This is a genomic window from Serratia sp. szju (assembly GCF_044594185.1).
Lineage (GTDB): Bacteria > Pseudomonadota > Gammaproteobacteria > Enterobacterales > Enterobacteriaceae > Serratia > Serratia bockelmannii.
In genome coordinates this window covers 4,004,184-4,059,919 of sequence record NZ_CP172576.1, presented here as the reverse complement: position 1 = coordinate 4,059,919, position 55,736 = coordinate 4,004,184, and the positions used below count along the sequence as shown (strand labels likewise).

Here is a 55,736-nt window from a genome sequence, read left to right as displayed (position 1 = left end):
GACGGGGTTGAGCATGAGCAAGCGCCTCCATCCGCTGTGGGTGCTGGCGGGCGGCGCGCTGCTCGGGTTACTGTTCGCCTGAAGGGTTAGCGCGGGATCAGTACAAAGCGCGAAGGGCCGTTGCGGTCGATCAGCTCATAGCGCTTCGGCGCGGTCAGGGCCAGAAACGCCACCATGCTCCCTTCGGCGTCGGTCAGCGTCATGCCGTCCGGCGTCGGCCGCCAGGCGACCGGCAGCGCGTGCAGCGCCAGCGGCTGCAGGCATTGGGCGGAGGCGCTGAAACGGAAAGCGTTGGTGTTGGCCACCGCTTCGTCGCTCAGCTGCACCTCGCAGACGGTTTTACCGTCGCCGATGGCGGCGAGCTGCCAGTCGCCCTTCAGCGCGGCGGGTTCCAGCAACGGCAGTGAACTGCCCAGGGCACTGCTGCACAATATGCTCATAACGACTCCTGTCAGGCTGGCGCGGCGCAAGGCGCGCATAAGGAAATGGATTGGCATCGGGTCACTCCTTTCGGCTGTCCGTTCACACTTTAGCACGTACCTATCTTGATGATGAGGGAAGGATTAGGTTTTTTAATCCTCGATTATTCTGATCTGATCGGTGATAAAATACGCAAAAAGACGAATAATTAACCCGTTAATGCGCTCATTTTTCTCATTAATATAGTGAGAATACAAATTGTTATGCGTATCTCCATCTCTATGCCCGGCGTGGTGAAGCCAGGCCGGGTGGGCTCGCGCCAGCGGGGTGAGTCACTATACTGGTCATTCCTAAGCCTTGGCTTAGATTAGAACGACTGATGAATAGTCTTACAAAGCGAGTGGGTTCCTATTGTGTAAAAGGAGAATACAATGCGCAGTCGCCACAACGACATTTTGCAAGATGACGATGAGTTCACCAGCCTGGCCGCCACATCCCCCAACGATCATAACTATCAGTTTTACTATCACCAGCCCGGCAGCCCCTATGACGGATTGGGCTACGGCGCGCTGTTCACGCTGGACAACGCTAACCTGTACAGCAACCAGCGCGGCGGGGCGGCGATTAATAATTTGGGTAAAATCCGCGATAACTTCAGCTTCGATCGCGCCGCCGATCAGTTGACGCGGCCGGGCCTGACGCACAACGGCGACCAGGTGTATCACCAGCCGGTCGCGCTGACCTATTCCTTCCTGACGCAGAGCGCGCTGAACCGCATCGGCCAGACCGGTGACGGCGACAAGGGGTTGCAGCCGTTGACCCAGGCGGCGCAGGCTCAGGCGCTGAAATCGATGCAGGCGTGGGCCGACGTGGCGAACGTGACCTTTACCGAGGCGGCGTCCACCGATATCAACCACCGCGCGGACATCACCTTCGCTTACTTCACCCAGCGCGCCGACGGCAGCACCGCCGCCGGCAGCGGCCCGAATGCCATCAACGCGTACGCCTATTACCCGCCGAGTTCCAAATCGGGCAGCGATAACGCCTTTGCGGGCACGGTGTGGTTCAACAAGAACTTTGCCACCCATCAGGCGCCGGTTAGCGGTGACTTCAGCAGCCAGACCTTCACCCACGAGCTGGGGCATGCCCTGGGGCTGGCGCACCCGGGATCTTATGACGCGTCGCTGGGCAACCCGAGCTACCAGAACGATGCCGCCTATTATCAGGATTCGTTGCAATACTCGATCATGAGCTATTTCAACGCCGGTTACACCGGCGCCGACACCAAAGGGGTGTACGGCTATGGCCCGATGGTGGATGACATCGCCGCGATCCAAAAATTGTACGGCGCCAACATGAGCACCCGCACCGGCGACACGGTGTACGGCTTCAACTCCAACACCGGGCGCGATTTCCTGACCGCCACGGCGGACAACGGCAAACCGGTCAACTTCGCGGTGTGGGACGCCGGCGGCAACGACACGCTGGACTTCTCCGGCTACAGCCAGCAGCAGATGATCAACCTGAACGACGGCGCGTTCTCCAGCGTCGGCGGCGGCACGCAGAACGTCGCCATCGCGCGCGGGGCGATCATCGAGAACGCCATCGGCGGCAGCGGGCGCGATGTGATCATCGGCAACGATCAGGACAACCTGCTGGCGGGCAACGCCGGCTCCGATATCCTGTACGGCGGCCTGGGGGCGGATCATCTGTGGGGCGGCAAAGATGCCAATAACTTCACCGACTATTTCGTCTACCTCAATGCCAAAGAGTCCACGGTGGCGGCGTTCGACGTGATTGAAGACTTCGAGCACGGCATCGACAAGATCGATCTCTCCGGCCTGCGCTTCAACAACAGCCTGAGCGAACTGCGCTTTATCGACAGCGGCAGCGCCTTCAGCGGCCAGAAAGGCGAGATCCAGCTCAACTTCGACGCCTTCAACGGCACCACCGATCTGCTGATGAACACCCAGAGCAACAGCTACGCCGCCGACTTCAAGATCCACGTGGTCGGGCAGGTCGAGCAGAGCGATATCTTGTTTGCCTGATAAACTGAGCAAATCGTCTCATTATACAAGGGCCTGACGGCCCTTTTTTGGGAGCGTGATCATGAGCGGTTTTTTTTCACAATCAAGATTCGATGTTCGTCTTGAATGGGGAATTCAGGCGGTTGAGTTGATGGCGCAGGATGTGGATTGCGTCGTTATCGTCGATGTGATGTCTTTCGCAACCTGTGTGAGCGTTGCATTATCTCGAGGCGCGGTGGTTTATCCTTACCCATGGAAAGATGACAGGGTACAGCAGTATGCCGAAACATTCGGGGCTGTAGCTGCCAATGCCAACCGACGCTTCGCCGGAGAAGGCTACTCTCTTTCACCTGCTTCACTGGCCGCGTTGAATCCGGGCACAAAATTAGTGCTACCATCACCTAATGGCTCTGCACTGGCGTTTAAGGCTCGTGAGTCAGGAGCCGTGGTGTACGCCGGCTGTTTGAGAAATCTGACGGCGACGGCGGATGCTTGCAACGGGTACAAAAAAATATTGATCGTTGCCGGTGGAGAGAAGTGGCCGGACGGCAGTTTGCGTCCGGCGCTAGAGGACTGGGTGGTTGCAGGTGGCATAGCCTCTCTGTTCTCGGGGAAAACACTGTCCCCAGAAGCCTTGGCGGCCGCAGCTTGCTATCGAACGCTACCGATTAACATATTGTTCGAGTGCAGTTCTGCCCGGGAGCTGATAGAACGCGGCTTTGCCAAAGACGTTGAGCTTTGTCTGACACTTGACGCCGAGAAGGATGCCAGCCGGTTGCAAGACAACTACTTCATTTACACTGACCCGGCCGCCGCCGCGCTTTCCGCTACGAAAGAACCGGTCGTCACCTCGCCGGCGCGGCGGTAGTGGGCCACGATCACGCCGCCGGGCGAGACCACCGAGTGGGTCAGCGTGAAGGCCGCCGGCGCCGCGTTGTCATCGAACAGCCGCTTGCCGCCGCCGAGCAGCACCGGGTAGGTGAGCAAGCGCAGTTCATCCACCAGATCGTTGGCCAGCAGCTGTTGCATCAGCGTGCTGCTGCCCTGCACCAGCAGCACCGGCCCCTGGGTGCGCTTCAGCTCGCGCAGCCGGGCGAGGATGTCTTGCCCCAGCCACTGGCTGTTCTCCCACGTCAGCGTCTCGCCGTGGTGGGTGGCGACGTACTTGGCCGCCTGATTGAACACGCGGGCGATGTCGGCGGAAAACGGGTCGGCCTCGTCGGTGATATGCGGCCAGTAGCCGGCGAAGATATCGTAGGTGCGCCGCCCGAGCAGCAGATCGAAAGGCGCAGAGAAAAGATCGCTCATCGTTTCCGCGACGGCGTCATCCCAATAGGGCGCGGTCCAGCCGCCGAAGCGAAAGCCGCCGCTGCGGTCTTCGTCTTGCCCGCCGGGCGCCTGCATCACGCCGTCGAGGCTGACGAACGCGCTGGCAATAATCTGTCGCATGGCTGTCTCCTGCAGTTGAGTGCCAGCTGAAAGTTTAGCCGCCGTGCGGCGGCCGCGCCAACCGGCCGCTCAGGGTTGCAGCGCCTTGAGCAACGCCTGATGGAAGCGCGCCGGCTCCTCCATTTGCGGCGCATGGCCCAGCCCGGCGAACTCGATCAGCGTGGCGTGCGGGATGAGTTTCGCCGCCTGTTTGCCCAGCACCGCGTAATGCCCGATTTTGGCCTTGACTGCCGGCGGGGCGATATCGCTGCCGATGGCGGTGGTGTCGGCGGTGCCGATCATCAGCGTGGTGGGGGTTTGCAGATCCTTGAACTCGTAGTACACCGGCTGGGTGAAGATCATGTCGTAGATCAGCGCCGAGTTCCACGCCACCAGGCGGTGGCCCGGCCCGTTGTTCAGCCCGGCCAGCATATCCACCCAGCGATCGTACTCCGGCTTCCAGCGGCCGCCGTAGTAGGTGTGCTGCTCATAATTGCGGATGCCCTCGGCGGTGGTGTTCAGCTCGCGCGCGAACCATTGATCGACGCTGCGCCACGGCACGCCTTTCGCCTTCCAGTCCTCGAGGCCGATCGGGTTGACCATCACCAGCTGTTCCACCGCCTGCGGATACATCAGGCTGTAGCGCGTGGCCAGCATGCCGCCGGTGGAGTGGCCGATGACGATGGCCTTGCTGATGTTCAGGTTCTGCAGCAGGCCGTGGGTATTTTGCGCCAGCTGCTGGAAGCTGTACTGGTAATGCGCCGGCTTGGTAGAGGAGCAAAAGCCGATTTGGTCCGGCGCGATCACGCGGTAGCCGGCCTTGCTCAGCGCCTTGATGGTGTCCTGCCAGGTGGCGGCGCAGAAGTTTTTACCGTGCAGCAACAGCGCGGTGCGGCCGTTGGCGGCGCCTTCCGGCGGCACGTCCATATAGCCCATTTTTAACGGCTGCCCCTGCGAGGTGAAGCTGAACTGCTGCAACGGGTAGGGGTAGTGAAAGCCCTGCAGCTCCGGGCCGAACGTCGGCGTTTCGGCGGCGCCGGCGTTGAACGCGGCCAGCGCGGCGCACAGCAGCGCGCTACGGGTGAATCTCAGCATCCTGATCTCCTGAAAACGGACGAGAGCCGAGTATAGCCACAATCAAGGCGTCGGCGCGCCAGTGGTTTCAGATAATTCTGTAATATGACGGTTTGATTCCCGGCCAGATTCCGGCAACGCTCTTTTTCACAGTGAACGCGGTCACGCCGCGCAACATTGGCGGCGCCTGATGGTTTTATTTCAAGGCTAAGTTATGCGATGCTTAAGCATTATTTATGCAAAAGGATCCTCGCATGTCCGCTTTATCCCGCTGCGCTTTCAGCGAAGGCAGCGTCGCTTTGCCGGAAGGCTATGCCGATCGCACGGTCAACGTCCTGTTGGCCGGCGATGATGTTTCCCCCTCAGTCAATATTTCCCGCGATGCGCTGCAGCCGGAGGAGAACCTGGAAGGCTACGTCACCCGCCAGCTCGATGCGCTGGCACAGGGGCTGAAAGGTTGGGCGTTCAAAAGCCGCGAGCCGGCGACGCTGGGCGATGGGCTGGCCGCCGGTGAATGGGTGCGCGCCAGCTACCTGCGCGACGGCAAACGCATCTGGCAGAACCAGGCGGTGTTCGCCCTGGCGGAAGGCCGGGTGCTGGTGTTCACCCTGGCGATGGCGCGCAAGCTGACGCCACAAGATGACGCGCTGTTGCAGCAGGTGCTGAGCAGCTACCGGGCGGCCTAACGATGAACTCTTTGCGTAAAAGGACCTTACGATGACCGAAGCGGCCCGCGTCGGCGATACCATCGGGCATTCCCATGCCCTGGCCGGCATGATTGCCGGCACCCTTGTCGGCGGCCTGATCGCCGCCGCAGGCGCGGTGGCGGCGGGTGCGCTGTTCGTCGCCGGCCTGGCGGCTTCCTGTATTGGCGTCGGCGTGCTGCTCATCGGCGCCAGCCTGGCGGTGGGGTATCTCACCGGGGAGGCGGCCACCGCGGCGCGCGACGGCATTGCCGACGCCGGTGCCGGTAGCCTGACCCCCAAAGGCAATATCGTCACCGGCTCCCCCAACGTTTTCATCAACGGCAAACCCGCCGCGCTCGCCACCAACAGCCAGGTGGCCTGCAGCGACGACGGCCCGAGTATGCAGATGGCGCAGGGCTCCGACAAGGTCAGCATCAACGGCCAGCCCGCTCGCGCGTGGGGGACAAAACCAACTGCGACGCGCAGGTGATGGAAGGTTCGCCCAACGTGTTTATCGGCGGCGGCACCGTCACACCTTGCCGATCAAGCCCGAAGTGCCGGATTGGCTGTATAAGGTCTCCGATCTGACGCTGCTGTTCGCCGGGCTGGTGGGCGGCGTGGGCGGCGCCGCCGGCAAGCTGGGGGCGCTCGGCAAACTGCTGGGCAAACTGCCCGGCATCAACAAACTGGCGCGCATCGCCTGCCGAGCCGGCACCCTGATGACCGCGACCGCCGCCGTCGGCATTATCGCCCGGCCGGTGGATATCGTCAGCGGCCAGAAATTCCTCGACGGCGAAGACGATCTCGATTTCGTGCTGCCATCGCGCCTGCCGGTCGCCTGGCAGCGCTATTGGCGCAGCGGCAACCCCGGCGACGGCGTGCTGGGCCGCGGCTGGAACCTGTTCTGGGAGAGCAGCCTGCAGCCGTATCAGGACGGCCTGGTGTGGCGCGCGCCTTCCGGCGACTTCGTCGCTTTCCCCAGGGTGCCGCGCGGCCACAAAACCTATTGCGAAGCCGAAAAATGCTGGCTGATGCACAACGACGACGGCAGCTGGCAGCTGTTTGACGTCGGCGAACAGATTTTCCACTACCCGCCGCTGGCGGGCGAGCAGCCGAGCCGGCTCAGCATGATCACCGACGCCATCGGCAACGCCACCTCGCTGTTTTACGACGACGAGGGGCTGCTGAGCGAACTGGTGGACAGCGCGGGCAGCGCCTGATGTGCCGCTATGCGCAGGGCCGCCTGCGCGAAGTGGCGCTGCAAACCGCCGAAGGCGAACGGACGCTGGCGCGCTACGGTTACGATGAGCAGGGCCAACTGACGACGGTGAGCAACCGCGCCGGTGAGGTAACGCGCCGCTTTGGCTGGCGCGACGGCCTGATGATCAGCCACCAGGACGCCGCCGGGCTGCTGAACGAATACCAATGGCAAGAGATCGACGGCGTGCCGCGCGTGACGGCCTACCGCAACAGCGCCGGAGAATCCCTTGAGTTCGGTTACGACTTCGCCGGCGGGCGCCGCAGCGCGGTGCGCGGCGACGGCAAGCGCGCGGAGTGGCGGCTGGATGACGACGACAACGTGGCGCAGTACACCGATTTCGACCAGCGCCGCTACGGTTTTATCTACCAACGCGGCGAGCTGTGCAGCGTGCTGCTGCCCGGCGGCGCGCAGCGCCGGAGCGAATGGGACCCTTACGGCCGCCTGTTGTCGGAGACCGACCCGCTCGGCCGCGTGACGCGCTATCAATATTCGCGCAACAGCGGCCGGCTGTTCGCCGTCGCGTACCCGGACGGCAGCAGCGAGGCGCAGCACTGGGACACGCTGGGGCGCCCGACGCGTTATGTCGATGCGCTGGGCAATGCCACGCTGTACCGCTATCCGGATGACGAAGAGAGCCTGCCGGCCAGCGTGATCGACGCGCTGGGCGGGGAAGTGAAGCTGGAGTGGGACGCCCGCGGCCAGCTGACGCGCTACACCGACTGTTCCGGCAGCGTCACGGCTTATACCTACGGTGCGCTGGGGCAACTGACGGCGCAGACCGATGCCGAAGGCCACCAGACGCGCTACCTGTGGGATAACGGCGGCCGCCTGCATACCCTGATCCACCCGGACGGCGGCGAAGAGCGCTTTAACTGGAACGCGCACGGCCAGCTGGCCGAACATCAGGACGCGCTGGGCAGCCAGACCCGCTGGCAGTACAACGCCCTGGGGCTGCCGGTCAGCATCACCGATCGCATCAACCGCACCCGGCGCTATCACTACAGCCCGCAGGGTTGGCTGACGCGGCTGGAGAACGGCAACGGCGGCGAATACCGCTTCAGCTACGATGCGGTGGGCCGCGTGCTGACCGAAGAGCGCCCGGACGACACCCGCCACTATTATCGCTACGGCGCGGCCGGGCTGCTGGAAGAGCACCGTGAGGTCGGCCTGCCGGGCAGCGCGGGCGAGCTGACGCAGCGCGAACAGCGCTTCCGCTTCACGAGGCCGGGCAATGGTCTGGGCGGCAACGAAGGCGGGTTGAACCTTTATCAGTATGCGCCGAACCCGCTGATGTGGGTGGATCCGTTTGGGTTATCTGGAACTCGAATTCCGAGGACAAATGGCCATTGGGATGGCGTTCCTGGTGAAAGTAATTGGTATTCTTATAAGCCAGCGGTAAATGCCGTTACAAATAATCAGCCAATACCATTCTCTAATGGGCGGCCAGATTTTTCTCCATGGTCAAAAGGAAGCATAACTTTTGAAAATGGTGTTCTGGATGGCACTGAAAAAGATTTCCCTAAAGTATACAAAGCAATAGCTAAAGAGAAGGGCATTACGCAAAGTGCTGCCCAAAAATTATTGCGTAAAAATAAACTAACTCCACACCATCTTAGTAATACAGAGATAATATTGGTACCTCGTGGGTTGCATGGAAATGTACCACATATAGGCTCTGCATCAGATATGAGGAATGGAAAAAAATGTTGAAAAAGCTAGAAAAACTTGGTGCTGCTCTGAGTAAACTATCGAATGGGGTAGATGACCCTTTATTCAAGAAACTTAAAAATTACTCTGGTGCTTTACCGAGTGAATATTGTGATTTTTTGGTTAACTTTAGCCAGGGAGCTGAGTTTGACTCTTTAATCGTTTATAAAGGAGTTGAAGCCTCTCCTTGGGCAAGTAAAGATGGATATGATTCACTGGAGTATTTCTATGGATTAAGTAATTCAGAGGGAGAGGGGGATGTCTTTGAGTTCATTGAAATGTATAAGGATGATCTTGGGAGCCAATGGTTACCCATAGCATCATCAGATGGTGGTAATCAAATATGTCTTTGCCTAACGGGGAAAATGGTTGGACAAATCTGGTTCTGGGATCATGAGGCAGACCCTTTATATGATGAAAATCAAGTAATATCAGGGTTGTCACTAGCTGCTTACGATTTGAAAGATTTCATTTTTCGCCTTGAAATTGATAAGGAAGAACCTGATATATCAGGGGTAAAGAAAGTCGTTTTAGATTTTTGAATATATTTATGCTCTTTAAAAATAAACTAAAAGAGCAATAACGAAACTGGTCCTTAGGGTGTTTTTACCTACGCCCACAGAACGACATCAACGCGTACCTGCCGTTGGTGCCGATCGCCGACAACCGGCAGGTGCAGGAGCAGCGCGACGACGGTAGCCGCCGCAGCTGGAGCTACGATCCGGCCAGCCCGTGGAGCCCGCTGGCGGCGCTGGAGCAGGCGGGCGACAGCCGCTCGGCGGATATTTACTGGTATCACACCGATCTGAACAGCGCGCCGCTGGAAGTGACCGACGCGGCGGGCAACCTGTGCTGGTCCGGTCAATACGACACCTTCGGCAAGCTGCAGGGCCAGACGGTGGCCGGCGCGGCGAAGCGGCAGGGCGCGCAATATCAGCAGCCGCTGCGTTACGCCGGGCAATATCAGGACGACGAAAGCGGCCTGCACTACAACCTGTTCCGCTACTACGAACCCGAGGTGGGGCGTTTCACCACGCAGGATCCGATAGGGCTGCGTGGCGGGTTGAACCTTTATCAGTATGCGCCGAACCCGCTGATGTGGGTGGACCCGTTTGGGTTGAGTATTGAATGGGTTAATCCATCAGATATCAATTTCTCACAGAGAACAATATCTGCAAATGATTATGCCGAGATCATGAAAAAAGGAGAATGGGATTGGGGGCGTTCTCCTCTAAATGTATTAGAGGTTGATGGCCAATTAGTCACATATGATAATAGAAGGTTAGATGCTGCTTTGGAAGCAGGTGTAGAGAAAGTTGCTGTTCAACGTGTTGACCCTAATGCTGTTCATCCTTCATCTACGACAGGAAAAACATGGCAGCAAAAATTCCAAGAGCGTTTCAAAGACCGCAGAAATGTTAAAGCTGGCGGTGTGGTTCCGGATAAAGGGCTCAATAACCGACCTAAGAGGTGTCCATAAAAAATGAAGAATGTAATTACTGAACTGTGGGAAGCTGGTGAATTACCGATTAAAAATGCTCTGTATTTTTCAGATGGTAGAGCTGAGTTGATCGATATCATATCCTACCCCACGCCTAAAGTATCTAAATCGGGACGTTTCGATTTTTGTGAGTTCTATGAAAAAAATAAAGATGAGATTACTACAATTGGTGTAATAAAAAAAATTAATTTGAGTTGTGGTGGATACTTATGCTTAGGGGAGGGGAGTTATGGCTCAGAAGGTTTTATCGCTTATTTGGATCGCGAAGAAAAACTAGTTTGGGTTATTTACTCGGAAAACTCCAACCCCTTCGTTTCTGCAACCATATTACGTGATTCAACGGTTGCTATAGATTCAAGTGCTGGATTTCGACTGAAGGTCAATGTGCTAAAACCTGAGGAAATGGTGATAGTTTGATTGCTGAGTGTGCAGGAATTGAATGAGGAAATAAAGAAAATGGAGGGTTGTCATGAGGTTTTTTATCTGTGATGACGGTTATCCATCTATAGAAGCTAATGGTGATTTTAGGATACTGATTGACTTTTTAAAGGATGATATCTAAAGAAGTATCTATGGTGTCAATGAGTTTATTGAGGCTTGTAAGCTTGTAAGAACTGGGTCTCTGCCATTTTGGGAGGGGACGGGGAACTCTCATACTATAACTATTAAACCTAACGGTGTGGAGATTTTTAATGAGTACACCGAGGAGTCTATGATTGTTTCGAGTATAGATGAGTTTGAGGGGTATCTTGAGAAATGGAAGCATCTAATTTCAAATACAAGTGGCTTGTGAGAGTGAGAGGGATAAATAATATACTTTAACGCTAAAAAATTAGGTTCAGCGAGGCGTTCTTTAGAAATAAGGATGAACTGGTTTATATAAGTCTGCAAAACGATATCCTCGCGCACCTGCCGCTGGTGCCGATCGCCGACAACCGGCAGGTGCAGGTGCACTGCCGCGGCCCGCAGGGCGAATTCGAGGCGCAGTACCATTACGACGCGCGCTGGGCCGCTGCAGGAGCAGCGCGACGACGGTAGCCGCCGCAGCTGGAGCTACGATCCGGCCAGCCCGTGGAGCCCACTGGCGGCGCTGGAGCAGGCGGGCGACAGCCGCTCGGCGGATATCTACTGGTATCACACCGATCTGAACAGCGCGCCGCTGGAAGTGACCGACGCCGGCGGGCAACCTGTGCTGGTCCGGGCAGTACGACACCTTCGGCAAGCTGCAGGGCCAGACGGTGGCCGGCGCGGCGAAGCGGCAGGGCGCGCAGTATCAGCAGCCGCTGCGCTACGCCGGGCAATACCAGGACGACGAAAGCGGCCTGCACTACAACCTGTTCCGCTACTACGAGCCCGAGGTGGGGCGTTTCACCACGCAGGATCCGATAGGGTTGCGCGGTGGGTTGAACCTGTATCAGTATGCGCCGAACCCGCTGATGTGGGTGGATCCGTTGGGGTTATCTGTAGAAGGAGTTCCACATGGCTTTAATAGTTTCGGCCAATTTAAACAGTTCGGTGAAGCATTACAGGCAGGAATGAGTAAATTAGGATATCCCGGCACAGTTTCATATATGCAAGGAAGCTCCGTATCGGGGGTAAGTTTCTCTACAGGTCAACCATTTGATGTTGGCCGTGTTAGTGATTTTGACGTTGCTATTTCACATCCTGAGCTATATCAAAAAGCAGAGCAGCTGGGAATAGGAAAAGGAGGGCGCACTGGACCAATTGATATGGGTAGTGAAATGGCTAAGAAATTAGGTATTGATGATACATTGCAAAAATTATCCAAAATGTCAGGAGGTAGACCTGTGAACGCAATGGTCTTTGAGTCTGCTGCTGAAGTTAAGGCTAAAGGAAAGGGAACTAGAATACCTGGTAAATGTGGTGGATAAATTATGAAAAAATCATATTTTTTAAAATATGGCAGTATTATATCAAAAAAAGAAGCGAGCAAATTACTGGACGATAAATGGGATATAACTTGCTCGGAGTATGATAGCTCCTATTTTGGTGTTTACTTTGCATATACTGGCCTTTATGCGGACAAGTTAACCATTACTGATAATTATATTCCTCACTCTAATGAGTGGTTAGAGGAGGATAACAAAGAGTTTAGCACGATAATTAAGGTGTCTTTCACTAATGGGAAGAATCCAGAAAAACTCAGTAGGTACAAATTCTTGAAGAATGCGTTTAATCAACTTGATGGATTATCGATCATAAGTGATGAGTGCATCGAAGAAGAGTGACCGACAAGCTGTCGAAAGGATCCTTTCTTTGGGGCACTTTAGTGTGCAGCATTAAATATGAGATATAAGATCAAAGCTTGAAAAGGAGATATTAGGTTCTTTAAAAATAAAAAATGAAGAGTAAAAACATTAGATTGTTAGTTGCATCAAAGGCCGCCTGCTGCAACACAGCGAACCCAATCAGGGTAAACCGGGCGCGCGGCTGGTGTACGATCTGGCGGATAACCTGCAGGGCGAGCGCAGAGCAACCTGATCAGCCGGCGCAACGGCCTGTACGAACAGCACTACCGCTACGACGCCGACAACCGGCTGGTGCGGGCGCACGGCCGCGGCCCCGCAGGGCGAATTCGAGGCGCAGTATCATTACGACGCGCTGGGCCGCCGCAGCCGCAAGGTGGTGCGCTACAAGGGCAAAACCGAACAGACGACCCGTTTCCTGTGGCAGGGTTACCGGTTGCTGCAGGAGCAGCGCGACGACGGCAGCCGCCGCAGCTGGAGCTACGATCCGGCCAGCCCGTGGAGCCCGCTGGCGGCGCTGGAGCAGGCGGGCGACAGCCGCTCGACAGATATTTACTGGTATCACACCGATCTGAACAGCGCGCCGCTGGAGGTGACCGACGCGGCGGGCAACCTGTGCTGGTCCGGGCAATACGACACCTTCGGCAAGCTGCAGGGCCAGACGGTGGCCGGCGCGGCGAAGCGGCAGGGCGCGCAATACCAGCAGCCGCTGCGCTACGCCGGGCAATATCAGGACGACGAAAGCGGCCTGCACTACAACCTGTTCCGCTACTACGAACCCGAGGTGGGGCGTTTCACCACGCAGGATCCAATAGGGTTGCGTGGCGGGTTGAACCTTTATAGATATGCTCCAAATCCTTTGGGATGGATAGATCCTCTAGGACTTAGTGGCTTAAATAGCCTTCAGCAACAAATTGATGAGATTCTATTGGAACATCTTCCTGCTATACAGAAGATAGATCCAAACGCAACCGTTGGATATAGAGGTAGTGCTGCAAGTGGAATAAGTAAGTCCCATGATCCTGCGATTGCTAGACCTATTAACATGAATGATTTCGATGTTGATGGATTTATTAAGTCGGATTACTTAGCGAGTTCACCTGAGTTTAGGAACAGACGCCGGGACGCATCTAAGCTTGGGGGGATGAAATCAATAGAGGAGTCTATCGATTCGAAGTTAAGGCAGAAATTCCCAGGGTTAAGAAATGAACCATTTGGGTTTAGGGTGTTCTACACCCATGAGTTAGATGATCTGGCTAGAAAAGGCGACGTCCAAAGAAGGTTAGGGCGTTCCGGATGTTCATGAAATGGAGAGTGGCTGTGAACGAGAATAGGCAATTAGGTATTTTATTATTGGAAGACATTCCATTTGATAAGCTGCTTATTAAGCTGGAAAGGGCGTTTGGTGTTTCACTTCCTTGTGAAGATGATAAGGGGCGCTATGTGGCAAAAGCAGAGCTAGATGATTATAATATAGAGGTTATAGATAGAGTTGATAGATTAGGGGATGTTCTTTGTGATGATAATCATGTGATCGACGTGAAAATAAAATCTAATGATTTTTTTAATCCAGACTTTGAGAGAAAAATAAAAAAAATACTAAGAGATGGAGATGTGAAGTGGAAGGATGGAATTTGGACTAAGCTTCATAGGGATGAGGATTATAGAGTCGTCTATCCTGACTCTTAGTGTTCACGTTAACAATGTAACCATTTCTAAATCTGCGTTAGAGCCGACAATTCTCAGTCGGTTCTAAATATCTAGAGTAAAAAAGTATCTAAAAGCAGGTTTGATAATTTTGAAATATCCATCCATAAACATTGATAAATCATTTTATATTACGGTGTCTAACATGATTGATTTTAACGCTAGGATTGTGTCTGGTGTTTCCATAGGGAATGTCGTTCTAAATGAAAATATTTCATTATATATTAATGAGATGCAATCCAGATTTAGCGTTAAGATTAAAAATCACTCACTACCTGACGGGAGTGAGCGAAAGTCATATACAGTCGATAATACCTTATCCGTCATAACTGATAAAGACGGTGTCATTTTGTCACTTGGATGTAATGCTCATTACCAAGGGGGCTACAATGGAATCATATTCCCCGGAATGGAAATAACAGATATAATCAAGCTGACGATATCACAGAAAATATACAATGGTTCAATAGTTATTAATGATGATTTTGGTATTTCGTTTATCCTCCCATGCCCATATGATGAGATTGCCGATGCGATAAACGATATTCCTGGCGGGGTGATAATAAACGAAATTTTCGTATCTGATTTTTCATTCTGGCGTTAGCTTATGGAACATATGAGTGAATTTAGTGAGAATATAATTAAATATGGGGTGGGTGATATAATTGTTACTGGCTACATAGATTCGGATACACCACCGGTTTTTCATCCGATGTATGACAGGGTTTACTTTATATCCGGTGAGGTTATATTTGAATTTTACATTGATGATGATGGGGTTGTTAATTCGCATTTAGTTGAAAACATCTCTCCGTGGTTTGAGGTAGATGTGGATGATCAATTTTCCATGATGTCAATCTATTCACAAGCTTTTAAAACTGAACGGGAAGTTAAAATAATTGCAGTGAATTATAGTGAAGAGCCGTTCTCAGTGTTCATCGTCAGGTATAAAGATGGTGACCATGAAAATTCACTGTATTTAGAGCCAAAGAGTTTTTTTGGCTTTTTGATTTCATAGAAAAAAACCATGGAATGATTAGGAGTTCAATGTGAGCAAGGAATTAAAGCTTGATGTTATGAATAACAAAAATGACTTGATTGAAGGGACTTTTTGCCACTCGCTTTTTGAGAGGTCGTTCTTTGATGAAAAGCTGTTAAGTGACTTAATAAATAATTCAGGGGCATTTTTAAAAGAAAACGAATGTGATAAGGATGTTTTAAATTTGCTATCATGGATTGTCAATGGTGTTGATCAGTGTTTTACATCCCATAATGATGAAAATGACTATTATTTAATTGAAAACTACTCTGTGGCATTGGAAAATAGGTGGGTGCTTTTGTGGCGGTCAAAAATTGATAAAATAATTGGCGGGAAGTAAAATGGATATCAAGAAAATACAAGAGAAATGGGAGCATGGTCAGTTAATTGGAGTGGATCTCATCGCAAGTAAAAACAATACAGCAAGAGAGATAAATATTTACTCTGAAGAAAGTGATGGCTTCAAAAATACTTTTAATAAGGAGTATGGCATTTCATATGGGAGTGTTATTTCGTTAAGCTCACTTATTAAGAAACGTGATGATTTGTGGTCTGAAATTCAAATAAACAACAAGGTATTGCTTCCTGATGGTGACGTTTTATTTTGCGGGGAGGGCGAAATGGGGAGTGATGGTTTTATTGTCAGAGCAGATAAGTATAATAAATTAAAATGGTTCATGTACTCTACGACCTCTAACCCATTTCTTGATGTTATAAGGTTAAACGGTCGGCTGCATATAAAATCCACGTTGGGTTTTTATCTTGACTTCGGTATCGCTGACAATGATATTTTTCTGAGAAATAAATGAGTGATATTTTTCTAATTGACATCATTAGTATTAAACCTAATAATCAATGAGTTTTTAATTTGATGCAGATTACCAATGATTAACAAATCTAGTCTGGTTGATGGTATCCTTTTTCGAGATGAGAATGACTCGAATGAAACTGTAGTTTTCAATTTTTATACTTGGGTGGAAATGCTTAAAGCGATCATTGTTAAATATGCGCAAAAGTCTGAAAGTGACGCGGAGTTATTGGTTTTATCATCGAGCTTAGTGTGCAAGCCTATCAACAGTTATACGGCTGTCTGTCTCAGGAGCCATGAAATTGAATATCATTGGGCAATGCTGATAGCTTATGGTGAACAGTATTGGCTGAAAGGCGTAGAATCCAAACAGCCTGATGGCTACTTTGACTGGGGTGCGCAACATAGGAAAGAACATAACTTAGCAGAGGAAAGCTTTGTTTTTAGCAATTCATGAATCGCGATCCGATAGGGTAAACACCCCTCCAAATGTCCAACGCCTTCCTTATCCTACATCTCCAAACTAAATACCCAATGTGCCGTTAATCAGGGTGCGGCAGTGCCCGCCGATCCAGGGTTCGCCGTCAATAAAGCGCACGCTCACGCGGCCATCTCGATTCAGTTGGGTGCCCTGGCGCACCAGGTAGCCCTGTGCGGTCTGGCCGCCGTCTGGGAAGCGGCTGGCTTGCAGCAAGCGCGCCAGGCAGGCGTTGGCGCTGCCGGTCACCGGATCTTCAATCAAAACACCGCATTCCACCATAAACGCACGCATTTCGTAATCGGCCGGTTCGGTTGCGGGGCAGGCGCCATAAATCACCACGCCATCCACATCACACGCCGTTTGCAGCTGTTTAATCGTGGCCTGATCCGGCGTCACCGCCAGGCAGGACTGCGCGTCCGGCAGGCGCACCATCAGCCAGCGAATACCCATCTCGGCAATCACCGGCAGGGGGCTTGCTGCAATCATCGCGGGCCGTAAAGCGGCCATCAGCCGTTCTGTTTCCTCAGCCGCCATTGGGCTGAGCTCAACTTCGGGCGCGGCGAACGCCAAGGTGCCTTCCGGCTGGATATTGACCGCCACCAGGCCGACGCCGCATTCCTGCATCACCGTCCCAGGCCGTTTAGGTGCCAATCCGGCTTCCAGCAGGGCGTAGGCGGTGCCCAGCGTCGGGTGGCCGGCGAAGGGCAGCTCTTTTTCGGTGGTGAAAATGCGCACCTTATAATCCGCCACCGGGTGCGTCGGTTTAAGCACAAAGGTGGTTTCCGAAAGGTTGGTCCAACGGGCCAATGCCAGCATCTGCGCGTCGTTCAGCCCTTCGGCCTCCAGCACCACCGCCACGGGATTGCCGAGCAGCGGCGTGGCGGTGAAAACGTCCACCTGTTTGTAGGCGCGGGGTGTCACATCATCACTTCTGAGCATTGGCCATCATCCGTTATCAACAAAACCTGATGATAACGATATTCGCCAATGGCTTCAAAGGGTTGAGTTTTGTTTTGAGATATCTGCCCGTCGCCACTTCAGCCCCGGCTTGGCGAACATCACCAGGTTGCCCAGCAGGATCAGGCACAGGCCCAGCACGGCGTTGAAGTGCCACTGATAGCCTTCGTAGATCGTTGAGATGGTCAGCGCCACCAGCGGGAACAGCAGGGTGCTGTAGGCCGCCGCGCCGGCGCCGATGCGGCCGAGCAGGCTGAAGTAAGCGGCGAAGGCGATCACCGATCCGAAGAGCGCCAGGTACAGCAGGGAGCCGATATAGCGGCTGCTGTATTCCATCTGGAACGACGCGCCCTGTGCCAGGGCGATCAGCGCCATCAACAGCGCGCCGTAGGTCATGGCGTAGGTGTTGGTGGAAAAGATATCCAGCCCGCGGCGCTGATGGCGTGCGCTGATCATATTGCCCAGCGAGAAGCCGTAGGTGCCGAGCGCGCTCAGGCCGATGCCTTTAAGCAGCTCCGGCGCCATGCGGGTGGCGGCCAGATCTTGCCAGAACAGCGCCACGATGCCGGTCAACCCCAGCAGCGCCGCCGGCAGCAGGTTGGGACTGGGGCGCTGGCGGAAAAACAGCAGGCTGTTGAGGGCGTTGAACAGCACCGCCATCGAGAAGATCACCGATTCCAGCCCGCTGCTGATGTAAGCCGCCGCGTGGTAAAAGCAGAAGAAGTTGAAGCCGAACACGCAGCAGCCCTGCAGCACGCAGAACAGATGATCGCGCGGGGCGAGACGGCGCAGGCGGCGCGTTAACAACAGCACGGCGAACATCACCGCGGCGGAAATGGCGAAGCGGTAAGCGATTGAGACGGGAATGGCCACCGGGCCTTCCTGTTGCAGGGTGATCGCAATCCAGGTGGTGCCCCAAATCAGCACCACGGCGAGGTACAACAGCGCATTCATTCTATTTGTTACTCCGAAAAAACCGATGGCGCAGTATCCGCTTTGGCGCGCGGCGGCGCTTGCAGCGCTTTGCGCTCAGTTGCATATTCTTGCGCTTTTTTTGCCAAAAGCGCGGGGCGGCGGCTGGTATGCGGCGGCGCCACTCTTTACACTGTCGGCATGTCGAACAACGGGGCCGGCGATGTCCAACTATCAGGCGTTTGAAACACTGCGTGAGCACAAGGCGCGGCTGCACGGCAGCGTGCTGCTGGGCACCGGCGTGGAGCTGGCCGCCTGGTCCAACTGCAACGATCGCGTCACGCAGGAAAGCGCCGACCACCATACCCTGAGCCTGTACGTCGCCGACGGCTATGAGTGCTACCAGCAGGTGCCGGGCGGCTGGCGCAACGGCGGCGGGCCGGATCGGTTCTGCATCATGCCGCGCCAATACGCCTCCACCTGGGATGTGCGATTGCACCGATGGGCATCTGCGGCAGCTGGCGGAGCAAACCTGGGATCGCAGCCCGGCGGCGATCAACGTGGAGCCGCGCAGCTTCGGCGAAGATCCGCAGATCACGCTGCTGTACCGCCAGTTTTTGCTCAACTGCGATTGGCAAGACAGCGCCAATCTGCTGGCGCTCAGCAGCGCGTCGAACCTGCTGATGTCACACCTGATCCAGCGTTACAGCCAGCTGCAGTGGAAGCTGCCGCCGGTGCGCGGCGGCCTGGCTCCTGCGGTAGCCCGGCGGGTGCGGGAATATATCGCAAGCCACCTCGATCGGCCTTTGCTGTTGGCGGATCTGGCGGCGCAGGCCGGGTTGAGCGAATACCATTTCGCCCGCATGTTCAAGCACGCCACCGGCCTGGCGCCGCACCAGTTCGTGATGCGCGCCCGGCTGCAGCGGGCGGAACAGCTGTTGCGGCATAGCCAACAGCCGATCACCGAGATCGCGCTGGCGTGCGGCTTCAGTTCCGCCAGCCATTTCAGCAACCGCTTCAAGGCGGCCTATGGATTTGCTCCGCTGCAGGTGCGGCTGGGGCGCTAACCGAAAGGGAGTGCAGCATGGATCAACAGTTTGCCGGGCTGGGCGTGTTGTTTGTCGCCGGATTCGGGCCCATCACGCGTGAGAGCGACGAGAGTAAGGCATTTTATGTCGAGGCGCTGGGGCTGCCGCTCAAGCCGATGCCGGGCAACGAAACCTATCTGCTGTCGGAGCAAGGCGCGCTGGACGGGGTGAAGCATTTTGCCCTGTGGCCGCTGGCGCAGGCGGCGCAGTCCTGCTTTGGCGACGATCGCTGGCCGGCGGATCTCGCGGTGCCGCAGGCGTGGATCGAGTTTGACGTAGCCGACATGGCGGTAGCCACCCAGAGGCTGGTCGATCGCGGTTATCGGCTGTTGGTCGCCAACCGCGAAGAGCCGTGGGGGCAAAGCGTTACTCGGTTGCTCAGCCCGGAAGGACTGCTGGTTGGCGTCACCTACACGCCCTGGTTGCGTTAAACGCCGTGCTGTTCGCCGCCGTTTCGCAGCGGCGGGCGGCCTAAGAACAAATACGCATTAGCTTAAAGCGATCTGCGCTATAGACCTATCGAATCCCCGAGTTGTTTCCTTCCCTGAAAGCAGTAATCCCGTTCATTGCGTAAAAACCAAGGGCCAGAACGCGCTATTGCCATGCCATTTTACGGCGATTTTCCCCCGTCTTTTTTTGTCGCCAGGTGCCTGATGGGAATAGAGATTATTCTTATATTTCCATCAATGCTTAAGAAATAATAATGATTCTCGTTTTCAACCACGGAAAGGAGAAGGAACGATGAAAACAGTGAAACGAACGGGCATCGCGCTGGCGATAGCCCTGACTTTCCCCCTGGCATTGCCTGCCGCTATGGCGGCGCAACCCTCCCTGACAAACAGTAAGGCGGCGACGATGACGGAAAAACACGGGCAGTTCATTGCGGTCGGTAAAGTGGTGCAGGTGACCTTCGGCGATTTCGCCTTCAAGCTGGATTTTACCGATGACAAGACCATGACCTTCACCGGTATCGGCGAGGCGTCGCAGGGCATTACCGACACGGTACAGTACACCGCGGTGGAGATTCGGCCGAAGGTCTACATGGTTTATTGGCACGAACCGCAGTCCGGCGACAACGTGACGCATATCGAGGACTTTGAGCGCGGCGAGGTGTACACCAACATCGCCGCCAAGGACGGCAGCTTCACCCATCTGAAAGGGCAGCTGAAAATCGTAGGTCACTCAGGAAACTAAGGAGCAGTTATGAAAAAGGCATTGATCGCCTGTGCGATCGTCGGCGGCTTGCTGGCGAGTTACCCGGCGTTGTCAACGGATCAGGCGGCGTCGCAAAAGTCGGCCGGCAAGGGCGGCTATCATCATGCCCAGCAAAAGCTGAAGGTGGTGGAAGATCTGTACGCGGGCTTCTTCAACCGCCACGACATCGGCGTGGCGCAGAGGCTGATTGTGGAAAACTACAAGCAGCATAACCCGTTCGTCGGCGACGGCATCAAGCCGTTCCTCGATTTCTTCAGCCAGACCTTTAAAGACAATCCGCAATACAGCGCCAAAATATACCGCAGCGCGGTCAACGGCGATCTGGTCTACGTTCACGTCAAATACCAAAATAACCCGCAGGATCGCGGCACCGCCAGCGTGGATATTTATCGGGTGAACGATCAGGGGAAAATCACCGAGCATTGGGACGTCAATCAGGATGTGCCGGAAAAATCGGCTAACGACAATACCATGTTCTGAGCCACAAGGGCCGCTGCGGCGGCCCTCTACGCGCCTGCAACACTTTATTTACTTACATAAATATTAAATGACCGCCGCGTCGAGTAGGCTACGGCCGCCTTTGGCAGTGGTGGTACGGTTGATGGGCGTCATTGTCCCGCCACTGCTTGAGGCGTTTCCCCACATTCCCCGTTATCCCGCACGTTGATTTTCCACTTTTTTGAACTGATGACGCAGCTGCAGCGCATTGCAAAGCACCAAGACTGCCGTGACGGCGAACACCCAACGGAACCCCATCATCGCCGAAATGCCCGATCCCAGCAGTGGGCCAACCACGTTGCCCAGGTACATAAAGGATTGGTTATAGCCGAAGATGCGCCCGGTCACCTGATCGGAGGAATACTTCAGCAGCAGCGCCTGCACCGCCGGCATCAGCGCGCCGTCGGCAAAACCCAGTAGGAAGCGCAGAATGCCCAGCTGCAGCGGCGTATTGACCCAGGCCATCACGGCGAACAGGCCGGTGGTGAACAGCAGCGCGGCGATCAGGATGCGCGCGGTGCCGATGCGATCGCCGAGCCGCCCGAGGCGCGGCGCCGAGATCAGCGCCGCAATGCCGGGCACGGCGGCGATCATGCCGCTGACAAAGGCGATATTGCTGACGTCGCCCGATAGCTCGCGAATGAACAGCGTCAGGATCGGGCTGATGGACGAGTTAGCCAGCTGGATCATCAGGGTACAAACGAACAGGGTGACGATCAGCGTCGGATAGGGCAGCGAACGGAATACCGCCTTGCCGCTCAGCTGATCCGCTTTTTTCACCGTGATGCGCCGCTCTTTAATCAGGAACAGCGTCACCAGGAAGCTGACGAACATCAGCCCGGCGGTGACGAAAAATACCACCCGCAGCCCCAGATGGTCGGCCATGAGCCCGCCCAACAGCGGCCCGGCGATCACGCCGGAGATCTGCCCGGTAGAGAGCGTGCCCAGCGCCCAGCCGCTTTTATCACGCGGCGCCTGCGAGGCGACCAGCGCCATGGCGTTGGGAATATAGCCGGACGTCAGCCCCATCAGGGCGCGCAGCGCGAACAGCTGCCACACGTTAGTGGCCAGCCCCTGCAGCGCGATGACGATCGCCATGCCCAGCGAGGCGCGCAGCAGCATCAGCTTGCGGCCTTTGCGGTCGGCCAGGCTGCCCCACAGCGGCGAGACCACCGCCGAGACCAAAAAGGTGCCGCTGAACACCAGCCCGGACCACAGGCTGAGGGATTGGTGATCGCTGACGCCGAGCTGTTCGACGTACAGCGGCAGAAAAGGGAGGATTTGGCTCATCGCCAGCCCGGTGAAGAAACACCCGAGCCAGACCGAGATCAGATTGACTTTCCACGCTTCCATCGGCTTACCGTACCACGTTGAATAAGGAGGGATTTATTAAGCAAAATAATAATAACACTGCAAATTAATCGGCGAGGGGCAAATGCGTGAGCAAACGTAACCCTGCCGATGCAGTGTCTTTTTTGCTATATATTAATAGCTATATTATCATAGGTAACTAGGTTAAGCCAGAGCGGCGCGGTAGCCAGGCAGGGCACTGCGCGATCCGGCGGTGTGAAAGCAGGGATAAACTGAACGCTAGATTGATGCCAATGAAAAAAGATCACCCTGAAGACGTGACGCTGCTGCGCACGCAGTTAATGTCGCTGGTGCGCCGTTTGCGGCGCGAGTCGCGTAGCGACGAAAAATCCTGGGCCCAGCTGATGCTGTTGGGGGCTATCGATCGCCACGGCGGCGAGGCGACGCCGTCGCTGCTGGCGGAATCGGAGCGCATGCGTTCCTCTAATCTGGCGGCCGCGTTGCGTGAGCTGGAGGCCGACGGGCTGCTGGTGCGCACGCCGGATGCCGAAGATAAACGCCGGGTGCGGGTACGCCTGACGCCCGCCGGGCTAGGCCTGCTGCAGCAAAGCCGCAGCCGACGCGAGGCGTGGCTGCTGGCGGCGATGGAAAGTTGTTTAACGGAGCAAGAACAGGCGCTGTTGGTTGAGGCGGGGGCGTTGATGGCGCGGCTGGCGGCGGCGCCGTCAACGGACGCGGAATAATCGCTGGGCGGCCGGTGCGCCGCCCCCGCTGCGAGATTACGGCATCGGCCAATCGGCCGGCATGGTGCTGACCACGTCCACGTAGCGATCCCAGGCCGATGACCAGAACTGGGTGAAGGCTTCCAGGGTAAGGTGGATGCCCATCAGGCCCATCACGAACCAGCAGGCGGTAAACAGGCCCAGGCTGCTGAACATGAACGCCATGCCGTTACGGCTGGTTTTACGGCAAACGACGTTTAACTGGCTGGCGAAGAACATCATCACGGCGCTCAGCAACTCCCAGCGCATCATGACTAAACCGGTGGCAATGGTACTCATCGAACTCGATCCTATGTAACAAAAAGCCGCATCCGGCAGGGCGCCGACAGGGAAATGCGGGGGGGTAACGGGAATAATGTGATTTAGATCACATTGTAGCATTGGGGCGAACGGCGGCTCAATGGGGATCGCGGTGAAAAAATCGCCGCCGGTAACATTCCAATATGCTGAAACAGTTATGCCATTTCATTAGCAACCTTTTCATGGGGCGTCGCGCCCGATAACGCTATGCTTGCCGGCTTTTCAGCCCCCTGATTTTGCGGGGAAATGTGACGCAAAAGGTACCGGCACTGCATGGCCCTGTTAAAAGAAACAATTCGCGACCACTCTGCGGAAGAAAGGCTGTTTATCCGCCGGGCAGGCGTGGCGCTGTCGCTGGTGGTGGTGTGCTTCGGCGTATTGATCGTCAACCTCTACCGGCTGCAAATCCGCCAGCACGGCTTCTACCAGACGCGCTCCAACCAGAATGACATCAAGATGCTGCCGATCGCCCCCAGCCGCGGGCTGATCTTCGATCGTAACGGCACTCCGCTGGTGCGAAACGTGACACTGTATCGCATCGAGATCACGCCCAGCAAAATCACCGACATGGCGGCGCTGCTGCAGGCGCTGACGCCGATCGTCGACCTGACGCCGGAGGACATCAGCGCGTTTCGCGATGACATGCACCACAACAGCCGTTACAAGCCGGTGACGCTAAAAACCGGGCTGAGCGACACCGAAGTGGCGCGCTTTGCCGTCAATCAATACCGTTTCGACGGGGTGACGATCGATACCTATCAACAGCGTGAATATCCTTACGGCGCTCAGCTGGCGCACGTGCTGGGCTATGTGTCGAAGATCAACGATAGCGATCTCAAGCGCCTGGACAAGGCCGGCCTGAGCGAAAACTACGCCGCCGACCGCAACATCGGCAAACAGGGCATCGAAGCCTATTACGAGTCCGAGCTGCACGGCACCACCGGCTATCAGGAGGTGGAAGTGGATAACCACGGGCGGGTGATCCGCCTGCTGAAGGAGCAGCCGCCGAAGGCCGGCAAGAACATCTACCTGACGCTGGATCTGCCGCTGCAGCAGTACATTGAATCGGTGCTGAAGGGGCAACGCGCCGCGGTGGTGGTGGAAGATCCGCGCGACGGCGGCATTCTGGCGATGGTCTCCAGCCCCAGTTACGATCCCAATCCCTTCGTCAAAGGCATCGGCTATCAGGCCTATAAGGCGCTGCTCCGCAACCCGGATCTGCCCCTAATCAACCGCGTCACCCAGGGGCTGTACCCGCCGGCGTCCACGGTGAAGCCCTACATGGCCGTTTCGGCGCTGTTCGCCGGGGTGATCACGCCCACCACCACCTTTTTCGGCGCGCCGACCTGGACGCTGCCCGGCACTGAGCGCCGCTACCGCGACTGGCTGAAAACCGGCCACGGCATGCTCAACGTCACCAAAGCGATCGAGGAGTCCGCCGACACCTTCTTTTATCAGGTGGCGTATGAGATGGGCATCGATCGTATTCACCACTGGCTGAGCCAGTTCGGCTACGGCCAGTCCACCGGCATCGATCTGAACGAAGAGTATCGCGGCGTGCTGCCGAGCCGCGACTGGAAGCTGAAGGTGCACAAAAAAGGCTGGTATCAGGGGGATACGGTTTCGGTGGGCATCGGCCAGGGGTATTGGGTGGCGACGCCAATCCAGATGGTAAAAGCGCTGACCACGCTGATCAACAATGGCCAGGTGAAAACGCCGCATCTGCTGTATTCGCTGCAGCAGGGCAACCGGGTGACGCGCTACCAGCCGCCGGCGCAAGCGGCGCAGATCGGTGATCCCCACTCGCCTTACTGGGGCATCGTGCGCAACGGCATGTACGGCATGGCCAACCTGCCGAACGGCACCGGTTACAAGCTGTTCCATACCGCGCCGTACCAGATCGCCGCCAAATCCGGCACCTCGCAGGTGTTCAGCCTGAAGCAAAACCAGACCTACAACGCCAAAATGATCCCGGTGCGGCTACGCGATCACATCTTCTATACGCTGTTCGCGCCTTACAAAAACCCCCGGGTGGCGATGGCGCTGATCCTGGAAAACGGCGGTGGCGACGGCGTGGTGGCGGGGCCGACCGCACGCGCGATCCTCGACCATATTTTTGACCCGGCCAACGCGCCACAGCCCGGTGATATGCCGCAAAGTAAACCGCAGTTAAACGACAGTGCGGATGTGCAACGGTGATGCGGTTTGTTTTTACTTTCTTACAAACTGCAATCTCCTGACCATTTCCGGCAAGGTAGACTGAAATAACACCATAAACCGAATAAAAACGTAGGGTTAACACAACAGTGGCGCCATCGACCAAAAAGAGCGGTAAAACCTATTCCACAGTTCGTTTCGGCTGGATTTGCGCCGGCATGCTGGTCTGTTTTTTTCTGTTGGCGTTCAGGGTCGGCTACCTGCAGCTGCTGGAACACCAGCAGTTGGCGGATCAGGCCGACCAGCGTTCGATCCGCACCCAGGTGGTGCCGACCAACCGCGCTATGATCACCGATCGCAACGATGAGGCGCTGGCGGTCAGCGTGTCGTCCAAAGACATCGTGCTGGACCCGAAGCATATTCTCGATACCCAGACCGATACCGGTAACGAACGCTGGCAGAGTATGGCCAACGTGCTGAAGATCCCGCTGGCGGACATCCAGCATCTGATCCAGAGCAACGCGCACAAACGTTTTGTCTACCTGGCGCGCAAGGTGGAGGACGACAACGCCGCCTACATCAGCAAACTGCACCTGACCGGCGTCAGCGCCGAGCAGGATTTCAGCCGCTTTTATCCGATGGGCCAGGATGCCGCCGGGCTGATCGGTATCGTCGGCCAGGACAATCAGGGGCTGGAGGGCATCGAGCTGGGCTTCAATCCGCTGTTGCAGGGAAAAAACGGCCTGCGGGTCTATCAGAAGGATGGCAGCGGCGCGGTGATCGGCGTGCTCAAAAGCGTGGATCCGGTGCCACCGCCGAACGTGACGCTCAGCATCGACAAATTTATCCAGTACGTGCTCTATGCGCAGATCCGCGACGGCGTGGTGGCTAACCAGGCCGACTCCGGCTGTGCGGTACTGGTCAAGATCGACACCGGCGAAATCCTCGGTATGGCCAGCTATCCGTCGTTCAACCCGAACAACTATGGCAGCACGCCGGCGAAAGATATCCGCAACGTGTGCAGCAGCGACAGCTTCGAACCGGGTTCGACGGTGAAACCGGTGGTGGTGATGGTGGGGTTGGAACATAAGCTGATCCGGCCGGATACCGTGTTGGACACCACGCCGTATCGGGTGAACGGTCACCTGATCAAAGACGTCGGCCACTGGTCGAAACTGACCATCACCGGCGTGCTGCAAAAATCGAGCGACATCGCGGTATCGCACATTGCGCTGGCGCTGCCGGCCACCGTGCTGCCGGCGGTCTACCGTAGCTTTGGCCTGGGGCGGCCGACCGAGCTTGGCATCGGCAACGAGAGCAGCGGCTATCTGCCGCAGCACCGTGAACGCTGGGCCGATATCGAACGCGCTACCTTCTCCTTCGGCTATGGGCTGCGCGTGACGCCGCTGCAGATGGCACGCGAATATGCTGCTATCGGTTCCTTCGGCATTTATCGGCCGCTGTCGATCACCAAGGTGACGCCGCCGGTGATGGGGCAACGTATTCTGCCGGCGGATACGGTACGGTCCGTGGTGCATATGATGGAGAGCGACGCCTTGCCTGGCGGCAGCGGGGTGAGCGCCGCGGTACCGGGCTATCGGCTGGCGATCAAAACCGGTACCGCCGAGAAGATGGGCCCCAGCGGCAAATACGACGGCGGCTACATCAACTACACCGCCGGTGTGGCGCCGGCCAGCGATCCGCAGGTGGCGCTGGTGGTGATGGTCAACAACCCGAAAGCCGGCAAGCACTTCGGCGGTTCGGTGGCGGGGCCGGTGTTCGGCAAGATCATGGCCCAGGTGCTGGAGCACATGAATATCCTGCCGGATGCCCAACCGCTTAACGTGGTGTCGTCGGTCAAGAGCTGATGGGGATTAGCGCGATTCCAGCAGGCGCTTTAGCGCCTGCAGATCGGCGTTCACCAGCCCGGCATCGCGGGCGAACAGCGCGTCGTCCATCTCCGGTTGGCGGAACAGGGTGAAGATCACCTCGGTGCCGTGCCGGTTGGCGAGCGCGCGCAGCGGCACGTAGACCACGCCGCCGTTCGGCAGCGTCACCCAATGATCCAGCACGCCGAAGGCATTCGGCGCGCTGAAGCGAATACGAAGGTTTCCCTGTGGGGTGTCTGCCACCCATTCTTCATCTTCCTGCCGTAAACTGTTGGCCAACCCTTTGGCCCACAAGGGGAAATTTTCCGGCTGGCTGAGAAAGGCGTACACCTCGTCACAGGGGCGGTTGATGGCAATATGCAGCGTTTGCGCGCTCAGCATCGTGGCTTCTCCGGTTGGCGGTGATACTTCAGTGTAGATCTCGCCGTGCTCAGAAGTAGTAACCGATGTTCACGTTAGTGCGAAAATACCATTTATTGCTGCCGGAGGATTGCGTGCCGGTCCAACCGGTGGCGTTTTCCACGCCGCCCCACGGGTTGGCATTCTGCGCCCAGGTCAGGTCCACCCACAGCATCACCGGCATGGCGAACACCTGCACCCCCAGCGTATTCATTTTGGAGTCGGAACCGCCGTGCTTATCCTTCCAGAGCACGCTGTAATCGTTGTAGAACCGCAGCTTTTTCACCGGCCCCCAGGGTACGTCGACGTCGCGCGCCAGGTTGATGGCGGCGGTGGTGGCCTGCGACGGGATCAGATAGGCCGGCGTCAGGCCGTTGCCGCCCATCAGGATCACCGAATTGTTGGCCCCGGCCGGGCCTTTGGCATCGTAACCGTAGCGGATCACCTGGCCGGACAGATGCCAGGGATCGTTATTCACCAGCGTATGCAGGCCCGCCGCCCAGAAGCTGCCGTTATCGCCGGTAGCCTGGTTGTAGAGTCGTGAGGCTGCCAGCGAACCGCCGAGCTCATTGTCCCAGCCGCCCTGGTGGAAAGCGCGCGTCAGCCGCAGGTTTATCTGATCGCGTTTTTCGTTGCGCTGCAGGTGCTGTGACGCATAGTTGGTGTTTTTCAAATCGTCGTAGCTGGCGACGTCGGGGGCGTAACGCACGCCGGTCGGCATCATGCGCGGGTAATAGGCGGCGTCGAAGGCCCAATCGTCATGCTGATATTGGTATTTGGCGCCCAGCCCGGTGTTGACGCCAAAGCCGAGGTAAAACGGAATGCCGTACGACCAGCCGAACTGCGGGTAGGGCATCAGGCCGAACGGTTTGAACGGCGCGCCCAGTTGCACGGCGGAACGTTCAGACAGGTGATAGCCGACATAGGCGCGGTCGATGGCGTATTTGCGCCGATCCTGAAACCAGAATCCGCCATCGAAAAATGCATCGTTTACCTGGCCGACGGCATCGATGCGAAAAGCGTCAAAGCGTAAATGCGGAGGATTCCGATAATTGCTGCTGTGCCAGTCTTCATAGCGATAATTGGCGCGCAGTGCACCGCCGATATCAATATTCTTTTTATTATCCTCGCTTTGCCAATGAATATGCGGAAATGCCGGGCGGCTTTTTTTTACCGGCGCCGCGGTGGTGGCAACATCGTTGGGCAATGCGGAGACGGTTGCATAACTCACTGGTGAAACAAGGAAAAAACAAAGCGTGATCTTGCGCATAGCAGGCCCCTGAAGAAAATAGACTGTTTATTAAGGCGAGCGAGTTTCACCTGTGAACAGGGCATTTACGCTCATCGGTTTTATATTTGAGACGATTTTATTGAGCGTTTCATATATTAAATGCCGCGCCGGTTAATATATGAAACTTTGTTTCTTTTTTAATGGAAAAACTATAAATCCGGTATTAAACAAGTCAAGAAATAAAAATGAGAGTTGACGGGCAATACCGATTATTGGGGGATCTTGGCCGGCGGGGGCAATACAGAGCAGGCTGAAATAGTCGTGTCATCAATGCCCGTTAGACTCGCGGCATCCTGGTATGACTGACTAAAAATCATGAACATAAAACTGACACTGGGCCGCAGGGTAAAACCTGCGGCAGCGCTACCGCGTGCGTTTGGCTTCGGCAAGAGCATGGGCTTATTAAGCGGGGTAATTTGCGTTATCGCGCTATTTTCTCTGCTGCAATTGTTTTCCACCCTATTTATTTCCAATATTTTGCGCGACGCCAAGGTTAATCTGGTGACGGGCGATGCGTTGCATCGCCAGCAGGCGACAATGGATCGCGCCAGACTGTCGCTGCTGACGGCCAGCGATACCCTGAACCGTGCGGGCATCTATTATCTGCAGGATAAAGCCACCGGCTCCGAGGGCAGTTGGCATAGCCTGCTGGATGAATCGTTGGCGGCGTTGGCGGCTTCAAAGCAGGCCTTTGCCCGGTTCGAGCGCTTGAGTGCGGCTGCGCCCGAAGCGACGGGCGCCCTGAAAGACAGCTATCGTCTGTTCTATGACGGCCTGAAGGAACAGGCGCAAGGGTTGCAAAGCAGCGCCAGCGTCGATGCGTTTTTCGCCGTGCCGATCCAGGCGTTTCAGGCGGATTTCAACGAGAAGTATCTTGCCTACCAGACGCTGAACGAGCGGCGTGGCGATGACGTCAACGTGCGGCAATTGGCGGCGCTGGAGCAGGCCAAGATCTTTGCGTTTGGCGCGCTGGCGGCGCTGGTGCTGATTGCCGTGGGGGTCTGGGTCGGCGTCTCTCGCTGGGTTATCGCACCGCTGCAGCGGGCAATCGCGCACCTCAACGTGCTGGCCGCCGGCGATCTTTCGCGGCCGCTGCCGCCTGAGCGGGCGTTGAACCGCGAGATGCGTCAGCTGCAGACCAGCATTGGCCATATGCAAAACGGCCTGCAGCGGCTGGTGAGCGAGGTGCGCGATGCGGCGAGCGGGATCCTGAGTGGCGTCGGCCGGCTGGCGGACGGCAATCGCCAGTTGACGGCACAATCGGCGAAGCAGGACGGCGAATTGCAGTTGGCGACCGAGCACGTGCAGCAGCTGGCGGCGCGGGTGGAAGAAAACGGCCAATACGCCCAGCAGGCCAGCCAACGAACCGAACAAGCCCGGCAGTACGCCGGCGCCGGTGAGCAGATGATGGCAACCGTCAATGTTTCAATCCAAGGGATCGTCAACCAATCGGCCGAGATGCGTGGCATCGTCGCGCTGATCGACAGCGTGGCGTTCCAGACCCATATTCTGGCGCTGAATGCGGCAATCGAGGCGGCGCACGCTGGCGTTCATGGCCGCGGCTTTGCCATCGTAGCCAAAGAGGTGGGCCTGTTGGCGCAAAAGAGCAGCCATTCGACGCGCGATATTCAGCAGTTGATCAACCGTTCACTGCAGCAAATCGATCAAGGTTCGCAGGCGGTGGATCTGCTGACCGGCAACCTGCGCCAGATTATCGATCTGGTGAACAAATGCAGTGCCCTGATGAGGGAAATCTCGCTGGCGTCTTTCAATCAGGAGGAGAGCATTCAGGACGTGACGGCGCGCATTGCGGCGCTGAATCAGGTGGTGCAACAAACCGGCGCCGTGGTGAACGCGGTGACCGACGCTTCTCAGTCGCTGCAAGGCGAATCGGAACGGTTGGAAAAAGCGATGGCGCGTTTCAGGCTGCCTGTGCAATAAATAACCCTGACGCAGGTTAATGAATAATAAAGCTGCGCTAAACGTTATTTATTATTTTCCACCGCTGAGGGACGTTATTTCGATAAATAAAAAACAGACCGGCGCTTATGGATTAAAAAAGTGCCGGCCTGCAGAGATTATTTTAACGCGATGATTAACGGCTGGTCTGGTGGCCGATAATGCCACCCAGCGCCGCGCCGCCGAGGGTACCCAGCGTGCTGCCGTCGGTCAGCACCGCACCGCCGACTGCACCGACGCCCGCGCCGATCGCCGTGTTGCGATCGCGATTGGACATATGCCCACATGCGGTAACGGAAAGCGTTGCCATCACCACCACCAACACACCTGCGGCACGTTTAATATTCATAATGAGTTCCTGGTAAATTGACTGATTAATGGATTAAAAATAATCCGATTAACCTGCCGGTAGAAGTTGGGATGAATGTATTCCTCCGTAAGAAAATCGAACAGGTAAAAATTCTTAATTTTGCGGCGGTGAAAAGCGATTGCTCGCCGAATGTGCGGCCGCCGGTAAAATCGTGGGTCTATACTGGAAAGACGCCTCGCGGGGTGCGGGGCGCACACTCTGGAGGCCGCCATGTCCGATCTCGTTTCCGCATCCGGCAAACCGGTGAAAATCCCCGGCCCGGACCACCCAATCACCTTGACCCGCCATCCGGCGCGGGTTGTCGTGCGTGCAGCCGGTCAGACCCTGGCCGATAGCCGCAACGTGCTCATCCTGCAGGAAGCCACCTATCCGCCGGTGTTTTACTTTCCGCGTGAGGATGTGAATCGGGCGCTGTTGCAGAAAAACGAGCACGTCAGCTACTGCCCTTATAAGGGCGACTGCAGTTATTTCTCCCTTGTGCTTAACGGCGAGCAGGAGGCCAATGTGGCCTGGAGTTATGAAATGCCCTACAACGCCGTGGTAGCGATCAAGGATCATCTGGCATTTTATACCGATAAAGTGACGAAGATCCGCACAGAAGCGTGAGCCGCCGCCGCCATCGGGCGGGGCAGGTTGACATTCTCATTATCCCTACTCATTATGTGTATTACCGTAAATTGATACGCTTTCCTTATGTTTTAATCCGACATAAACGAAACTCTGAGCAGGTGCCAAGGTGTCTACCTCTACGCGATTTGCCGTTGCCATCCATATTCTGACCAATATCACGCTGTGTCGTGGCCAGACGGTGCGTTCCGAAGACATCGCGCGCAGCGTCAACACGAATCCGACGGTAGTACGGCGCATCCTCGGCGCGCTGGCGGAGGCCGGGCTGACCTATTCACAGATGGGACAAGGCGGTGGGGCGCTGCTGGCGCGGCCGGCGGAAACGATCTCGCTGCTGGACGTGTATCGCGCGGTAGAGGATCAACCGTATTTCATGCTGCACCGTACCCGGCCTAACGATGCGTGCTATATCGGCCACGCCATTACCCCGGTGCTGGAGCAAGAATTTGCACGCGTCGGTCACGCGCTGGAAGCCAGCCTGGCGCAAACCAGCATCGCCGAAATGGCCGGGCAGGTCGAACGGTGCGCAGGCTATCCTTTTGTCCCTTGTTCGCCGCAATATCAAGCGGATACGCAATAAAAAACCACGCAAATTCCCGCTACGCGCAGAGCATTTTTTGCATTGCGTTAATGTAATTGTGTAAGTTACATTAGCTCGCATCAAGTGTGATGTAGCTCACGTTTTAGACTGCCTCCCCACGATAATCGATCGATTGGCCGGAAACCTTTTCTTCCGGCGTAGATTCGCTGTGCTTATAAACCAGGAGAGAACGATGTTAGAAATGATTGAAAGCTTGGCCACCGTGGTGGTCCTGGTGCCGGTAATGGTGGCCGTCTTGCTCGGCGCGATTTACGGCCTGGGTGAAGTGTTCAACGTCTTTTCCGCTATCGGCAGAAAAAATAACGGCTGAATTTGAACGTCAGGGGACGCAACGCCCCCTGACGGAAGGTTACAATACCGTCGCCAGGAAGTTGCGCGTCCTCTCATGTCCCGGCGCATCCAGAACCTGCTGCACGCTGCCCGTTTCAACCACCTTTCCCTGATCCATAAAGACAATCTGGTCGGCCACTTCGCGGGCGAAGCCGATTTCGTGCGTGACCACCACCATGGTCATGCCCGAATGCGCCAAGTCTTTCATCACCTGCAGCACTTCGCCAACCAATTCAGGATCGAGGGCGGAGGTCGGTTCATCAAACAGCAACACCTGTGGGTTCATTGCCAGCGCGCGGGCGATGGCGACGCGCTGCTGCTGGCCGCCGGACAGTTCACGCGGCCAGGCGTTGATGCGATGTTCCAGCCCGACGCGGGTCAGCAGCTGTTTCGCCCGTTCCTGCACCTCGGCTTTTTTTTCCTTTTTCACCCGCAGCGGCGCGTCGCTGACGTTTTGCAACACGGTGCGGTGTGCAAACAAGTTGAACTGCTGAAATACCATGCCAATGCTTTTACGCTGTTCGGCCACCTCGGCTTCTTTCAGCTCGTACAGATGCCGGCCTTTTTGGCGATAGCCGATCAGCTGTTCGCCAACACGAATGGTGCCGCCGTCCAGCTTTTCCAGGTGGTTGATGCAGCGCAACAGGGTGGATTTGCCGGAGCCGGAAGGGCCGAGGATCACCGTTACCGAACCTGCCGGAATGGTCAGGCTGATGTTTTTCAACACGTCGGTGCCGGAAAAGGATTTCCGCACCCGGTTGATGTGGATAGATGCGCTCATTGTTCACCTCCCTGAGGGGCTTTGCGGTTGAGGAAGAACCGGCCGCTGCGCGTTGCCTGCGTGCCGCGGCCAAAATAGCGCTCCACGTAGTATTGACCAATCGACAGAATCGAAGTCATGGCCAGATACCACAGGGTGGCGACCAGCAGCAGCGGGATGACCTCGTAGGTGCGTTGGTAAATGATCTGCGCCGAATACAGCACGTCCTGCAGGGCAATCACCGACACCACCGCGGTGGTTTTCAACTGCCCGATCACCTCATTGCCCGCCGGCGGCAGGATGGTGCGCATCGCCTGCGGCAATACCACGCGCCACAGGATTTGCCCACGACGGTAGCCCAGTGCTTTGGCGGCTTCCAACTGGCCGCTGCCGACGCTTTGGATGCCTGCACGCACGATCTCCGCCGCATAGGCCGACTGATGCATCACCAGCGCAATCACCGCGGCGCTGAAGGTGCTGATAAGGGTATTGGTCGGTGCGCTGGCGACTTCGCCCAGAAACGGGATCCACAAGCTGATGCGGGGATAAAGCGCGGCGATGTTGTACCACAGGAACAGCTGTACCAGCATCGGCACTGCACGGAAGAACCAGGTGTAGAACCAGCTTACCGCCACCAATACCGGATTGGCCGACAGGCGCATCAGCGCCAGCAGCACGCCGCCGGCGAAGCCGAACACCACCGAAATTACCGTCAGCTTCAGCGTCATGAGCACGCCGTTGAGGATGGACGCCTCGGTAAGATTTTCCGCCACCACCGACCATTCAAAGCGCGGGTTGTGCAGCATGGAATTGACGATAACGCCGACGATCAGCAGTACAACCAGGGCGCTGAGCCAGCGCCCGTAATGCCGGTGGCCAACGATGCTCAGTTCCGCGTCGTCGACAGGGTATTGCCCACTCATTTTGCGATCTCTTCATTGATGCCGGCGGTTTTCACGGCACCAAAACCGATATCCCAGCCGTCGAGGATTTTCTGGTAGCTACCGTCGGCGATCAGCGAATTTAGCGCCGCCTGCACCGGTTTCACCAGTTCGGAGCCTTTCGGCAGGGCGATGGCCACCGTGGTACCGTCGATGTTGATATCACCGGCCAGCGTCAGCGGTTTGACGTGGGTGGCCTGGTAGCGCAGCCCTTCATACGGGCCGAAAAACATCGGCACGCGGCCGCTGATCACCGCCTGCACCCCGGCCGGACGGTCCGGGAAGATCGGCATGGTGATGGCCGGCTTGCCGGCGGCGACGCATTGATCGCTGGCCTGCTGCAGGCGGGTGATTTGCGAGGTACCTGCGCCGGCGCCGACGGTCTGGCCGCACAGCTGGGCCAGCTCGGTGTAAGGGCCAAGCGCAGCGTCTTTGCGGGCGATCAAGGCCAGTTTGGAAGCGTTGTAATAGCCGACGAAGTCCACCTGCTGGAAGCGCTTTTTGTTGGCGTCAATGTTGGCCAGCGCGACGTCATAACGGCCGGACTTCAGGCCGGGGATGATGTTGTCGAAACCGCCGGTGTCCTTCCAGTGGATCGCCACGCCCAGGCGATCGGCAATTGCGCTCATCACGTCGATTTCACGCCCGGCCAGCGTTTTGTTGTCCGCCTGGTAAAAGGTGGTCGGCGGGGTGTTCGGGTTGGTGCCGGCAACGATATAGCCGGCCTTTTTGATAGCGTCAGGCAGGCTGTCGTGCAGCGCCGGATCGGCGGCAGCTTTCACCGCCGCCTTGAAGGGAACATCGCCTTCAGCGGCATGACCGGCGGCCAACGGCGCCAGCGTGGAGGAAGCCAACAGCAGGGACAGTACGGTGCGTTTGAATGTGGTTTTCATCATGATTTCCCTGCGGATTAAGCCGATTTTACGTTAGCGAAGTTGATTGCCGGTTCCGGCAGGCCCAGGTTTTCACGCAGGGTTGCATGCTGATACTCTTCACGGAACAGGCCACGGCGGCGCAGCTCCGGGATCACCAGCTCGACGAACAGTTCCAGTTGGTTGGGCAACACCGCCGGCATGATGTTGAAGCCGTCTGCGCCTTGCTGTTCCAGCCACAGCTGGAAGTCGTCGGCGATCTCTGCGGCGGTGCCTACCACCACGCGGTGGCCACGCGAACCGGCCGCGACGGCCGCCAGCTCGCGCAGCGTCAGGTTTTCCCGCGCGGCCAGATCGGTCAGCAGTTTCACGCGGCTTTGGCCGCCTTCGGTGGCGCCCACGTTCGGCACCGGGCCGTCCAGCGGGTAATCGCTCAAATCGAAGCCAAAGCGCGCCGACAGCTGCTCAATGCCGTTATCGATATCCACCAGTTGATTCAGCTGATACCAGGTTTCCTGCGCTTCTTCTTTGGTACGGCCGACAATCGGCATCACACCTGGCAGGATCAGCAGGTGGTCCGGGTTGCGGCCGGCGTCGGCCACGTATTTTTTCTGGCTGCGGTAGAAAGCTTGTCCTTCTTCCAGGCTGGCGGCGGCGGTGAACACCACTTCGGCGGTTTCCGCCGCCAACTGTTGGCCGGCCGGGGAAGAGCCGGCCTCAATGATCACTGGCCGCCCCTGCGGCGAGCGGGAAATATTCAGCGGGCCCTGCACCGAGAAATGCTTGCCCTTATGGTTGGCGGCGTGGATTTTCTCGTCGATAGCGTATACGCCATTTTGCTTATCGCGCACGATGGCGTCTTTTTCCCAGCCGTCCCACAGTTTGTAGCTGGCCTCGAGGAATTCCCGCGCCACTTCATAGCGTTCGGCGTGCGACGGCAGGTCTTCACGACTGAAATTGCGCGCCGCATCGCTGGAGAAAGAGGTCACCACGTTCCAGGCGGCGCGGCCGTGGCTGATATGGTCGATGGAGGCCATGGCGCGTGCCAGGTGGAAAGGTTGATCGAAAGTGGTGGAGGCGGTCGCCGCCAGCCCGATATGGCGGGTGTTAACCGCCAGCGCCGCCAGCAGCGTCAGCGGCTCCAGGCGTGACATCGTCGAGGGCAGGCGGTGCACGCTGGTTGCCAACGCGTCGCCGACGAAGAACATATCGAAGGTGCCTTCTTCGGCTTTTTTTGCGATCCAGGTGAACCAGTCGATATCGGTCGGTGAACCGCTGGCGCCTTGTGCGCGCCATCCTCCGATGTGGTGTCCCAGCGCCTGAACGAACAGGCCGAGACGGAGTTGGCGCGATGGTGTTAAAGGTGAAGTACTCATAATTATTCCTGTTTTATTATTAATTTAACAATGCAATCAGTCGCGGCAGCGCGCCAGGGGACATGAGGGCGCAGTCGCGGATAACGCTTTCGCCTTCGAGGCCCGGAAGCAGCTGCAGAATGGCGTGCAGCTTGGCGTCGAGGTCTGTCGGCCGGGCGGCGGTTTGCTTTCTTGTGACCATGTCACTTATTTGCCTTCCGTCCTGCAGCGTCAGGGTAAGGCGATGGAAGCGCATCTCCGGATCGAGCGCGTCCGGCGGGGCTGCGGGATCGACATGGCGCTCAACTTTTGCCGCCAGGGCGGCGATAGCCGCATCGACCGGCTGTTCGCCGTAATGCGTCAGCGGGACCTCTCCGTGGTATAGCGCATCGGCTATGACGTATTCGAGGCTAAAGCGCGCTTCCACACCGGTGGCCGGCTGGCGAATATAGGGTGCGGTATCTGCGCCGGGCGGAAAACTGACCTCAACCAGTGCGATCTCCGCAAGGGCGTCGCCTTGTTCCAGCAGCCGCGCGCGCAGGGCGAGCGCCGCCTCGGCCGCGCTGTGAGTGCCACCGCAGGTCGGATACCGCTTGAACTCCAGCCCTGGTTGCAGGATGCGCCAGGGCGTGCCCCAGTCGGCGGTCAGGCATTCCGGTTTTTGCCGGCCGTCGCCGTGGGAAGTCAGCAGGCTGTCCAGCACGCCCTCCGGTTGGCCGATGAAACCGGCCTGAGCCAGCAGGGCGGCATTGACCGCGTTGCGTGCCGCCAGCCCTGCGTGCAGCGGTTTGGCCGCCGAACCGAACTGACTGCGCAGGCCCGCCGCCTGGGTGGCCGCCAGGCCGAGAGCAATCTGCGTTTGCCGCTGGTCAAGCTGCAGATAACGCGCCACGGCGGCGCAGGCGGCGACCGCGCCCAGGGTGGCGGTGCTGTGAAAACCCTGCACGTAATGTTGCGTGCCAGCGGCCAATCCCAGCCGGCCAGCGGCCTCTACACCGATGACATAGGCGGTTAACAGCTCAGTGACATTGTCACTCTCACCGTTCAGCGCCAGCAGGGCGGAGAGCACTACGGTGCTAGGATGGCCACGCAGCGCAGGATGGTAATCATCGAAGTCCAACGAGTGGCTGACATAGCCATAGCGCAGTGCACGGTTCTCACTGCTGGTCGGCGGAAACGTCGTGCCGATCGCTGCCAGACCGGCATCGCTCAACGCCCCGCGGGCAATCGGCAATGCGCAGGCGAAGTAATCTTTCACGCCGCGGCGAGCGGCTGACAGGGCGGTTTGATCCGGCTGGCTGTTCAATATCAGATGAGCGAATTGGGCGGTTATCGATAATGACAAGGCGTTAACACCTGAATTTATAGATGGTTATGCACGAGTGCGGGGTGAAAGGTATTGTGTGGCGGTTTTCTTTGTCCCGAAAGAACGAACGGCGCTTCCATATCGCTGAATGGAATATCACGACGGCACTGCGCCGCCGTCAGGGCTGCTGGCAGGCGCGGCAGGCTGCGCTTTAGCTATTTTTGTGCAAAACAAAGCTGAATTTGTTCTAACACGGTAGAGGACTTAGGCTGAGAAAAGGCGAACGCTCATGATGTCGATAAATGCCCTGAGACGCGGTGTAAGATGTTTGCTTGAAGGCCAGAGGATTTTGAGACTGCCACTGTGTCGGCATTGGTCGCCAAGCACGGGTTGGAGCCGCTGCTGCTCCAGCGCCTGTCGCACCGCGAAATCGGGCAGGCAGGCGATGCCCAGGCCCTGTTCCGCCAGGTAAATCAGCGTATCGACGGTGTTGCATACCGTGCGCTTGCCCAGGCCTTCGTCGAGCAGTTTATCTCCGCCCGCCACCGGCCAGGTCTCGACTTTGCCGGTGGTGGGGAATCTGTATAACAGGCAGGCGTGATCGCGCAGTTCTGCCGGCTGGCGGGGTATTCCCGCCCGGCGCAGATAGTCCGGCGCCGCCACTAGCTGTAGGTGAAACGTGCCCAGTTGGCGGCTCATTAAGCGAGAGTCCTCGGTATCGCCCACGCGGATCACCGCATCGAACCCTTCTTCAATCACCGCGACTCGACGGTCGGAAAAATCGGTTTCCAGCTCAATCTCCGGGTAACGCCGAACAAATTCCGCCAGCACCGGATTCAGCAGGCCGCCCACCAGCGGCAAACTGACACGCAGCTTGCCGCGCGGCGCGCTGTGCGTATCGCTGATTTCCCGTTCCGCCGCCGCCAATTCCTCCAGAATGCGCTGGCAGCGGTGCAGAAACAGCCGGCCTTCGGCGGTCAGGGTCATGCTGCGCGTGCTGCGGTGAAACAGGCGCGTGCCCAGCCGGTTTTCCAGGCGGGCGATGCTTTTCCCCACCGCGGAAGCGGAAATGCCGAGCACGCGCCCGGCCTCAACGAAACTCAGCGTCTCCGCGGTCTGCACAAAGACGCTCACCCCAGACAGATTATCCATTGCTTGCCCCATTACGGACGTGAGTGTCCGCTATGAAAGGAAATCTAGCCTGTTTTTTCGTTAATCGCCACGCCCTATGCTCGGTGGCGACAGTATGGGCTGACTACCTGGGGTAATAAAGATGAATGAATACGGATCCACCGCCAACGCGATTGACGGCGCGATAGAGAAAGCCTTACGCGAAAAACGATTGGTTGGTGTGGTCGTTTTGGTGGCGCAGGGCGGTGAAATCGTTTATCGACGCGCGGCGGGCATGGCGGATCGCGAAGCCGGCCGGCCGATGGCGCTCAATACGCTGTTTCGTCTGGCCTCGGTGTCCAAACCGATCGTGTCCACGGCGGCGCTGGCGTTGATGGCGCAAGGCGCCGTGCGGTTAGACGATCCGATCACGCGTTGGCTACCGAATTTTCGTCCGCGACTGGCGGATGGCACCCAACCGTTGATGACGTTATGGCATTTGATGACCCACACCGCCGGATTAAGCTACCGATTTTTCCAGCCGGAAGGGGGATTCTACGCTCAGTCGGCGGTCTCCGACGGTATGGATGACGCGTCCGTCAGCCTGCAGGAAAACATGCGGCGTATTGCCTGCGCCCCTTTGCTGGCTCCGCCCGGCGCGGCGTGGCGCTATTCTATCGCCACCGATGTGTTGGGCGCGGTTATTGAACAGGCGAGCGGCCTGCCGCTGGCGCAGGCAGTAAAAAAATGGGTGACCGGGCCGCTGGCGATGACGGATACCGACTTCCTGGCGGTGGACGCCGCGCGCCTGGCGGCCGCTTACGCCGACCATCCCGGTGGGCCACGCCGCCTGCGCCAACCGGATCGTTTACCGTTCATCGATGGCAGCGCCGGTTTTCTTCTGTCGCCGGCGCGAGCCTTGGATCCGCAGGCTTACGCTTCAGGCGGCGCCGGTATGGTCGGATCGGCCGAGGATTTCCTGCGCTTGCTGGAAGCGTTGCGCCAGGGAGGAAAGCCGGTACTGCCAACCGAGTGGGTGACGGCGCTGACCACCAACCAAATCGGCGATTTAACGATGCCGTTTTGGCCAGGGCGCGGGTTTGGCCTGGGCATCACCGTGCTGAAAGATCCCGTCGCCGCACAAACGCCGGAGTCCGTAGGCAGCTGGCGGATGGGGGGCACCTATGGTCACTCGTGGTTCGTCGATCCTGCCCGACAGCTCAGCGTGGTGGCGTTTACCAACACGGCGCTGGAGGGGATGTCCGGCGCCTTTGTCGGCGAGATTTGTCAGGCGGTTTATGCCGCGACGGGAGCGAGGTGATGGGTCTGATGCCACCGATTTTCTTCCTCGCGCTGGGGCTGTTCGGCGTTTACTGCATCGAGTTCGGCGTGGTGGGCATTTTGCCGCTGATCATTGCACGGTATGGCATCTCCACGGCGCAGGCAGGCTGGCTGGTCGGGATCTTCGCCCTGACCATTGCGCTGCTCGGGCCGCTGTTGGTGCTGTTGGCGTCGCAATTCAATCGCAAACGCATGTTGTTGATCGCGTTGACCGTGTTTGCGGCGGCCAGCGCGCTGTCCGCCCAGGTGGACAGCTTCTCCATGCTCATGCTGCTGCGCATTGTGCCGGCGTTGTTTCATCCGATCTATTTTTCACTGGCCATGGTGGCGGCCGCGGCGCTTTATCCGCCGCATCAAGCTACCAAAGCAACCGCTTATGCGTTCATCGGCACCAGCATGGGCATGGTGCTGGGGATACCGCTGACGCAATGGATCGCCGGACAGTTCAGCTATGAAGCGTCGTTCAGGTTCTGTGCCTGGGTGAACCTTCTGGCGGCGCTGGGATTGCTGTGGCGTTTGCCTGATGCGGCCGTACAGCGCCTCAGCTATGGCAAACAGTTGGCGATACTGCGCAGCGGTACGCTGTGGCTGAATATCACTACCTGCGTGCTGATCTTTGCCGCCATGTTTGCCGTCTATGCTTACGCGGCCGAGTACCTCAGCCGCGAAATCGGTCTCAGCGGCGGCGTCATCGGCTTTCTTCTGGTGGCGTTCGGTGTGGGCGGTGTCGTGGGCAACCTGTTGGCCGGCAGATGGCTGAGCCGCCATCGTGTGGTGACGGTGCTGCTGCATCCGATAGCCTTGATTGCGGCTTATGCGCTGCTGTATCGCTATGGCAGCGTGAATATTGGCTCGATGACGGCGCTTTGCCTGTATTGGGGAGCGGCGCACACCAGCGGTTTGATTGTCACGCAGATTTGGCTGACCTCCGAAGCCCCGCAAGCGCCGGCGTTCGCCACCGGGCTGTATATCGCCTTTATCAATCTGGGCGTGGCGCTGGGCTCGCTGGCGGGCGGCGGGTTTATTACCGCGTGGGGGCTACAGGGCAGCCTGCTGTGCGGAGCCTTGTTCGCCGCGCTGGCGGTGATTACGATCGCCGCCAGGCTGCGGTTGCAGCGGCAGGCTACCGTTGCGTTGCGTCGATCATCGCCATCACCTGCCGGAACATCGCGCTTTCCGCATCCGCCAGCTCGTTGACCAGCGTAAAGTGATTGCAGTGACGGTCGGCCAGCAGCTGGACGTCGAGGCCATGCGCCCGGCAAGCGTCATAATAGGCCTGCGTCTGGTTTTTGAAACCTTGCGTTTCCCGTTGGCCGACGTCGAGCAGGATCTGCGGCGCATGGTCTTTCGCCGGCAGTAAAAACAGCGGGCTGAGGGTTTGCGCCTGCTCGGGCGTCAGGTGCAACCAGTCGTTGATGTAGATATCGCACAGCGGGCGCAGATCGTAGAGGCCGCTCAGCGCCAGCGCGCCTTTGATCGCGTCGGGCGGCAGGCGATAGCGTTGCTGCCAACCGTCGGCGATCAGCATGCCGCACAGGTGACCGCCGGCCGAACTGCCGCTGACGAAAATGCGCGCCGGATCGATGCCGAAGGGTGCCCCGTGATGATAGAGCCAGGCGACGGCGCTGCGCACCTCATGTACGATCTCCGCGAGCGTCGCTTCCGGCGCCAGCGTGTATTCCAGCGTGGCGACCGCCACGCCGCGGCGAGCAAACGCGGCGGCCATCGAACAGGCTTCCTCTTTGCGCTGTGAATGCCAATAGCCGCCATGAATAAAGATCAGCAGCGGGGCGGGTTGTGCGCTGGCCGGGAACAGGTCGAGGCGCTCGGCGGCGCTCATGCCGTAGCGCAGATCGTAAATGCCCGGCGTCTGGGCCTTGGCGCGCTGGGCCAGCGCGGCGTATTCCGCCATGCAGGCGTCAAAATCCTCCACCGAAGCGCGGGCATTGTATTGCACGGCGCGTGCGTTCAGGTCTTCAAACGTCAGATCGATGTTCATGCGTTTCTCCGGATTGTTATGCGTTATGTCTTCATCATCATCGTCCTACAGGCGAAAAGATGTTTGATCGCCGGTGCGCACAATTGCGGCTTCTCCATTGCTGCTATCTGCTGTATATTGCTGTTTTATGCTTTTTACGGCGGAATAAGCCCATGCACAAAGCGGCACGACAGCGCCATTTACTGGATTTGCTCAGCGAACGCGGGCAGGCGGCGGTGGCGGAATTGGCCGGCGCCATCGGCGTTTCGGTCGATACCGTGCGCCGCGATCTGGCCGATCTCGAGCGGCAAGGGTTGGCGCAGAAAAATCACGGCGGGGCGATCGCGCTCGAACCGTCCGGCATGCCACGTCAGGCGCGCGCGGCGCTGTTGCCGCAGATCAAGCAGCGGCTCGGCCGCGCGGTGGCTGCGCAGATCCCGCCCGGCAGCACCCTGATGCTGGATGCGGGCAGTACGCTGTTGGCGGTGGCGCAGGCGTTGCGCGGCCCGGCGACGGTGATCACCGCTTCGCTGGATATCGCGCAGTGCCTGAGCGACAGGCCGGAGATCAACCTGATCCTGCTTGGCGGCCAGTGGGATGTGCGTCAGCGGCTATTCGCCGGCAGCGCCACGCTGGCGTTGCTGGCGCGCTACCGCGCGGACATCGCCTTACTGGGCGCCTGTGCGGTGCATCCCCAGCTGGGACTGAGCGCCGGCGAAGAGGCCGATGCAGAGGTCAAACGCGCCATGTTGGCCAACAGCGGCGAGCGCTGGCTGGTGGCCGACCATATGAAACTGGACCGCTGCGAGCCGCATCACGTTGCGGATCTGGCGCAGATCCAACGTCTGTTTACCGATCGCCCGTGGGACAACCTGGACGAACAATCATTGATTGAACTTTGTGTCGTCGCCGACGACCGCTAGAGGAGAACACTGATGAACGATACTGCTCGACCGTTGCAGGTGGCGCTGATTGGCTACGGCTTTGTCGGCAAGGCGTTTCACGCGCCGCTGATTAACGCGGTGCCGGGGCTGGAACTGAGCGTGGTGGCTTCGCGCGATGCCGCCAAGGTGCATGCCGATCTGCCGCACGTGCAGGTGATCGCCGATTCGCTGGAGGCCATCCGCCGGCCGGAGGTGGATTTGGTGGTGATCGCATCGCCGAACGACACCCATGCGCCGCTGGCGCTGGCCGCACTGGAGGCGGGCAAGCACGTGGTGGTGGATAAGCCGTTTACGCTGGATTTGGCGCAGGCGCGTACGCTGATTGCGGCGGCGGAAAAACACGATCGCCTGCTGTCGGTATTCCAGAACCGCCGCTGGGACAGCGATTTCCTGGGCGTGAAGCAGGTGATCGAACAGGGGCTGATCGGCAAGGTGACGCACTTTGAGTCGCACATCGATCGTTACCGCCCAGAAGTGCGGGTGCGCTGGCGCGAGCAGAACCTGCCGGGCAGCGGGCTGTGGTTTGATCTGGGGCCACACATGGTCGATCAGGCGCTGCAGCTGTTCGGTTTACCGCACAGCGTGCAGGCCAACATCGCTACGCTGCGCCCCAACGCGCAGATTAACGACTGGGCCCACGTGGTGCTCAACTACCCGACGCACCGCGTGATCCTGCACGGCAGCATGCTGGTGGCGGGCGGCGTCTCACGCTTTACCGTGCACGGCGAGAAAGGCAGCGTGGTCAAAGCGCGCGCCGACGGGCAGGAGAGCCAACTGCTGGCTGGCGTGACGCCGGGCTCGGCGGAGTGGGGCAAAGACGACGATGCGATGAGCCTGTTTATCGGCACGGAGCCGGTGCGTACGCTGCCGACGCCGGATGGCGACCAGCGTCAATATTACGTCCAGGTGCGCGACGCGCTGCGCGGCGCCGGCAGCAATCCGGTTACCGCACCGCAGGCGCTGGCGGTAATGGCGGTGCTGGAGGCGGCCACCCTGGCGGCGGAAACCGGTGTGACTCAGCCGTTGCCGCTCACCGAGGCGGAAATCGCCGCCTGGTAACGGCTCGCGTCAGATAAGGCGTCAGGCGCATGGATACAGTGCACGCCGTGCGTCTTCCGCCATCCTATCCCCTGACATAGGCTAATCCTCAGTCTATGTCAGGAGTGTTTATCATGTTATCCCATCCTTCGCCGCAGGGCGTCCGCGGCATACTGGCCGCACTGTCTTTGAGCATGCTGCTGTCATCGCTCGGCATCAGCATCGCCAATGTCGGGCTGCCGGCGCTCGCCACCGCGTTCCATGCCTCGTTCCAAGCGGTGCAGTGGGTATTGCTCTGTTATTTGCTGGCCGTCACCACCTGCATCATCGGCATCGGCCGCTTGGGCGACAGCCTCAATCGCCGCCGCCTGCTGCTGGCGGGCATCGCGCTGTTTACCGCCGCTTCGTTGGCTTGTGCGTTGGCTCCGCAGCTTTGGCTGCTGCTGGCGGCGCGCCTGGCGCAGGGGCTGGGGGGCGCAGTCATGATGTCAATCGCCATGGCGCTGGCGGGCGAGGCGCTGGGCACGGAAAAAATCGGCCGCGCGATGGGGCTGCTCGGCACTATGTCGGCCGTGGGCACCGCGCTGGGGCCGTCGTTGGGCGGCGCGCTGATCGTCGGTTTCGGCTGGCGGGCGATGTTCCTGATCAACCTGCCGCTGGGGCTGCTGGCGCTGTGGCTCGCCTGGCGATACTTGCCGAATGGGCCGCGCGCGGCAGCGCCCCCGGAACCGTTCGATCGCGCCGGTACGCTGCTGCTGGGCGGCGCATTGCTCTGCTATTCACTGGCGATGACCCTTGGGCGCGGCAATTTTGGTGCGCTCAACCTGGCGTTGATGCTGGGGGCGCTGTTGGCGGGGGCGCTGTTCATCGGTGTGGAACGCCGCGCCGTATCGCCGCTGTTGGCGCCGACGCTGTTCCGCCATCCGGCCCTGACGGCGGGGCTGGCGGCCAGCGCGCTGGTGATGACGGTGATGACCGCCACGCTGGTGGTCGGGCCGTTCTATCTGTCACGCGCGCTGGGGTTAAGCGCTGCGCAGGTCGGGCTGGTGATGTCGGCGGGGCCGGCGGTGGCGATCCTGACCGGCATACCGGCCGGTTATCTGGTGGATCGTTTTGGCTCGCAGCGCATCGCCCAGTTTGGGCTGGCGGCGGTGGCCGCCGGGGCGGCATTGCTGTCGTTGCTTAACCGCTGGGGCGTGCTCGGCTATATCGCCCCCATCGCGCTGCTGACCGCCGGCTATGCGCTGTTTCAGGTGGCCAACAACACCATGCTGATGAAGGATCTGTTTCCTGAACGGCGCGGGCTGATCGCCGGCATGGTGAACCTGGCGCGCAATCTCGGGGCGATCACCGGCGCTTCGGCGATGGGGGCGCTGTTTTATCTGGCTTCGCAGCAGGTGGCGGGTACTGCGGCGGCGGCCGCGGTTGACGGCATGCGGGTGACTTACGGCGTGGCGGCGCTGTTGGCGCTGGCTGCGTTGCTCATCGCCTTCGGCGGCCGCCGACGGATGCTGCGTTACGATGCGCGCTGAACCGCGTAGCGTTCTTGCACGAAACCATTGTCCGACTGGGTGACGGCGAGCAGGCGCAGGCGTTGCTCCGGGCCATCGGCGCCGAACAAGGGAATGCCGCCACCCAGCAGCAGCGGCACGCGGGTAATCGTCAGTTCGTCGATCAATCCGGCCTGCAAGAAACGCTGTACGGTCTGGCCGCCGTCGATATACAGGTGACCGCAGCCTTGCTCGGCCAACTGCGCCACGATGGCCGCCGGTTCGCCATTCATCCAGCGAACGTGGCCTGTCTCGTGCGGCGAGGGCGGCTGCGTCGACAGCACCACCACCGGCAGGTCACCATAGGGCCATTCGGGAAAGGCGCGGACTTTTTCATAGGTATGGCGCCCCATTACCAGTGCGTCGATGTCGGCGATAAATGCCTCATAACTCAGGCCGTTTAGCAACGAAACCGCGTACTCGGGGCGCAGCAGCCAGTCGATGTCGCCGTCCGCGCCGGCGATGAATCCGTCTACGCTGGTGGCGATATAAACCGAACATTTCATCAGGCGAGATCTCCCCGGTACACCACATGGACCTTGTTGCCGTCGGGGTCGCGCAGGTAAGCGCCGTAATAGCCCTTGCCGTAATGCGCGCGTTCGCCGGGCTCGCCTTCACTGCTGCCGCCCGCCAGCAGGCCAGCAGCGTAGGCGCGTTTAACCTCCAGCTCATCGGCGGCGAGAAAGGCCAGCATGCTGCCGTTGCCAGCGCTGGCTGGCTGTCTGTCGAAGGGTTGGTAAGCATAGAAACGCGGCAGCGTTTGGCCCGGCTTCACCCAGCAGCGGGCAGCGGGACCGCCGTCCGGCGTCACTTCCCGCCGCTGTAATCCCAGCGGCAACAGAATGGCGTCGTAGAAGGCGGCGGCGGCGTCCAGATCGCTGACGCCGACGGTAATATGGCTGAACATGGCGCTTCCTTTCCGAAGAGAGAGTATGAACGCAAACAGTAGCAGCGATATTGCAGAATGGACAGACCGTAACGGAGGATTCGGATTAGGGACGCGCGCAGGAGCAACGCGCGCTTCACAGTAGGCGGAACAGGCAGCCGCTCAATTGCTTTCGACGCGTGGATTGGCGTGAGTCGGCTGGCTGGGATAGTCAACCTGATGCTTGTGCAGATAATCGCGGATCAGCTGGCGTACCACCTGGGAAGGAGTGACGTCCTGCTGTAGACACAGTTCTTCCAGAGCTTTCTTCTTGTCCGGGTCAATCAGCACCGTTAGCCGCGCCGTTTTCTTTTCCATCAGGATCCTCCAGAGAATGATAACTGAATGATAATACCACGTGGGCGAAGCGGCCAGCCAGACCGCGTCGCCGCTCGTCTTTAGCGGAAATGCAGCCGCTCTATTTTGCGTGACAGGTAGCCGAGTTCGCAGTTGAACAGCTCGCCGCTGCCGGCGGCCAGGTTGCGCAGCGCGCTCAGCGGCAACGTCACCTGGGCCGGCGTGGCGTAAATGATCACGTTGCCGCTGGGGGCGACGCAAAACAATACGGTGCCGAATATCCGGTGCAGGCTGTGGTACAGCAGGCTGTTTTCGTCGGGCAGATCGTGGTAATTCAGCACCAGCCAGCCCCCGTCGTTCAGCCGCGCGGCGCAGTTTTCCAGGAATGTCTGGGTGCCTTGCTGCGGATCCATGGCGAACGCCGAATAGAGATCGGAGAAGATCAGATCGTAACGCGTCTCGGCGGGCGGGCGCACAAAGTCCATGGCGTCGGCGGTGCGCAGGCTGATGGTGTCGGTGGCCGGCAGCGTAAAATAGCGGCGTGCGACGGCGATCACCGCAGCGCGCAGCTCGACGACGTCGAGGCGCATCGCCGGATCGAGCGCGTGCAGCGCACGCAGCAAGCTGCCGCCGCCCAACCCCAAAATCAACGCCGAGGCCGGCGGCTGCCAGGCCACCGCCATCAGCATCGCTTTGATGTAGTTGTGGATCGGCTGCACGGGGTTGCTGAGGCTCATCTTGCTCTGTTCGCAGATGCCGTCAAACCGCAGCGTGCGGTAGTCCTTGTGGTCGGAAACGATGATTTCGCCCCAGGCGTCGGTTTCGCGAGCGATCACCTGGCCGCGCGGAGAGAAATCAAGGGTTTTGAGTAAGCTGTCAACCAGAGACATGGTATTCGCAGGGCTCCTTCGGCAAGCGGCCTATTTACGGGCGCACATGAAATCGGCGGTGCAAATGCGCTGGCCATCGATGCTGGCGCGGCCGGTAAAGCGGGCGATCGCCCCGCGGCGGCGCACAAAGGCCACCTCCATCAGCACCTGGTCGCCGGGGCGGGCGGCGCGATAAAACCGCGCACGCTGAATGGCCGCAAAATAGTAATGCTCCCCCTCGTTGAGCGCCCCGAGATAGTAATGCGCCAGCAGACCGGTGCTTTGCGCCAGCGCTTCCACCAACAGCACGCCGGGAAAACCGGCGAAGTGCGCGTGGCCGTTCCAGAACGTCGGCTCATTGGCGGTGATGTTCTTGATGGCGCTCAGCCTCCCTTCGGCAATGCAGGTGCCGGCGGGCAGCACGCGATCGACCAACAGGCAGGGATAACGATGAGGCAAAATCGCCTGAATATCGTTGAATTGCAGGGGGTGACCAGTCAATGGCATGAGAGAGCGTGATCCTGTCTGCGGCGAAACCGGTGCAAGGGCCGGCGTTCAGTCCATGATGAGTGTAATAACATTATAATAAAATTATCATCAGATGTGCCAGATGAAAAAAACGACGGCGGGGAAACAGGCGAAGAAGGGCGCGTGAGGGAGGCACCCGATCATGACGACCGGGTGTGGCAGTACGTTTTAGTGCTTGGAGCGGGTCACTTTATCCAGGTAGCCCATCACGAAGGCGGACAGCACAAAGGTAAGGTGGATGATCACATACCACATCAGCTTGTTGTCCGGCACGTTCTTGGCGTCCATAAACACCCGCAGCAGGTGAATGGAGGAAATGGCGACGATAGACGCGGCGACTTTGTTTTTCAGCGAGGTGGCGTCCATTTTGCCCAGCCAGCTCAGTTTTTCTTTCCCTTCGGTGATATCCAGCTGCGAGACGAAGTTTTCATACCCGGAGAACATCACCATCACCAACAACCCGCCCACCAGCGCCATATCGACCAGCGACAGCAGGGTCAGGATCAGATCGGCTTCCGCGACAGAAAAAATGTTGGGCAGGACGTGCAGGATCTCCTGAAAAAATTTGATCGACAGGGCGACCAGGGCCAGTGAAAGGCCGAAATAAACCGGTGCGAGCAACCAGCGGGAGGCGTACATCGCGTTTTCTAGCAAGCGTTCCATCATAAAATTGTTTTAAATGCGTGGCAAAAAGGGCGCTCAGTATAGCGCAGGTGGCCCGGGCGAAATCAACCGGTTGCGTTATCCGAGCGCCTATCACGGCGCGGATCAGGCTGTTGCACGCAAAGAGTGGCGCGTCATGCGGATCAGCAAAGCAACACCCGCCGCGGCCGTCGTCAGCGCCACTACGCCCGGCCATCCCAGGTGTTCCAGTACGCGGCTGCCCAGTGCGGCGCCGGTGGCCATGCCGATGAATACCAGCGTGAACAGAATGGCGTTAAGGCGGCTGCGGGCAGCCGGATCGAGGCCGTAAATAATGGTCTGGTGCGCGATCAGCGTGGCCTGAATGCCGAGATCAAACCCGATGGCGCTCAGCGCAATCAGCCCCCATTGCACCGATTGCGGTAGTAACGGCAGTAAAAACATCAGGGCGAAAGAAACCGTTACCAACGCAGCGCCGATTTTAGTGACGGCGTCTGGGCCGTATCGGTCAGCCAGACTGCCCGCCAACGGTGCCGCCAGTGCACCCGCTGCGCCGGCCAGGCCGAACGCGCCGGCGACTGCGCTGCCCAGCTGATAGCGAGCGGCCAGCATCACCGCGAGCGTGGACCAGAAGGCGCTGAAGGCGACGGACAAAAAGGCCTGAGACAACGCCGCGCGCCGCAATTCAGGGTAGGTGGCCCAAAGCCGGCTCATCGAACGCAGCAAGGCGGGATAACTCAGCGTGCTGTGAGGCTGAAAGCGCGGCAAAGCTCGCCCTATCACCAGCGTGATCGGTAAAACGGCCAGCGCGGCTAACGCATAAACACTGCGCCAGCCGAAATAATCGGCGACCAGCCCGCTGAACACGCGCGACAGCAAAATACCGGCCAGCAACCCGGTCATCACGGTGCCGACGATTTTACCGCGTCGGGCATCAGGAGCCAGAGCCGCGGCGGCGGGGATGATGTCCTGCGCGACGGTGGCGGCCAGGCCGAGCGTCAGGCTGCTGAGCAACAGCAGCGAAAAAGAGGAAACCAGGCTGCACAACAGCAGCATCATGGCCAGCAGCACGCCCTTCACCAGAATGATCCCGCGGCGATCGTGGCGATCGCCCAGCGGCGCCAGTAACAGAATACCCAAGGCATACCCCAATTGGGTCAGGGTCGGTACGAATCCGGTATCGCCAACGCCGACATGGAAGTCGGCACCCATGACGCTCAACATCGGCTGACTGTAGTAAATAGAGGCGACGCTAAGGCCGGCGCCGGTGGCCAACAGGAAAACGGTTTTGGCGGAAAGCGCACCGCCGGTGGGTGAGAGGCTCATTCGATAATTCCTGACAAGGTGGATGTGCGGCTATTTTTGTCGTGAATGTTATCGGCGGGTAGACCCGATATGGGTAGAACTGTTATACGTAACACGTATGAATAAAATTAATTTACCCAACGGCGACCGTATAATCCTGCTGCAAACCCTGGTGCGTATTGTCGAGAGCGGGAGCCTGTCGGCGGCGGCGCAGCAGCTGGGCACCTCGCAGCCGACCATCAGCCGACGTCTGCGGGCGTTGGAACAGCTGTTGGGCACCAGGTTGATCCAACGGACGACGCATGCGCTCCATCTTACCGATGACGGCGAACGCTGCTATCAGCAAGCGCGCGGCTTGCTCGCGCAATGGCAAAGCCTGGAAGATGCGCTGCGCGGCGCGCGCGACGAACCGGTTGGCGCACTGCGCGTGCGCGCTCCGCACGCCTTTGGGCAGGATCAGCTGATCGGGCCGCTCGGGGAGTATTTGCGGCGCTATCCCCAAACCAGCGTGGAGTGGACGCTGAACGACCACTCTCCCGATTTCATTTCCGAAGGCGTAGACTGCGCCATTCACGTTGGTGCGGTGACCGATCCTTCGGTGGTGGCGGTGCTGTTGGCGGAAGTGCCGCGCAGCACGGTGGCGTCACCCGCACTGTTGACTGAACGACCGGCGATCGTCGATCTCGACGATTTGGCATCATTGCCGTGGCTGGCGGTAAACAGTTTTTATCGCAATGAGGTCGTCCTGACCCACGCGACCAGCGGCGAGCAGCGGCGTTTCGGCATCGCACCCAGGTTGAGCACCGACAGCCTTTATGCGGCGCGTAAAGCGGCGCTGGAAGGGCTGGGCGTAGCGATCGTGTCGTCTTGGGTGGTGAAAGAAGAGTTGGCGCAAGGATCTCTGCAGACGCTGTTGCCCCTGTGGCGAGCCGAGCCACTGCCTATCTACCTGCTGTATCCTTACGCCAGCTATTATCCCGCGCGTTTACGCAAATTCATGGAAATGATGAAAGAAACGATGCCGCGCATTATCGGCGCGCAGCCGCCGACGGGGCGCTGACGGCCTTCAGTGCCTGGCTTTTTTACCGTCGCTGTGGCCGAGAGAGCGATCGGGGAAGCTGTGATCGCGCAGCCGCTGCTTTAACTGCGCCGCATCGGGGAAGCCGCCGTCAATCTTGCGATCCCAAATCATCACGCCATCGACGCTGATTTGGTAGACCCCGCCGGTGCCCGGCATCAGGGTGACGGAGGCGAGATCGTCACCAAAGGTGTTTAGCAGCTCTTGCGCCATCCAGCCGGCGCGCAGCAGCCAGTTGCATTGCGAACAGTAGTGGATCGTCACTGCGGGGGCATTTTTCATCGTTGGCGGATCGAGTAGGAAGCGGTGCTTGCATCATCAGCTGCCGCACCGCCGTTGTCAATTTTCCTAACGGTAGGGGCCGAGGCTCGCGGCAGGGGCGCTGTCGGCGATGAATTCGCCGGTGGCCGAGTTGCCGAAGACGGTGCTCTCTGTCGGCGCCTTTGCGCCGCCGAACAGCCATTTTACGGAGCCGGCGCCGTGTGAAGAGGCCGCCCAGCCTTGCAGCGGCAGCGTTTGGCTGACGCCGATCTCCCCTACGGCGTGCCAGATCAGGCCGTCGATTGAATAACTGCCTTGTGCCTGGTGGCCATCGCCCCGAACCGTCAGCTTCAGCCATATCGGCGTATTGCTGCTGACGACGGGCTTGCCGTTGACGCCATTTGGCAGACGGGCATCGATTTTTTCCGTACCGGCGCCGTTATCCCGCCGGTACTGCATGCGGATTTCGTGAGCAGCGGTTTGAAATATTGCGATATAGGCGGCGTCATCGGCGGTCGTGGCCCGCGCCATCACTCCGCCTTTGATAAAGCCGTCGGTATGTGACTGCGGGTTGGTGACGAAGGCGCTGAGCGTGCGTTCGGCACCGATAGTGGCACGATCGAAACGAAAATAGCCGCTGTCGCGTTTATTCCAGATATCGCCGGAGTCGACCTTGATGGCGCAGAGTGCACCGGATTCGGTCAGATCCGGCGGTAGCGTGACGTCGATGCCGGTAAACGGATAGCCGGTCATCGGCAGATCGGTGCGCGCCCACCCGTCCCAATCGGCGTTAACCTTGTTGGTGGCCAGATGGTGCGCGCGACTGTTCCAGCCGGTAGCCCAACTGTTTGCGTCGTTCAGGCCGTAGGCGCGGCCGACAAAGCCGGCGGTAAACACCGCGTTCGCCAGGGCGGTGTGGGCGGCCGAGAGGTTGAACATCACGGCGCAGGCGTGTTGGTCGATTTGTTGCGCCTGGGTGATTTCCGGCGTGACGAACGCCAGCCGTTGATTGGCGGTGGCGCCGTTTTGCACATACTGATTGAGCACCGAATTCGGCGAGGCGAGATCGCCGGTGGTGCAGCCAACAATGAACTTGCCGCGCAGGGTGTCGAGCGACGGCCACCCATAGGCGGCGATCGCTGCTTGCAGATCGGTGCAGTCGCCGATCAGATCGGGTGGTCCCCAAATGTGTTCGCGCCCCAGGCGCTCGGCCAACAAACGATCGAGCGATTCGGGTGTTTGATCTCGGGCGGCGTTGAAGTCGTCTTTCAAATCCAGCCACAGGGTGACGACTTCGTGCTGCGGCACCGCGCGATGAAACGCCAACAGCGCGTCCAGTGCATCCGCCAAGGTGTTGACTGAGCTGACCTGATCGATGACCGCCAGATGATAAACGTACCAGTTGCCGTTTAACTGCGGCCAACCGGCGGCGTTATTACTGTTGTGGATATCGATCTCAAGGGAACGGATGCGCCAGTACAGCGCCTGAGCCGGGTAGCTTTCCGTGCGTTGATACGAGTTGTGGGTGCTCTTTTGCCGCACCTGATGGTAGCGAATCGTTGCATCATTCATGACGTTGCCTCTCATCAAGACGCAGGGACGGGACGCGCAGTCCCGCACCCTGCGTGGGTTATGCTTTGCCGTTGCTCCAGCCGGCGGGATCCAATACCAGCGCCGTTTGCAGCCCGATGCTGCCGGTCATCGCCGGGCTGTAGGCCTGTTGTCCATAGAAGGCCGTCGGCGGGGTTCCTGTCGCCGTGCCACCGCCGCTCGGCAGCAGCGGCGAGACGGCCTGCTTGGCCACCGCACCGCCGAGACTGCTGAAAGTTGGCAGGCTGAATTTCCCCAGGACGAAACTTTGCATTCCCCCGACCAGTGGCAGGTTGTAGTTGGGGATGCGGCTGACGAAGGCTGGCAACGGCACGATGCCCAGGCTACCGAAAGCGTTGTAGGCGTTGCTGACCTGGGTGAGCGAGGTCGGGCTGAAGGCCCAGCCGTTGCCGCCGGTCAGCTCGGCGAAACGCGCAGCCTGCTGGAAGGCGGCCGCACCGCCAACCCCTGCGGCGCCGCCACTGATCGCGCCGCCGACGGCACCGGTAACGGCGCCTTTCAGCAGCGACTGTTGCCAACTGCCGCTGTTGGCGACGCCAAAGGCGTCGTTGATGAAGAATTGGCTCACTCCCTGAGCCGCACCTACTGCCGCGCCTACGGTGGCTCCGACCCCTGCGCCGGCCGCCAGGCCCGCCGCAATGCCGCCGGCGGTGGTGGAAGCTGCCGCCGCCGCTGCCGACCCTGCGGCAAAGGCGCCGACTCCGCCGGCGGCGGACAGAGCCCCGGCGAGGGCTCCTATCCCTGCGCCGGCGAATACATAACCGGCTAGCGCGCCACCGCGCAATCCGGACTGATAGCCGCTGTACAGGGCGACCCCGCCGCCCAGCACGGCGCCGACGGCGGCCCCGATCAGCAAGATGATAATGATTGGGGCGATCTCACCGGAAGGGTCGGTCTGATTAACCGGGTTGTTGCCGCAGTAGACGTAAGGGCCGCCATACTGGAATCTAGGATCGCAGGAGTAAAAGCGCCCCAATTGCGGATCGTAGAAGCGCGCCCGATAGTTATAGAGTCCCAAATCTTCGTCCAACTCCTGGCCGGTGTAGCGATAGCGCAGTAACGAGGACGTGCCGACGCCAGTCGGCAACGATTGGCCGAAGGGCATGTAGTCGAGCAATGCGTTGACCTGACCGTTTTCCGCCACTACGGCACGGATCGAACCTTGCTGATCCTTCAGCACGTACTGGGCCTCACCACCGTCGATGAGCAGCAGCAATCCGCCGACGCCATAGAGATATTGCGTCGTACGAGCGCCGAACTCCATCAGCGGCGCGTCGCTCAGGCCGTGTACGTAAGCGAGTTTGCTGCCGTCGGCGAACCGCTTTTGCACCCGCTGATTGATGCCGTTGTAGCACAGCGCAAGCTGGCGGCCGTCATCCAGTGCGATCGTTAACGGAAGATTATTCAGTGGGTTGTAATCGATACGCTGAATACCGCGACTGGCGGAGAGCGTGACGTTACCGACGACGTCATACTCGTAACGCTGCGCGACCGCGTCATTGGCGAGCACGGCGGCGACTTTGCCGCTGTTCGGCTGATACTCGTAGCTGAAGAGGGTGTCTCCCTGTTGCAGCCGGAGGATGTTGCCGCCGGCGTCGAAGGTCAGCGGCGCGCCGACGCCGAGGCTGTAAGCGGAATTGACGCTGTGCTCGGCGACCGTCAATTGGCCGCGCGGATCGTAGCGATAGCGATAAGCGAAGCTGTTTTCGGGCCTGACCGCATTGTCGTGCACTACGCCGGCGATATTGCCGTTGAAGTAACCGGCGCCCTCGTAGCCGCCGTCGGTGTAGCTGAAGCGATGTTTCAACAGCGGTGCGCCGTCGGCATAGTGGTTGTTGATTTCATTCAACCAGCCGGGAGAGTTATAACTCATGGTGCGTCGCAGCGCCCGCCCCCCCTGTGAATTCAACTGCTCTTCAGCCAGGCTGCCGTC

56 protein-coding genes and 5 pseudogenes (2 of these 61 cut by a window edge) are annotated in these 55,736 nt (G+C 58.6%); 34 read left to right on the top strand and 27 right to left on the bottom strand.

From position 1 onward, the window contains the following. A protein-coding gene (locus RE418_RS19145; RefSeq protein WP_028127817.1) for a chromate transporter crosses the window boundary here: on the top strand, positions 1-82 show its 3' end. 440 nt of this gene lie to the left of the window's left edge; only the last 82 of its 522 coding nucleotides appear in the window; its start codon lies beyond the left edge, outside the window; it ends in the stop codon at positions 80-82. Positions 83-86: 4 nt separating this feature from the next. On the opposite strand, the gene RE418_RS19140 is transcribed toward RE418_RS19145, so the two are convergent. Continuing rightward, positions 87-440: a protease inhibitor Inh/omp19 family protein gene (locus tag RE418_RS19140; protein WP_016927814.1), complete on the bottom strand. Its 354-nt coding sequence runs from the start codon at positions 438-440 to the stop codon at positions 87-89. A 411-nt stretch (positions 441-851) separates the two neighbouring features. Here RE418_RS19140 and RE418_RS19135 point away from each other — a divergent pair, with 411 nt between their 5' ends. Both RE418_RS19135 and RE418_RS19130 read left to right on the top strand, forming a co-directional pair. Further along, the gene (locus tag RE418_RS19135; RefSeq protein ID WP_025302762.1) at positions 852-2,468 is read left to right on the top strand and encodes a serralysin family metalloprotease; all 1,617 of its coding nucleotides are present in this window, start codon (positions 852-854) and stop codon (positions 2,466-2,468) included. Between the two features lie 61 nt (positions 2,469-2,529). Continuing rightward, a complete protein-coding gene (locus RE418_RS19130; protein WP_089180874.1) occupies positions 2,530-3,315 on the top strand; it encodes a 2-phosphosulfolactate phosphatase in 786 nt (261 codons plus the stop codon). Here RE418_RS19130 and RE418_RS19125 read toward each other — a convergent pair. Beyond that, positions 3,243-3,896, bottom strand: coding sequence for a dihydrofolate reductase family protein (locus RE418_RS19125; protein WP_089180875.1), 654 nt, complete (start codon positions 3,894-3,896; stop codon positions 3,243-3,245). The two genes, RE418_RS19130 and RE418_RS19125, sit on opposite strands and share 73 nt — an antisense overlap. A gap of 69 nt (positions 3,897-3,965) precedes the next feature. Next, positions 3,966-4,970 (bottom strand): alpha/beta fold hydrolase, encoded by a 1,005-nt coding sequence (locus RE418_RS19120; protein WP_049206108.1) that lies wholly within the window; start codon positions 4,968-4,970, stop codon positions 3,966-3,968. A gap of 233 nt (positions 4,971-5,203) precedes the next feature. On the opposite strand from RE418_RS19120, the gene RE418_RS19115 reads away from it, so the two are divergent. From RE418_RS19115 to RE418_RS19050, 14 genes and pseudogenes are all read left to right on the top strand, one after another. Beyond that, positions 5,204-5,635, top strand: coding sequence for a DcrB-related protein (locus RE418_RS19115; RefSeq protein WP_049206109.1), 432 nt, complete (start codon positions 5,204-5,206; stop codon positions 5,633-5,635). 31 nt (positions 5,636-5,666) lie between these two features. Further along, positions 5,667-8,171: pseudogene (locus RE418_RS19110) on the top strand (PAAR domain-containing protein); the annotation flags it as partial. A gap of 428 nt (positions 8,172-8,599) precedes the next feature. Further along, entirely contained in the window at positions 8,600-9,145 is a 546-nt protein-coding gene (locus RE418_RS19105) for an SMI1/KNR4 family protein (protein WP_089180876.1), read from the top strand. Positions 9,146-9,270: 125 nt separating this feature from the next. Beyond that, positions 9,271-10,083 (top strand): annotated as a pseudogene (locus tag RE418_RS19100) (RHS repeat-associated core domain-containing protein); the annotation flags it as partial. A gap of 3 nt (positions 10,084-10,086) precedes the next feature. Next, complete coding sequence (locus RE418_RS19095) at positions 10,087-10,521, top strand: hypothetical protein (protein WP_089180877.1); 435 nt, start codon at positions 10,087-10,089, stop codon at positions 10,519-10,521. Between the two features lie 510 nt (positions 10,522-11,031). After that, positions 11,032-11,996, top strand: a pseudogene (locus tag RE418_RS19090) (RHS repeat domain-containing protein); the annotation flags it as partial. Positions 11,997-11,999: 3 nt separating this feature from the next. Continuing rightward, entirely contained in the window at positions 12,000-12,353 is a 354-nt protein-coding gene (locus tag RE418_RS19085) for a hypothetical protein (protein ID WP_089180878.1), read from the top strand. Between the two features lie 148 nt (positions 12,354-12,501). Continuing rightward, positions 12,502-13,677: pseudogene (locus RE418_RS19080) on the top strand (RHS repeat domain-containing protein); the annotation flags it as partial. Between the two features lie 14 nt (positions 13,678-13,691). Continuing rightward, positions 13,692-14,060 carry a hypothetical protein gene (locus RE418_RS19075; RefSeq protein WP_197783095.1) on the top strand — a complete coding sequence of 123 codons (369 nt, stop codon included), beginning with the start codon at positions 13,692-13,694 and terminating at the stop codon, positions 14,058-14,060. A gap of 163 nt (positions 14,061-14,223) precedes the next feature. Further along, positions 14,224-14,682 (top strand): hypothetical protein, encoded by a 459-nt coding sequence (locus tag RE418_RS19070; protein WP_075686905.1) that lies wholly within the window; start codon positions 14,224-14,226, stop codon positions 14,680-14,682. A 3-nt stretch (positions 14,683-14,685) separates the two neighbouring features. Further along, entirely contained in the window at positions 14,686-15,096 is a 411-nt protein-coding gene (locus RE418_RS19065) for a hypothetical protein (RefSeq protein WP_089180879.1), read from the top strand. A gap of 31 nt (positions 15,097-15,127) precedes the next feature. After that, positions 15,128-15,457 carry a hypothetical protein gene (locus RE418_RS19060; RefSeq protein ID WP_016927797.1) on the top strand — a complete coding sequence of 110 codons (330 nt, stop codon included), beginning with the start codon at positions 15,128-15,130 and terminating at the stop codon, positions 15,455-15,457. A gap of 1 nt (position 15,458) precedes the next feature. Then, positions 15,459-15,926, top strand: coding sequence for a hypothetical protein (locus tag RE418_RS19055; protein WP_089180880.1), 468 nt, complete (start codon positions 15,459-15,461; stop codon positions 15,924-15,926). A 75-nt stretch (positions 15,927-16,001) separates the two neighbouring features. After that, positions 16,002-16,382, top strand: a complete 381-nt coding sequence (locus RE418_RS19050) for a hypothetical protein (protein ID WP_089180881.1) — start codon at positions 16,002-16,004, stop codon at positions 16,380-16,382. Positions 16,383-16,448: 66 nt separating this feature from the next. Here the strand turns inward: RE418_RS19050 and RE418_RS19045 are convergent, their stop codons facing one another. Further along, positions 16,449-17,345 (bottom strand): PhzF family phenazine biosynthesis protein, encoded by an 897-nt coding sequence (locus RE418_RS19045; RefSeq protein WP_089180882.1) that lies wholly within the window; start codon positions 17,343-17,345, stop codon positions 16,449-16,451. Positions 17,346-17,399: 54 nt separating this feature from the next. Further along, on the bottom strand, positions 17,400-18,317 hold the full coding sequence (locus tag RE418_RS19040; protein ID WP_043143836.1) for a DMT family transporter: 918 nt from the start codon (positions 18,315-18,317) through the stop codon (positions 17,400-17,402). 181 nt (positions 18,318-18,498) lie between these two features. Here RE418_RS19040 and RE418_RS19035 point away from each other — a divergent pair. The 4 genes and pseudogenes from RE418_RS19035 to RE418_RS19020 all read left to right on the top strand — a co-directional run bounded on the left by RE418_RS19035 (position 18,499) and on the right by RE418_RS19020 (position 21,058). Beyond that, positions 18,499-19,342, top strand: a pseudogene (locus tag RE418_RS19035) (helix-turn-helix domain-containing protein). Positions 19,343-19,359: 17 nt separating this feature from the next. After that, on the top strand, positions 19,360-19,794 hold the full coding sequence (locus tag RE418_RS19030) for a glyoxalase/bleomycin resistance/dioxygenase family protein (RefSeq protein ID WP_043143840.1): 435 nt from the start codon (positions 19,360-19,362) through the stop codon (positions 19,792-19,794). A 310-nt stretch (positions 19,795-20,104) separates the two neighbouring features. Then, positions 20,105-20,557 carry a MoaF-related domain-containing protein gene (locus RE418_RS19025; protein WP_028127408.1) on the top strand — a complete coding sequence of 151 codons (453 nt, stop codon included), beginning with the start codon at positions 20,105-20,107 and terminating at the stop codon, positions 20,555-20,557. A gap of 9 nt (positions 20,558-20,566) precedes the next feature. Beyond that, positions 20,567-21,058 (top strand): ester cyclase, encoded by a 492-nt coding sequence (locus tag RE418_RS19020; protein ID WP_025302780.1) that lies wholly within the window; start codon positions 20,567-20,569, stop codon positions 21,056-21,058. A gap of 171 nt (positions 21,059-21,229) precedes the next feature. Here the strand turns inward: RE418_RS19020 and RE418_RS19015 are convergent, their stop codons facing one another. Continuing rightward, entirely contained in the window at positions 21,230-22,429 is a 1,200-nt protein-coding gene (locus RE418_RS19015; RefSeq protein ID WP_004940721.1) for a multidrug efflux MFS transporter, read from the bottom strand. Positions 22,430-22,680: 251 nt separating this feature from the next. Here RE418_RS19015 and RE418_RS19010 point away from each other — a divergent pair, with 251 nt between their 5' ends. After that, positions 22,681-23,130 carry a MarR family winged helix-turn-helix transcriptional regulator gene (locus RE418_RS19010; protein WP_089180883.1) on the top strand — a complete coding sequence of 150 codons (450 nt, stop codon included), beginning with the start codon at positions 22,681-22,683 and terminating at the stop codon, positions 23,128-23,130. Between the two features lie 36 nt (positions 23,131-23,166). On the opposite strand, the gene RE418_RS19005 is transcribed toward RE418_RS19010, so the two are convergent. Next, complete coding sequence (locus tag RE418_RS19005) at positions 23,167-23,448, bottom strand: YjcB family protein (RefSeq protein ID WP_004940713.1); 282 nt, start codon at positions 23,446-23,448, stop codon at positions 23,167-23,169. A 294-nt stretch (positions 23,449-23,742) separates the two neighbouring features. Between RE418_RS19005 and mrdA the strand changes: the two genes are divergently transcribed. Continuing rightward, entirely contained in the window at positions 23,743-25,668 is a 1,926-nt protein-coding gene (gene mrdA, locus RE418_RS19000) for a penicillin-binding protein 2 (RefSeq protein WP_089180884.1), read from the top strand. A gap of 107 nt (positions 25,669-25,775) precedes the next feature. Beyond that, positions 25,776-27,494 carry a penicillin-binding transpeptidase domain-containing protein gene (locus tag RE418_RS18995; RefSeq protein ID WP_043142739.1) on the top strand — a complete coding sequence of 573 codons (1,719 nt, stop codon included), beginning with the start codon at positions 25,776-25,778 and terminating at the stop codon, positions 27,492-27,494. A gap of 6 nt (positions 27,495-27,500) precedes the next feature. Here the strand turns inward: RE418_RS18995 and RE418_RS18990 are convergent, their stop codons facing one another. After that, on the bottom strand, positions 27,501-27,896 hold the full coding sequence (locus RE418_RS18990) for a polyketide cyclase (protein ID WP_089180885.1): 396 nt from the start codon (positions 27,894-27,896) through the stop codon (positions 27,501-27,503). A gap of 49 nt (positions 27,897-27,945) precedes the next feature. Next, complete coding sequence (locus RE418_RS18985) at positions 27,946-29,184, bottom strand: hypothetical protein (protein ID WP_089180886.1); 1,239 nt, start codon at positions 29,182-29,184, stop codon at positions 27,946-27,948. Positions 29,185-29,598: 414 nt separating this feature from the next. On the opposite strand from RE418_RS18985, the gene RE418_RS18980 reads away from it, so the two are divergent. Further along, positions 29,599-31,146, top strand: coding sequence for a methyl-accepting chemotaxis protein (locus RE418_RS18980; protein WP_399676302.1), 1,548 nt, complete (start codon positions 29,599-29,601; stop codon positions 31,144-31,146). Positions 31,147-31,300: 154 nt separating this feature from the next. Here the strand turns inward: RE418_RS18980 and osmB are convergent, their stop codons facing one another. Further along, complete coding sequence (gene osmB, locus RE418_RS18975) at positions 31,301-31,513, bottom strand: osmotically-inducible lipoprotein OsmB (protein WP_004940700.1); 213 nt, start codon at positions 31,511-31,513, stop codon at positions 31,301-31,303. A gap of 231 nt (positions 31,514-31,744) precedes the next feature. Between osmB and RE418_RS18970 the strand changes: the two genes are divergently transcribed. From RE418_RS18970 to RE418_RS18960, 3 genes are all read left to right on the top strand, one after another. Next, complete coding sequence (locus RE418_RS18970; RefSeq protein WP_089180888.1) at positions 31,745-32,140, top strand: DUF427 domain-containing protein; 396 nt, start codon at positions 31,745-31,747, stop codon at positions 32,138-32,140. A 130-nt stretch (positions 32,141-32,270) separates the two neighbouring features. Further along, entirely contained in the window at positions 32,271-32,741 is a 471-nt protein-coding gene (locus RE418_RS18965) for an Rrf2 family transcriptional regulator (protein ID WP_025302788.1), read from the top strand. A 193-nt stretch (positions 32,742-32,934) separates the two neighbouring features. Beyond that, positions 32,935-33,072 (top strand): AcrZ family multidrug efflux pump-associated protein, encoded by a 138-nt coding sequence (locus tag RE418_RS18960; RefSeq protein ID WP_016927779.1) that lies wholly within the window; start codon positions 32,935-32,937, stop codon positions 33,070-33,072. A 39-nt stretch (positions 33,073-33,111) separates the two neighbouring features. On the opposite strand, the gene RE418_RS18955 is transcribed toward RE418_RS18960, so the two are convergent. The 6 genes from RE418_RS18955 to RE418_RS18930 form a co-directional block, all read right to left on the bottom strand. After that, on the bottom strand, positions 33,112-33,873 hold the full coding sequence (locus RE418_RS18955; protein ID WP_025302789.1) for an amino acid ABC transporter ATP-binding protein: 762 nt from the start codon (positions 33,871-33,873) through the stop codon (positions 33,112-33,114). Further along, positions 33,870-34,775 carry an amino acid ABC transporter permease gene (locus tag RE418_RS18950; protein WP_025302790.1) on the bottom strand — a complete coding sequence of 302 codons (906 nt, stop codon included), beginning with the start codon at positions 34,773-34,775 and terminating at the stop codon, positions 33,870-33,872. Before RE418_RS18950 ends, RE418_RS18955 begins: the two co-directional genes overlap by 4 nt. Then, a complete protein-coding gene (locus tag RE418_RS18945; RefSeq protein WP_089180889.1) occupies positions 34,772-35,686 on the bottom strand; it encodes an ABC transporter substrate-binding protein in 915 nt (304 codons plus the stop codon). Before RE418_RS18945 ends, RE418_RS18950 begins: the two co-directional genes overlap by 4 nt. Before the next feature lie 17 nt (positions 35,687-35,703). Beyond that, positions 35,704-37,041, bottom strand: coding sequence for an LLM class flavin-dependent oxidoreductase (locus RE418_RS18940; protein ID WP_060447190.1), 1,338 nt, complete (start codon positions 37,039-37,041; stop codon positions 35,704-35,706). A gap of 19 nt (positions 37,042-37,060) precedes the next feature. Further along, a complete protein-coding gene (locus RE418_RS18935; protein ID WP_089180890.1) occupies positions 37,061-38,365 on the bottom strand; it encodes an MmgE/PrpD family protein in 1,305 nt (434 codons plus the stop codon). A 225-nt stretch (positions 38,366-38,590) separates the two neighbouring features. Next, positions 38,591-39,478: a LysR family transcriptional regulator gene (locus RE418_RS18930; protein ID WP_049207671.1), complete on the bottom strand. Its 888-nt coding sequence runs from the start codon at positions 39,476-39,478 to the stop codon at positions 38,591-38,593. Between the two features lie 121 nt (positions 39,479-39,599). On the opposite strand from RE418_RS18930, the gene RE418_RS18925 reads away from it, so the two are divergent. Further along, positions 39,600-40,757 carry a serine hydrolase gene (locus tag RE418_RS18925; RefSeq protein WP_025302795.1) on the top strand — a complete coding sequence of 386 codons (1,158 nt, stop codon included), beginning with the start codon at positions 39,600-39,602 and terminating at the stop codon, positions 40,755-40,757. Next, positions 40,757-41,974: an MFS transporter gene (locus RE418_RS18920; protein WP_273853409.1), complete on the top strand. Its 1,218-nt coding sequence runs from the start codon at positions 40,757-40,759 to the stop codon at positions 41,972-41,974. The genes RE418_RS18925 and RE418_RS18920 overlap by 1 nt, the downstream gene beginning before the upstream one ends. Here RE418_RS18920 and RE418_RS18915 read toward each other — a convergent pair. Beyond that, on the bottom strand, positions 41,901-42,776 hold the full coding sequence (locus RE418_RS18915; RefSeq protein WP_025302797.1) for an alpha/beta hydrolase: 876 nt from the start codon (positions 42,774-42,776) through the stop codon (positions 41,901-41,903). The two genes, RE418_RS18920 and RE418_RS18915, sit on opposite strands and share 74 nt — an antisense overlap. A 152-nt stretch (positions 42,777-42,928) precedes the next feature. On the opposite strand from RE418_RS18915, the gene RE418_RS18910 reads away from it, so the two are divergent. The 3 genes from RE418_RS18910 (at position 42,929) to RE418_RS18900 (ending at position 46,269) form a co-directional block, all read left to right on the top strand. Then, positions 42,929-43,678 carry a DeoR/GlpR family DNA-binding transcription regulator gene (locus RE418_RS18910; protein ID WP_025302798.1) on the top strand — a complete coding sequence of 250 codons (750 nt, stop codon included), beginning with the start codon at positions 42,929-42,931 and terminating at the stop codon, positions 43,676-43,678. Positions 43,679-43,690: 12 nt separating this feature from the next. After that, positions 43,691-44,758: an oxidoreductase gene (locus tag RE418_RS18905; RefSeq protein ID WP_089180892.1), complete on the top strand. Its 1,068-nt coding sequence runs from the start codon at positions 43,691-43,693 to the stop codon at positions 44,756-44,758. A 113-nt stretch (positions 44,759-44,871) separates the two neighbouring features. Next, the gene (locus tag RE418_RS18900; RefSeq protein WP_049204010.1) at positions 44,872-46,269 is read left to right on the top strand and encodes an MFS transporter; all 1,398 of its coding nucleotides are present in this window, start codon (positions 44,872-44,874) and stop codon (positions 46,267-46,269) included. Here RE418_RS18900 and RE418_RS18895 read toward each other — a convergent pair. The 7 genes from RE418_RS18895 to RE418_RS18865 all read right to left on the bottom strand — a co-directional run bounded on the left by RE418_RS18895 (position 46,254) and on the right by RE418_RS18865 (position 50,874). Next, complete coding sequence (locus RE418_RS18895) at positions 46,254-46,793, bottom strand: dihydrofolate reductase family protein (RefSeq protein ID WP_170311432.1); 540 nt, start codon at positions 46,791-46,793, stop codon at positions 46,254-46,256. The two genes, RE418_RS18900 and RE418_RS18895, sit on opposite strands and share 16 nt — an antisense overlap. After that, positions 46,793-47,194: a VOC family protein gene (locus RE418_RS18890; protein WP_025302802.1), complete on the bottom strand. Its 402-nt coding sequence runs from the start codon at positions 47,192-47,194 to the stop codon at positions 46,793-46,795. The genes RE418_RS18895 and RE418_RS18890 overlap by 1 nt, the downstream gene beginning before the upstream one ends. Positions 47,195-47,335: 141 nt before the next feature. Beyond that, on the bottom strand, positions 47,336-47,530 hold the full coding sequence (locus tag RE418_RS18885; protein ID WP_004928567.1) for a ribbon-helix-helix protein, CopG family: 195 nt from the start codon (positions 47,528-47,530) through the stop codon (positions 47,336-47,338). Positions 47,531-47,610: 80 nt separating this feature from the next. Further along, the gene (locus RE418_RS18880; RefSeq protein ID WP_043142786.1) at positions 47,611-48,399 is read right to left on the bottom strand and encodes a spermidine synthase; all 789 of its coding nucleotides are present in this window, start codon (positions 48,397-48,399) and stop codon (positions 47,611-47,613) included. 30 nt (positions 48,400-48,429) lie between these two features. Continuing rightward, entirely contained in the window at positions 48,430-48,885 is a 456-nt protein-coding gene (gene fabZ, locus RE418_RS18875; RefSeq protein WP_025302804.1) for a 3-hydroxyacyl-ACP dehydratase FabZ, read from the bottom strand. Positions 48,886-49,074: 189 nt separating this feature from the next. Next, on the bottom strand, positions 49,075-49,569 hold the full coding sequence (locus RE418_RS18870) for a TIGR00645 family protein (RefSeq protein WP_025302805.1): 495 nt from the start codon (positions 49,567-49,569) through the stop codon (positions 49,075-49,077). A 105-nt stretch (positions 49,570-49,674) separates the two neighbouring features. Then, positions 49,675-50,874, bottom strand: a complete 1,200-nt coding sequence (locus tag RE418_RS18865; RefSeq protein ID WP_049204012.1) for an MFS transporter — start codon at positions 50,872-50,874, stop codon at positions 49,675-49,677. Between the two features lie 97 nt (positions 50,875-50,971). On the opposite strand from RE418_RS18865, the gene RE418_RS18860 reads away from it, so the two are divergent. Beyond that, positions 50,972-51,913, top strand: a complete 942-nt coding sequence (locus tag RE418_RS18860; RefSeq protein ID WP_025302807.1) for a LysR family transcriptional regulator — start codon at positions 50,972-50,974, stop codon at positions 51,911-51,913. Between the two features lie 6 nt (positions 51,914-51,919). On the opposite strand, the gene RE418_RS18855 is transcribed toward RE418_RS18860, so the two are convergent. The 3 genes from RE418_RS18855 to RE418_RS18845 all read right to left on the bottom strand — a co-directional run. Continuing rightward, positions 51,920-52,213 carry a SelT/SelW/SelH family protein gene (locus RE418_RS18855; protein WP_004928553.1) on the bottom strand — a complete coding sequence of 98 codons (294 nt, stop codon included), beginning with the start codon at positions 52,211-52,213 and terminating at the stop codon, positions 51,920-51,922. 66 nt (positions 52,214-52,279) lie between these two features. After that, positions 52,280-53,764 (bottom strand): Ca2+-dependent phosphoinositide-specific phospholipase C, encoded by a 1,485-nt coding sequence (locus RE418_RS18850; protein WP_025302808.1) that lies wholly within the window; start codon positions 53,762-53,764, stop codon positions 52,280-52,282. Between the two features lie 58 nt (positions 53,765-53,822). After that, positions 53,823-55,736, bottom strand: the final stretch of a protein-coding gene (locus RE418_RS18845; RefSeq protein WP_399675439.1) for an RHS repeat domain-containing protein. 6,033 nt of this gene lie beyond the right edge of the window; 1,914 of the gene's 7,947 nt are visible here — the last part of the coding sequence; the start codon falls outside the window, past its right edge — the gene reads right to left on this strand; it ends in the stop codon at positions 53,823-53,825.

What these genes read in the sequence shown, in the direction of transcription:
- RE418_RS18850 (WP_025302808.1), bottom strand. Translation starts at nt 53,764, where the DNA reads ATGAATGATGCAACGATTCGCTACCATCAGGTGCGGCAAAAGAGCACC.
- RE418_RS18880 (WP_043142786.1), bottom strand. Translation starts at nt 48,399, where the DNA reads ATGTCTCTGGTTGACAGCTTACTCAAAACCCTTGATTTCTCTCCGCGC.
- RE418_RS19085 (WP_089180878.1), top strand. Translation starts at nt 12,000, where the DNA reads ATGAAAAAATCATATTTTTTAAAATATGGCAGTATTATATCAAAAAAA.
- RE418_RS19135 (WP_025302762.1), top strand. Translation starts at nt 852, where the DNA reads ATGCGCAGTCGCCACAACGACATTTTGCAAGATGACGATGAGTTCACC.
- RE418_RS18870 (WP_025302805.1), bottom strand. Translation starts at nt 49,569, where the DNA reads ATGGAACGCTTGCTAGAAAACGCGATGTACGCCTCCCGCTGGTTGCTC.
- RE418_RS19015 (WP_004940721.1), bottom strand. Translation starts at nt 22,429, where the DNA reads ATGGAAGCGTGGAAAGTCAATCTGATCTCGGTCTGGCTCGGGTGTTTC.
- RE418_RS18920 (WP_273853409.1), top strand. Translation starts at nt 40,757, where the DNA reads ATGGGTCTGATGCCACCGATTTTCTTCCTCGCGCTGGGGCTGTTCGGC.
- RE418_RS18855 (WP_004928553.1), bottom strand. Translation starts at nt 52,213, where the DNA reads ATGAAAAATGCCCCCGCAGTGACGATCCACTACTGTTCGCAATGCAAC.
- RE418_RS19010 (WP_089180883.1), top strand. Translation starts at nt 22,681, where the DNA reads ATGAAAAAAGATCACCCTGAAGACGTGACGCTGCTGCGCACGCAGTTA.
- RE418_RS19105 (WP_089180876.1), top strand. Translation starts at nt 8,600, where the DNA reads ATGTTGAAAAAGCTAGAAAAACTTGGTGCTGCTCTGAGTAAACTATCG.
- fabZ (WP_025302804.1), bottom strand. Translation starts at nt 48,885, where the DNA reads ATGCCATTGACTGGTCACCCCCTGCAATTCAACGATATTCAGGCGATT.
- RE418_RS18930 (WP_049207671.1), bottom strand. Translation starts at nt 39,478, where the DNA reads ATGGATAATCTGTCTGGGGTGAGCGTCTTTGTGCAGACCGCGGAGACG.
- RE418_RS18945 (WP_089180889.1), bottom strand. Translation starts at nt 35,686, where the DNA reads ATGAAAACCACATTCAAACGCACCGTACTGTCCCTGCTGTTGGCTTCC.
- RE418_RS18950 (WP_025302790.1), bottom strand. Translation starts at nt 34,775, where the DNA reads ATGAGTGGGCAATACCCTGTCGACGACGCGGAACTGAGCATCGTTGGC.
- RE418_RS19130 (WP_089180874.1), top strand. Translation starts at nt 2,530, where the DNA reads ATGAGCGGTTTTTTTTCACAATCAAGATTCGATGTTCGTCTTGAATGG.
- RE418_RS19115 (WP_049206109.1), top strand. Translation starts at nt 5,204, where the DNA reads ATGTCCGCTTTATCCCGCTGCGCTTTCAGCGAAGGCAGCGTCGCTTTG.
- RE418_RS19050 (WP_089180881.1), top strand. Translation starts at nt 16,002, where the DNA reads ATGATTAACAAATCTAGTCTGGTTGATGGTATCCTTTTTCGAGATGAG.
- RE418_RS19055 (WP_089180880.1), top strand. Translation starts at nt 15,459, where the DNA reads ATGGATATCAAGAAAATACAAGAGAAATGGGAGCATGGTCAGTTAATT.
- RE418_RS18955 (WP_025302789.1), bottom strand. Translation starts at nt 33,873, where the DNA reads ATGAGCGCATCTATCCACATCAACCGGGTGCGGAAATCCTTTTCCGGC.
- RE418_RS18905 (WP_089180892.1), top strand. Translation starts at nt 43,691, where the DNA reads ATGAACGATACTGCTCGACCGTTGCAGGTGGCGCTGATTGGCTACGGC.
- RE418_RS19065 (WP_089180879.1), top strand. Translation starts at nt 14,686, where the DNA reads ATGGAACATATGAGTGAATTTAGTGAGAATATAATTAAATATGGGGTG.
- RE418_RS19030 (WP_043143840.1), top strand. Translation starts at nt 19,360, where the DNA reads ATGGATCAACAGTTTGCCGGGCTGGGCGTGTTGTTTGTCGCCGGATTC.
- RE418_RS18985 (WP_089180886.1), bottom strand. Translation starts at nt 29,184, where the DNA reads ATGCGCAAGATCACGCTTTGTTTTTTCCTTGTTTCACCAGTGAGTTAT.
- RE418_RS19025 (WP_028127408.1), top strand. Translation starts at nt 20,105, where the DNA reads ATGAAAACAGTGAAACGAACGGGCATCGCGCTGGCGATAGCCCTGACT.
- RE418_RS18910 (WP_025302798.1), top strand. Translation starts at nt 42,929, where the DNA reads ATGCACAAAGCGGCACGACAGCGCCATTTACTGGATTTGCTCAGCGAA.
- RE418_RS19005 (WP_004940713.1), bottom strand. Translation starts at nt 23,448, where the DNA reads ATGAGTACCATTGCCACCGGTTTAGTCATGATGCGCTGGGAGTTGCTG.
- RE418_RS19040 (WP_043143836.1), bottom strand. Translation starts at nt 18,317, where the DNA reads ATGAATGCGCTGTTGTACCTCGCCGTGGTGCTGATTTGGGGCACCACC.
- RE418_RS18980 (WP_399676302.1), top strand. Translation starts at nt 29,599, where the DNA reads ATGGGCTTATTAAGCGGGGTAATTTGCGTTATCGCGCTATTTTCTCTG.
- RE418_RS18960 (WP_016927779.1), top strand. Translation starts at nt 32,935, where the DNA reads ATGTTAGAAATGATTGAAAGCTTGGCCACCGTGGTGGTCCTGGTGCCG.
- RE418_RS18890 (WP_025302802.1), bottom strand. Translation starts at nt 47,194, where the DNA reads ATGTTCAGCCATATTACCGTCGGCGTCAGCGATCTGGACGCCGCCGCC.
- RE418_RS18925 (WP_025302795.1), top strand. Translation starts at nt 39,600, where the DNA reads ATGAATGAATACGGATCCACCGCCAACGCGATTGACGGCGCGATAGAG.
- RE418_RS18865 (WP_049204012.1), bottom strand. Translation starts at nt 50,874, where the DNA reads ATGAGCCTCTCACCCACCGGCGGTGCGCTTTCCGCCAAAACCGTTTTC.
- RE418_RS18970 (WP_089180888.1), top strand. Translation starts at nt 31,745, where the DNA reads ATGTCCGATCTCGTTTCCGCATCCGGCAAACCGGTGAAAATCCCCGGC.
- RE418_RS19070 (WP_075686905.1), top strand. Translation starts at nt 14,224, where the DNA reads ATGATTGATTTTAACGCTAGGATTGTGTCTGGTGTTTCCATAGGGAAT.
- RE418_RS18895 (WP_170311432.1), bottom strand. Translation starts at nt 46,793, where the DNA reads ATGAAATGTTCGGTTTATATCGCCACCAGCGTAGACGGATTCATCGCC.
- mrdA (WP_089180884.1), top strand. Translation starts at nt 23,743, where the DNA reads ATGGCCCTGTTAAAAGAAACAATTCGCGACCACTCTGCGGAAGAAAGG.
- RE418_RS18885 (WP_004928567.1), bottom strand. Translation starts at nt 47,530, where the DNA reads ATGGAAAAGAAAACGGCGCGGCTAACGGTGCTGATTGACCCGGACAAG.
- RE418_RS19045 (WP_089180882.1), bottom strand. Translation starts at nt 17,345, where the DNA reads ATGCTCAGAAGTGATGATGTGACACCCCGCGCCTACAAACAGGTGGAC.
- RE418_RS18860 (WP_025302807.1), top strand. Translation starts at nt 50,972, where the DNA reads ATGAATAAAATTAATTTACCCAACGGCGACCGTATAATCCTGCTGCAA.
- RE418_RS18990 (WP_089180885.1), bottom strand. Translation starts at nt 27,896, where the DNA reads ATGCTGAGCGCGCAAACGCTGCATATTGCCATCAACCGCCCCTGTGAC.
- osmB (WP_004940700.1), bottom strand. Translation starts at nt 31,513, where the DNA reads ATGAATATTAAACGTGCCGCAGGTGTGTTGGTGGTGGTGATGGCAACG.
- RE418_RS19095 (WP_089180877.1), top strand. Translation starts at nt 10,087, where the DNA reads ATGAAGAATGTAATTACTGAACTGTGGGAAGCTGGTGAATTACCGATT.
- RE418_RS19125 (WP_089180875.1), bottom strand. Translation starts at nt 3,896, where the DNA reads ATGCGACAGATTATTGCCAGCGCGTTCGTCAGCCTCGACGGCGTGATG.
- RE418_RS19120 (WP_049206108.1), bottom strand. Translation starts at nt 4,970, where the DNA reads ATGCTGAGATTCACCCGTAGCGCGCTGCTGTGCGCCGCGCTGGCCGCG.
- RE418_RS19140 (WP_016927814.1), bottom strand. Translation starts at nt 440, where the DNA reads ATGAGCATATTGTGCAGCAGTGCCCTGGGCAGTTCACTGCCGTTGCTG.
- RE418_RS19020 (WP_025302780.1), top strand. Translation starts at nt 20,567, where the DNA reads ATGAAAAAGGCATTGATCGCCTGTGCGATCGTCGGCGGCTTGCTGGCG.
- RE418_RS18915 (WP_025302797.1), bottom strand. Translation starts at nt 42,776, where the DNA reads ATGAACATCGATCTGACGTTTGAAGACCTGAACGCACGCGCCGTGCAA.
- RE418_RS18940 (WP_060447190.1), bottom strand. Translation starts at nt 37,041, where the DNA reads ATGAGTACTTCACCTTTAACACCATCGCGCCAACTCCGTCTCGGCCTG.
- RE418_RS18900 (WP_049204010.1), top strand. Translation starts at nt 44,872, where the DNA reads ATGTTATCCCATCCTTCGCCGCAGGGCGTCCGCGGCATACTGGCCGCA.